The 57,671-nt window shown below is 73.5% G+C and carries 48 protein-coding genes (1 of these 48 running past the window's edge); 35 read left to right on the forward strand and 13 right to left on the reverse strand.

Features of this window, described 5'->3' with window-relative positions:
* Positions 1 to 936 precede the first annotated feature (936 nt).
* The 4 genes from AB0K07_RS06215 (at position 937) to AB0K07_RS06230 (ending at position 8,212) form a co-directional block, all read left to right on the forward strand.
* Positions 937 to 1,758 (forward strand): ATP-binding cassette domain-containing protein, encoded by an 822-nt coding sequence (locus tag AB0K07_RS06215; RefSeq protein WP_363751445.1) that lies wholly within the window; start codon positions 937 to 939, stop codon positions 1,756 to 1,758.
* On the forward strand, positions 1,755 to 3,989 hold the full coding sequence (locus AB0K07_RS06220) for a YhgE/Pip domain-containing protein (RefSeq protein ID WP_363751447.1): 2,235 nt from the start codon (positions 1,755 to 1,757) through the stop codon (positions 3,987 to 3,989). Before AB0K07_RS06215 ends, AB0K07_RS06220 begins: the two co-directional genes overlap by 4 nt.
* Before the next feature lie 10 nt (positions 3,990 to 3,999).
* Positions 4,000 to 4,593, forward strand: a complete 594-nt coding sequence (locus AB0K07_RS06225) for a TetR/AcrR family transcriptional regulator (protein ID WP_363751449.1) — start codon at positions 4,000 to 4,002, stop codon at positions 4,591 to 4,593.
* A 94-nt stretch (positions 4,594 to 4,687) separates the two neighbouring features.
* Positions 4,688 to 8,212, forward strand: a complete 3,525-nt coding sequence (locus AB0K07_RS06230) for an ABC transporter ATP-binding protein (RefSeq protein WP_363751451.1) — start codon at positions 4,688 to 4,690, stop codon at positions 8,210 to 8,212.
* Positions 8,213 to 8,257: 45 nt separating this feature from the next.
* Here AB0K07_RS06230 and AB0K07_RS06235 read toward each other — a convergent pair whose 3' ends face one another.
* The 4 genes from AB0K07_RS06235 to AB0K07_RS06250 form a co-directional block, all read right to left on the reverse strand.
* A complete protein-coding gene (locus AB0K07_RS06235; RefSeq protein ID WP_363751453.1) occupies positions 8,258 to 9,325 on the reverse strand; it encodes an NADH:flavin oxidoreductase/NADH oxidase in 1,068 nt (355 codons plus the stop codon).
* Between the two features lie 69 nt (positions 9,326 to 9,394).
* On the reverse strand, positions 9,395 to 10,699 hold the full coding sequence (locus AB0K07_RS06240) for a dicarboxylate/amino acid:cation symporter (RefSeq protein ID WP_363752724.1): 1,305 nt from the start codon (positions 10,697 to 10,699) through the stop codon (positions 9,395 to 9,397).
* Positions 10,700 to 10,936: 237 nt separating this feature from the next.
* A complete protein-coding gene (locus AB0K07_RS06245; RefSeq protein ID WP_363751455.1) occupies positions 10,937 to 11,593 on the reverse strand; it encodes a DUF998 domain-containing protein in 657 nt (218 codons plus the stop codon).
* Positions 11,586 to 12,551 carry a glutathione S-transferase C-terminal domain-containing protein gene (locus AB0K07_RS06250; RefSeq protein ID WP_363751456.1) on the reverse strand — a complete coding sequence of 322 codons (966 nt, stop codon included), beginning with the start codon at positions 12,549 to 12,551 and terminating at the stop codon, positions 11,586 to 11,588. The genes AB0K07_RS06245 and AB0K07_RS06250 overlap by 8 nt, the downstream gene beginning before the upstream one ends.
* A 107-nt stretch (positions 12,552 to 12,658) precedes the next feature.
* Here AB0K07_RS06250 and pcaF point away from each other — a divergent pair, with 107 nt between their 5' ends.
* From pcaF to AB0K07_RS06305, 11 genes are all read left to right on the forward strand, one after another.
* On the forward strand, positions 12,659 to 13,864 hold the full coding sequence (gene pcaF / locus AB0K07_RS06255) for a 3-oxoadipyl-CoA thiolase (RefSeq protein ID WP_363751458.1): 1,206 nt from the start codon (positions 12,659 to 12,661) through the stop codon (positions 13,862 to 13,864).
* A gap of 152 nt (positions 13,865 to 14,016) precedes the next feature.
* Positions 14,017 to 14,829: an SAM-dependent methyltransferase gene (locus AB0K07_RS06260; protein ID WP_363751460.1), complete on the forward strand. Its 813-nt coding sequence runs from the start codon at positions 14,017 to 14,019 to the stop codon at positions 14,827 to 14,829.
* 4 nt (positions 14,830 to 14,833) lie between these two features.
* Positions 14,834 to 17,002, forward strand: coding sequence for an EAL domain-containing protein (locus tag AB0K07_RS06265; RefSeq protein ID WP_363751462.1), 2,169 nt, complete (start codon positions 14,834 to 14,836; stop codon positions 17,000 to 17,002).
* Positions 16,999 to 17,499, forward strand: coding sequence for a DUF456 domain-containing protein (locus tag AB0K07_RS06270; RefSeq protein ID WP_363751465.1), 501 nt, complete (start codon positions 16,999 to 17,001; stop codon positions 17,497 to 17,499). The genes AB0K07_RS06265 and AB0K07_RS06270 overlap by 4 nt, the downstream gene beginning before the upstream one ends.
* Before the next feature lie 314 nt (positions 17,500 to 17,813).
* Positions 17,814 to 19,406, forward strand: a complete 1,593-nt coding sequence (locus AB0K07_RS06275; protein ID WP_363751467.1) for an amino acid permease — start codon at positions 17,814 to 17,816, stop codon at positions 19,404 to 19,406.
* A 115-nt stretch (positions 19,407 to 19,521) separates the two neighbouring features.
* A complete protein-coding gene (locus tag AB0K07_RS06280) occupies positions 19,522 to 20,886 on the forward strand; it encodes a glutamine synthetase family protein (protein WP_363751469.1) in 1,365 nt (454 codons plus the stop codon).
* 24 nt (positions 20,887 to 20,910) lie between these two features.
* A complete protein-coding gene (locus AB0K07_RS06285; RefSeq protein WP_363751471.1) occupies positions 20,911 to 22,266 on the forward strand; it encodes an aldehyde dehydrogenase family protein in 1,356 nt (451 codons plus the stop codon).
* A 4-nt stretch (positions 22,267 to 22,270) separates the two neighbouring features.
* Positions 22,271 to 23,038 carry a 3-oxoacyl-ACP reductase gene (locus AB0K07_RS06290; protein ID WP_363751472.1) on the forward strand — a complete coding sequence of 256 codons (768 nt, stop codon included), beginning with the start codon at positions 22,271 to 22,273 and terminating at the stop codon, positions 23,036 to 23,038.
* Positions 23,035 to 23,769 (forward strand): gamma-glutamyl-gamma-aminobutyrate hydrolase family protein, encoded by a 735-nt coding sequence (locus tag AB0K07_RS06295; protein ID WP_363751473.1) that lies wholly within the window; start codon positions 23,035 to 23,037, stop codon positions 23,767 to 23,769. Before AB0K07_RS06290 ends, AB0K07_RS06295 begins: the two co-directional genes overlap by 4 nt.
* A gap of 47 nt (positions 23,770 to 23,816) precedes the next feature.
* A complete protein-coding gene (locus tag AB0K07_RS06300) occupies positions 23,817 to 24,368 on the forward strand; it encodes a pyridoxamine 5'-phosphate oxidase family protein (protein ID WP_363751474.1) in 552 nt (183 codons plus the stop codon).
* Between the two features lie 189 nt (positions 24,369 to 24,557).
* A complete protein-coding gene (locus tag AB0K07_RS06305; RefSeq protein ID WP_363751475.1) occupies positions 24,558 to 28,217 on the forward strand; it encodes a SpoIIE family protein phosphatase in 3,660 nt (1,219 codons plus the stop codon).
* Positions 28,218 to 28,249: 32 nt separating this feature from the next.
* Here the strand turns inward: AB0K07_RS06305 and AB0K07_RS06310 are convergent, their stop codons facing one another.
* The gene (locus tag AB0K07_RS06310; protein WP_363751476.1) at positions 28,250 to 28,564 is read right to left on the reverse strand and encodes an STAS domain-containing protein; all 315 of its coding nucleotides are present in this window, start codon (positions 28,562 to 28,564) and stop codon (positions 28,250 to 28,252) included.
* A gap of 95 nt (positions 28,565 to 28,659) precedes the next feature.
* Between AB0K07_RS06310 and map the strand changes: the two genes are divergently transcribed.
* On the forward strand, positions 28,660 to 29,517 hold the full coding sequence (gene map / locus AB0K07_RS06315) for a type I methionyl aminopeptidase (RefSeq protein ID WP_363751477.1): 858 nt from the start codon (positions 28,660 to 28,662) through the stop codon (positions 29,515 to 29,517).
* Positions 29,514 to 30,227, forward strand: coding sequence for a VIT1/CCC1 transporter family protein (locus AB0K07_RS06320; RefSeq protein WP_363751478.1), 714 nt, complete (start codon positions 29,514 to 29,516; stop codon positions 30,225 to 30,227). The genes map and AB0K07_RS06320 overlap by 4 nt, the downstream gene beginning before the upstream one ends.
* A gap of 6 nt (positions 30,228 to 30,233) precedes the next feature.
* Here the strand turns inward: AB0K07_RS06320 and AB0K07_RS06325 are convergent, their stop codons facing one another.
* The 7 genes from AB0K07_RS06325 to AB0K07_RS06355 form a co-directional block, all read right to left on the reverse strand.
* Positions 30,234 to 30,971 (reverse strand): nucleotidyltransferase domain-containing protein, encoded by a 738-nt coding sequence (locus AB0K07_RS06325; RefSeq protein WP_363751479.1) that lies wholly within the window; start codon positions 30,969 to 30,971, stop codon positions 30,234 to 30,236.
* Between the two features lie 144 nt (positions 30,972 to 31,115).
* Complete coding sequence (locus AB0K07_RS06330; RefSeq protein WP_363751480.1) at positions 31,116 to 31,616, reverse strand: nitroreductase/quinone reductase family protein; 501 nt, start codon at positions 31,614 to 31,616, stop codon at positions 31,116 to 31,118.
* Between the two features lie 64 nt (positions 31,617 to 31,680).
* Entirely contained in the window at positions 31,681 to 34,476 is a 2,796-nt protein-coding gene (locus AB0K07_RS06335) for an FtsX-like permease family protein (protein ID WP_363751482.1), read from the reverse strand.
* Positions 34,473 to 35,207, reverse strand: a complete 735-nt coding sequence (locus AB0K07_RS06340) for an ABC transporter ATP-binding protein (RefSeq protein ID WP_363751484.1) — start codon at positions 35,205 to 35,207, stop codon at positions 34,473 to 34,475. Before AB0K07_RS06340 ends, AB0K07_RS06335 begins: the two co-directional genes overlap by 4 nt.
* Positions 35,204 to 35,806, reverse strand: a complete 603-nt coding sequence (locus AB0K07_RS06345; protein WP_363751486.1) for a PadR family transcriptional regulator — start codon at positions 35,804 to 35,806, stop codon at positions 35,204 to 35,206. The genes AB0K07_RS06340 and AB0K07_RS06345 overlap by 4 nt, the downstream gene beginning before the upstream one ends.
* 52 nt (positions 35,807 to 35,858) lie before the next feature.
* Positions 35,859 to 36,296: a ferritin-like domain-containing protein gene (locus AB0K07_RS06350; protein ID WP_363751487.1), complete on the reverse strand. Its 438-nt coding sequence runs from the start codon at positions 36,294 to 36,296 to the stop codon at positions 35,859 to 35,861.
* Entirely contained in the window at positions 36,293 to 36,820 is a 528-nt protein-coding gene (locus AB0K07_RS06355) for a hypothetical protein (protein ID WP_363751488.1), read from the reverse strand. The genes AB0K07_RS06350 and AB0K07_RS06355 overlap by 4 nt, the downstream gene beginning before the upstream one ends.
* 154 nt (positions 36,821 to 36,974) lie before the next feature.
* On the opposite strand from AB0K07_RS06355, the gene rimP reads away from it, so the two are divergent.
* The 17 genes from rimP to AB0K07_RS06440 all read left to right on the forward strand — a co-directional run bounded on the left by rimP (position 36,975) and on the right by AB0K07_RS06440 (position 54,774).
* On the forward strand, positions 36,975 to 37,652 hold the full coding sequence (gene rimP / locus AB0K07_RS06360; protein WP_363751490.1) for a ribosome maturation factor RimP: 678 nt from the start codon (positions 36,975 to 36,977) through the stop codon (positions 37,650 to 37,652).
* A complete protein-coding gene (gene nusA / locus AB0K07_RS06365; protein WP_363751492.1) occupies positions 37,649 to 38,692 on the forward strand; it encodes a transcription termination factor NusA in 1,044 nt (347 codons plus the stop codon). The genes rimP and nusA overlap by 4 nt, the downstream gene beginning before the upstream one ends.
* A 16-nt stretch (positions 38,693 to 38,708) precedes the next feature.
* Entirely contained in the window at positions 38,709 to 39,041 is a 333-nt protein-coding gene (locus AB0K07_RS06370; protein ID WP_363751493.1) for a YlxR family protein, read from the forward strand.
* Positions 39,042 to 39,134: 93 nt separating this feature from the next.
* Positions 39,135 to 42,143 carry a translation initiation factor IF-2 gene (gene infB, locus AB0K07_RS06375; RefSeq protein WP_363751494.1) on the forward strand — a complete coding sequence of 1,003 codons (3,009 nt, stop codon included), beginning with the start codon at positions 39,135 to 39,137 and terminating at the stop codon, positions 42,141 to 42,143.
* A gap of 90 nt (positions 42,144 to 42,233) precedes the next feature.
* Entirely contained in the window at positions 42,234 to 42,530 is a 297-nt protein-coding gene (locus AB0K07_RS06380; RefSeq protein WP_363751495.1) for a DUF503 domain-containing protein, read from the forward strand.
* Positions 42,531 to 42,654: 124 nt separating this feature from the next.
* Entirely contained in the window at positions 42,655 to 43,137 is a 483-nt protein-coding gene (rbfA, locus tag AB0K07_RS06385; protein WP_363751496.1) for a 30S ribosome-binding factor RbfA, read from the forward strand.
* Positions 43,134 to 44,192, forward strand: coding sequence for a bifunctional oligoribonuclease/PAP phosphatase NrnA (locus tag AB0K07_RS06390; RefSeq protein WP_363751498.1), 1,059 nt, complete (start codon positions 43,134 to 43,136; stop codon positions 44,190 to 44,192). The genes rbfA and AB0K07_RS06390 overlap by 4 nt, the downstream gene beginning before the upstream one ends.
* A gap of 136 nt (positions 44,193 to 44,328) precedes the next feature.
* Positions 44,329 to 44,736: a hypothetical protein gene (locus AB0K07_RS06395; protein ID WP_363751499.1), complete on the forward strand. Its 408-nt coding sequence runs from the start codon at positions 44,329 to 44,331 to the stop codon at positions 44,734 to 44,736.
* Positions 44,736 to 44,945, forward strand: coding sequence for a DUF6186 family protein (locus AB0K07_RS06400; RefSeq protein ID WP_363752726.1), 210 nt, complete (start codon positions 44,736 to 44,738; stop codon positions 44,943 to 44,945). Before AB0K07_RS06395 ends, AB0K07_RS06400 begins: the two co-directional genes overlap by 1 nt.
* Before the next feature lie 562 nt (positions 44,946 to 45,507).
* Positions 45,508 to 46,821: an MATE family efflux transporter gene (locus tag AB0K07_RS06405; protein ID WP_363751501.1), complete on the forward strand. Its 1,314-nt coding sequence runs from the start codon at positions 45,508 to 45,510 to the stop codon at positions 46,819 to 46,821.
* 55 nt (positions 46,822 to 46,876) lie between these two features.
* Positions 46,877 to 47,761 carry a tRNA pseudouridine(55) synthase TruB gene (truB, locus tag AB0K07_RS06410; RefSeq protein WP_363751503.1) on the forward strand — a complete coding sequence of 295 codons (885 nt, stop codon included), beginning with the start codon at positions 46,877 to 46,879 and terminating at the stop codon, positions 47,759 to 47,761.
* A gap of 120 nt (positions 47,762 to 47,881) precedes the next feature.
* The gene (locus AB0K07_RS06415) at positions 47,882 to 48,811 is read left to right on the forward strand and encodes a bifunctional riboflavin kinase/FAD synthetase (protein WP_363751505.1); all 930 of its coding nucleotides are present in this window, start codon (positions 47,882 to 47,884) and stop codon (positions 48,809 to 48,811) included.
* A gap of 199 nt (positions 48,812 to 49,010) precedes the next feature.
* Positions 49,011 to 49,280, forward strand: coding sequence for a 30S ribosomal protein S15 (gene rpsO / locus AB0K07_RS06420; RefSeq protein WP_074317913.1), 270 nt, complete (start codon positions 49,011 to 49,013; stop codon positions 49,278 to 49,280).
* Positions 49,281 to 49,507: 227 nt separating this feature from the next.
* Positions 49,508 to 51,898 (forward strand): polyribonucleotide nucleotidyltransferase, encoded by a 2,391-nt coding sequence (locus tag AB0K07_RS06425; protein ID WP_363751506.1) that lies wholly within the window; start codon positions 49,508 to 49,510, stop codon positions 51,896 to 51,898.
* 47 nt (positions 51,899 to 51,945) lie between these two features.
* Positions 51,946 to 53,343 (forward strand): pitrilysin family protein, encoded by a 1,398-nt coding sequence (locus AB0K07_RS06430; protein WP_363751508.1) that lies wholly within the window; start codon positions 51,946 to 51,948, stop codon positions 53,341 to 53,343.
* Between the two features lie 118 nt (positions 53,344 to 53,461).
* Positions 53,462 to 54,229: a 4-hydroxy-tetrahydrodipicolinate reductase gene (gene dapB, locus AB0K07_RS06435; protein WP_363751510.1), complete on the forward strand. Its 768-nt coding sequence runs from the start codon at positions 53,462 to 53,464 to the stop codon at positions 54,227 to 54,229.
* Between the two features lie 74 nt (positions 54,230 to 54,303).
* Entirely contained in the window at positions 54,304 to 54,774 is a 471-nt protein-coding gene (locus tag AB0K07_RS06440; RefSeq protein WP_363751511.1) for a GNAT family N-acetyltransferase, read from the forward strand.
* A gap of 78 nt (positions 54,775 to 54,852) precedes the next feature.
* On the opposite strand, the gene AB0K07_RS06445 is transcribed toward AB0K07_RS06440, so the two are convergent.
* Positions 54,853 to 56,958 (reverse strand): glycogen debranching N-terminal domain-containing protein, encoded by a 2,106-nt coding sequence (locus AB0K07_RS06445; protein WP_363751512.1) that lies wholly within the window; start codon positions 56,956 to 56,958, stop codon positions 54,853 to 54,855.
* A gap of 145 nt (positions 56,959 to 57,103) precedes the next feature.
* On the opposite strand from AB0K07_RS06445, the gene AB0K07_RS06450 reads away from it, so the two are divergent.
* Positions 57,104 to 57,671, forward strand: the 5' portion of a protein-coding gene (locus AB0K07_RS06450; RefSeq protein WP_363751514.1) for a LacI family DNA-binding transcriptional regulator. The gene runs 422 nt beyond the window's last position; the window shows 568 of its 990 coding nt (coding positions 1–568); the start codon lies at positions 57,104 to 57,106; the stop codon falls past the right edge of the window.

Below are 57,671 nucleotides of genomic sequence, written 5' to 3' on the forward strand. Positions count from 1 at the left end.
AACGCCAGACCAGCAACAGACAGCACACTCTTACGAATGATCGTGTTCATCGGGGGCTCCTTCAGGGGGTAGACACCCACCGGGCCGTTCGGGGGAACGGCACACGGGGTGCAAGCACCTCGTCCGGCGCTCTCATACACGGGGAAAGTCTTGAAGGTTGGCGGCCTACGGGCGGGGGCCTCGTGGCGCCGGGTCCATCTGTAACGACCTCCGGGCCGGGGTCATTCCGGGTTCGGCCCGTCCATCGGCACTCTCGTGGAGGGTGCTGGTGCGGTCGCTCGGGGGGTCTGTAACGACCGCGGCCTGGCCGGCATTCCATCCGGGGCGGGCCCGGGGGTGGTGGGCCGTGGTCCTGCGATCGTCAGGGTATGTAACGACCCCCGGCCCGCCCCGATTCCACCCCCGCAGTGCAGCCGGTCACACGCCAAAGACCCCAATACCGGACATTGGCCCACACCACCCGTTGTCCCGGCGTCGGAAACGGCCGCCACGGGGTTGATCGACTCCGTATCGCCGACATCGGGGCATCCCGTCACCGGGCCACCGCGACATCGCCGACACCGAGTCGGATCACCCTGACAAGCCGTCCGGGGCGAGGTAGACGGTGAGCGCCATACCTCACAGGCATATCTATGACTCACAGGTATATCGCCGACGACAACGACAGCCCGGCCACCGCCTTGGCCGCAGCCGTCGCACGGACCGGCGCAACCAGCGAGAGGCCGCGCGCACGTCGCCCGCACCGGACGAACCCGGCCTGGACCTCCGCCCGCCACGGGAGGTGAACCCGACAGCGTGGGCCCCGGCGCAGGTGGAGGCGGGGCGTCACCGCATGACCGGGATCACGGCTTCCCGAGATCGCCAATCGACCCATGATGGCTATGCTGAGCATGTTTTTAGACTGACTGGTCAGTACAGAGATTTCAGGGTGGAGTGATGGTGGTCCTCGAAGCGCGCGGGCTCGGCCTACGTACCCGTCGGGGGTGGGTGTTCCGGGACGTCGACCTCACGGTGGGGGCCGGCGAACTGCACGCGATCATCGGCACGCCCGGCAGTGGGCGTACGTCGCTCCTGCTCGCCCTGGCGGACCGCTTCCCTCTCACCGAGGGGCAACTGCTGCGGCACGGCCCGGTAGCGCTCGGTCAGGTGGCCGGCGTGCACGAGCCTGACCCGGAGCTGACGGTCGCCGAGCATGTCGCCGAACGGCTGCTCCTGCTCGGCCGGCGGGCTCACGAGGCCCCGGAAGCAACGGCCACTACGTCGACCGCGTCCGCTGCGCCGGGCCGTCGACGTGGCGGCCGGCGGATGTTGTCGCTGCGACACCGGCGGGCGGAGCGGCGGGAGACGGTGGCCGCCATGATCGAGGCTGTCGGGCTGGGCACGGCGGTGCCGCTCGACCCGGCCAGCCGTGGGCGCGACCTGACTCCGGTGCAGCGCCAGGTGCTCGGCCTGGTGCTGGCCACTCTCAGTGGACCGAAGCTGATCGTCGCGGACGACATCGACGCGGGCACGGACGGGCCGGAACGCGCCCTGCTCTGGGCCGTTCTTCGCCGACTGGCCGAGCAGGGCTACGCGGTGGTGGTCACCGCCCGCGAGGTGGAGCCGCACGCGGCCTCGATCGTGCACCGACTCGGCGAGCCCTCGACTGCCGCGACCGACGCCGCGAGCGACACCGCGACCGACACCGCGACCGGGATGGACGCCGCCGTGCCCGCCGCCGCGAAGACCATTGCCACCCGCCATGAGGTGAACCGATGAACGCCGTCCGACTCGCCTGGTACGAGCTGCGCCGAATGACCCGGGGGCGGCTGCCCCGGGCCGCGCTCGCCGTGTTGACCGTCATCCCGTTGCTCTACGGGGCGCTGTACCTGTACGCCTTCTGGGATCCGTACGGGAACCTCGACCGGATCCCCGTCGCGCTGGTCAACGCCGACCGGCCCGCGAAGGCCGGTGACGGGTCGGTGGTGCACGCCGGGCAGGACCTGACCGACGAGCTGATCGACCGTCGCGTGTTCGGGTGGCAGGTCACCGACGCCGAGGATGCCGCCGCAGGGCTGCGCAGCGGCAGGTACCACCTGGTGTTCAGCATCCCAGCGGACTTCTCCGCCACGCTCGCGGCGAGCCCCGAGCCGGCGCAGCCGGCTCATCGTGGCGAGCTGAAGGTGGTCAACGACGACGCCACCAACTACCTGTCGGGGTTGCTCGCCCGTTCGGCGTTCAGCGAGATCCGGGCCGCCGCCGCGGAGAGCACCGCTTCGGGGTACTTCGCCAGGATGCTGGTCGGGTTCACCGACGCCAAGGCCGAGACCGGCCGGGCCGCGGACGGCGCGGGTCAGCTCGCCGACGGCCTGGGCAGCTCGGTCTCCGGCGCGGGCCGGATCGAGGACGGGTTGGACAGCTCGGTCTCCGGCGCCGGGCAGGTTGCCGACGGGTTGGACCGCTCCGCCGCCGGGGCCGGTCGGGTCTCCGCCGGGCTGGACCAGAGCGCGCGGGGCGCCGACGAGTTGGCCACCGGGCTCGACCAGCTGCGGACCGGCGCGGCGCAGCTCGCCGACGGCACGGCTCGTGCGGCCACCGCGACCCGCGCGGTGGCCGGCCGGGTGGACGGTGCGGCCGCGAAGGTCGAACCGGTGCTGCGGGAGAACGCCGAGCGGATCGAGGAGTCGGCGACGGCGATCGCCGACGGCGCGCAGGCGCTGGCCGACGGCCTGGACGCGCTGCCGCAGCGGGCGCGGGCGGCACTGACCCAGGCGGAGAAGGGGCGCGACCGGCTCGACGCCCTGGTGGCCGCACATCCGGAGCTGGCCGACGACCCGGACGTCCGTGCCGCGCGGACGGCCGCGGCGGCCACCGTCGAGGCCGCTCGGACCGTCGTGGACGGTCTCGACCAGGCCGACCTGACCGCGCTGCGGGACCGGATGAGCGGGGTGGCCGCCACGGCACGCCAGATCGCCGAGGCGGCACCGCACCTCGCCGACGACGTGGCCGCCGCGCGGAAGAAGGTCGACGAGTTGGCCGCCGGGCTGGGCACCCTCGCCGACGGCAGCGCTGAGCTACGCGACGGGCTCGGTGACGCGGCGACCGGTGCGGAGCAGCTGCGCGGTGGGCTGTTCCGGCTGGCCACCGGCGCCCGGGAGCTGGACGGTGGGCTCAACCAGCTCAGCACCGGCAGCGACCGGCTCGCCGACGGCCTGGTTCGGCTGGAGAGCGGCGCCGGCGAGCTGGCCTCCGGGCTCGGCCGGCTGGGCGGTGGCGCCGGCGACCTCGCCGACGGCCTGGCCGCCGGCGCCAAGAAGATCCCGGGGTACGACGACGCGGACACCCGCGCCGACGTCCTCGGCGACCCCGTCTCGCTGGACCGCTCGGCCCGCCACGCGGCCGGCTCGTACGGGGTGGGCTTCGCACCGTACTTCCTCGGTCTGGCGCTCTGGGTCGGCGCGATGATCACGTACATGCTGCTGCGGCCGGTCAACCGGCGGCACGTGATGTCCGGCGCGCCCGCCTGGCGGGTCGCGCTCGCCGGCTGGCTGCCCGCCGCGGCGGTCGGGTTGGCCCAGGCCGGGGTGCTGTTCGCGGTCGTGACGCTGGTGCTCGGGCTGGACCCGGTGCGCCCCGCGGCGACACTGGGTCTGCTGGCGCTGGTGTCGCTCGCCTTCACCGCGATCATGCAGTGGCTCGGCGCCCAGCTCGGCCCGGCCGGGCGGCTCGCCGCGCTGGCGCTGCTGATGCTCCAGCTCACCTCCTCCGGGGGCACCTATCCGGTGCAGACCTCGCCCGGCTTCTTCCAGGCGATCCACCCATGGTTGCCGATGAGCTACGTGGTGGCCGGGCTGCGGCACACCATCAACGGGGGCCCGACCGGTCCGGTGCTGGCGGGGGTGCTCGTGCTGCTCGGTTTCGGGGCGGCGGCGTTGGCCCTCACCACCGTGGCGGCCCGCCGTTCGCGCCGGCTCACCCCGGCGAAGCTGCACCCCGAGCTGACCATGTGAGGATGGGCGCGTGACGGACGGACGGTCGAGGCGGCGGGAGGACACGCGCCAGCGGCTCTTCGTCGCGGCGGTGGAGCTCATCGCCGAGCAGGGCTTCTCGGCCACGACGGTGGACGACATCGCGGCCCGGGCCGGGGTCGCGAAGGGCACCGTCTACTACAACTTCGAGTCGAAGACGGTGCTCTTCGAGGAGCTGCTGCGACACGGCATCGGCCTGCTCACCGCCGAGTTCCGGGCGGCGGTCGCCGGGCTGCCGCCGCGCGCCGCGCTGGCCGCCCTGGTCCGCGCCGAGCTGGAGTACATCCGCCGTTATCGGGCCTTCGCCCAGCTGCTGCTGTCGGAGATGTGGCGGACGAACCGGGAGTGGCAGCAGACCCTACGGCTGCTGCGCGGCGAGGCGATCGAGGTGATCGCCGAGACGGTGCGGGCCGGCGTGGACAGTGGCGATCTGCCGGCCGAGCTGGACGTGCCCACCGCCTCCTCGGCGCTGTTCGGCGTGGGTCTGGTGGTGGCCGTGGACTGGCTGGTCTTCCAACCCGACCGGCCGATCGAGGACGTGCAGGAGGCGCTGCTCGGCATCGTCCGCCGGGTCGCCCAGACCTGACCGGAAGCCCTGCTCAGGCCGGGTAAATCGGTTGAGGGCACGGGGTCGCACCAGGCACGCTGGGTCTTCCGCCACCCCCATCCGGAGGACCTCAATGCGCCTGCTCCGTGATCTGTGGGGCACCTCGCCACGTCGACTGACGATCGTGGCCGTCCTGATCGCTCTCGGCGCCGCCGGCCAGGCGGGCGCGTCGGCGCTCGCCGGCGCGGTGCTGGTGCACCGCTCGGCCGGCTTCTTCGCCGTACTGGCCGCGGCGCTGGTCGCCGTGGTGCTCAGCGACCTGGCGGTGAGCCTGCTGATGGCCGGCCTGACCGCCGACTGGTCCGCCGACGTGCGCCGGCGGCTCTGCCGGGTCGCGCTCGGGCAGGACCTGCCCACCCTGGAGACCACCCCGGTGGGTGAGCTGCTCGACCGCATCGACGGCGACGTCTACCAGGTGGCGTCGGCGGTCCGCAACCAGGGCACCCGGCTGGCCCAGGGGCTCTGCGTCGGCCTGCTGTCGATGGTCGTCGCGCTGGCCGTGTGGTGGCCGGCCGGCGTCGCGATGCTGCTGCTCACGACCGTGCTCGCCGTCGGGCTGCGCCGGCCCACGGCGCGCATCGGTCCCGCCCGGATGGCCGAGGAGGAAGCCTGGTCGGACCTGGCCGCGGTCATGGAGGAGGCGGTGCACGGCCAGGACGACGTACGCACCAGCCTGGCCCGGCCGTACGTGCTGCGGCTGTACGCCCGGCGGGCCGCCGCCGTGCTGTCCCGGGGCCGCCTGGTCTGGGTGCTGTCCGCCCGGGTGGCCACGGCCGCCACCGCGACGATCCGGGCCGGCATCGGCGTCGTGGTGCTCGGCGGGGCCTGGGCGCTGGCCACCGACCGGATCGACGCCGCCCGCCTCACCGCCATCTGGCTGCTCGCCCTCGCCTTCGGGGCCACCGCGGAACACGTCAGCCGGATGGTGCCGGAGCTTCAGGAGGCGCTCGGCGCGTGGGCCCGGGTGCAGCTGCTCCAGAAGGCCCGGCAGGAGCCCGTCGGCGGGGCCAGCCCGACCGACGGTGACCTGCGCATCCGCGACCTGACGTTCGGGTACCAGGTGAGCGGGCCGGAGAGCGGTCGGGGGGCCGCGCTGCGCGGCGTCAGCCTCACCTTCGCGCGCGGCCGCTCGTACGCGCTGATCGGGCGGACCGGCTCCGGCAAGTCGACGATGGCGAAGGTGCTCACCAGGGCCGTCGACGTGCCGCCGGGAACGGTCTTCCTCGGCGGCACCGACCTGTGCGACCTCGACGTCGAGCAGCTGCGCCGCTGGGTGGCGCTGGTGCCGCAGCGCACCGAGATCCTGGCCGGCACGCTCGCCGAGAACGTCGCGCTCTTCGACCCGGAGCTGCTCGATGCGGCGGCCCGGGCGCTCGACGAGCTGGGCCTGGCCGGCTGGATCGCCGAGCTGCCGGACGGGTTGGCGACCCGGCTGGGCGAGGGCGGGCACGTGCTCTCCGCCGGTCAGGAGCAGCTGGTGGCGTTCGCCCGGATCCTGGTCCGTGACCCGCACGTGGTGATCCTCGACGAGGCCACCGCACGGCTGGACCCGGTCACCGAGGCGCGGGTGCAGCGGGCCACCGAACGGCTGCTGCGCGACCGGATCGGCATCGTCATCGCGCACCGGCTGTCCTCCGTGCGCCGCTGCGACGAGGTGGTGGTGCTGGCCGACGGCGCGGTGGTCGAGGCCGGTCCACTGGAAACGTCGACGCGCTTCGCGGAACTGCTCGCGACCAGTCACGCCGCCGCGTACGCCGCGGCGGTGCCGGCCGGCCGCACCGGTGCCGGCACCGACCTGCTGGTCGGCCCCGACCCGGTCGACGCCTGGCCGAGCGCGCCGGCGACCGCGCCGGTCGAGCCGGGTGGGCCGGTCGAGTCGGTCGGACCGACCCGGGCCGACCCGCCGCCGCTGCCGCCCGTCCCGCGGGCCCGGACGCTGCGGGAGATCGTGCGGCTCTGCACCAACGATCCCCGGTACGGGGCGACCGCGATCGGGCTGTTCCTCGGGCTCTCCCTGCTCGGGCTGGACGGCCCGGTGCTGCCCTGGCTCTGGGCCGACCTGGTCGACGGGACCGGCAACCCGTACCTGCCGGCGCTGGGCATCGTGGCCGGGCTGCTGGTCACCCTGCCGCTGCCGTTCTACACCCACGTCTGGTTCCCGCAGTGGTGGGTGCGGCAGATGCTGCGGATCGGCCTGCGCCTGGTGCACGGCCAGACCGGGCCGCGCCGGGTCAGCTCGCACACCCCGGCCGAGGTGGTGGCGCAGGGCGGTGACACCGAGCGGGTGGTCCAGCTCGCCGACAACGTGCTCGACCAGGCCGTCGCGCTGGTCCTCGTGGTCGCCATGACGGCGGTCACCGGCAGCGTCGTACCGGCGCTGTTCTTCCTCGGCACGATGGTCGTCTCCGGGTTGGCCGCGACGCTGTTCGGGCCGAAGCTGGAACGCGCGGCGCGGGCGACGGTGGCGGCGCGGGCCTCCTTCGCCACCGCCCTGGTCTCCGCGCTCTCCGCGGCGCGGACGGTGAAGCTCGCCGGTGCGACCGCCGCGGTGCTGCGCCATCTGGCCGACCTGGACGTGCTGCGCAGCGACCGGCAGCGGCGGGAGATCTCGGTGCAGGTGTGGTCGCGTTCCACGCCGTCGGTGGCCAGCGGCCTGCTGCCGATCGGCGCGTGGGCGCTCTACCTGGCCGGTGAGCTCTCCGCCGGGGCGGTGCTGGTGGCCGTCTCCACCCTGGGCGCGGCCCGCTGGTTCGCCTGGACCACCGCGTCGCTGATCTCCCAGCTGCCCTCCGCGCGGGTCTGGACCCGGCGCACGGTGGCGATGACCGGGGTGGGCGCGTACTCCGCCGGGGTGCCCGCCGTCGACCTGGCCGCCGGGACGGCGCCCGCGCCGACGCCGCCGCCCCGGCACCCGCTACGCCGGCTGGAGCTGCGCGGCTTCGGGGTGGTGCACTCCGACGGCACGGTCGCCGTCCGGGACGTGGACCTGATCGTGCAGCGCGGGCAGCTGGTCCTGGTCGTCGGGCCGGTCGGGTCGGGCAAGTCCTCGCTGCTGCGGGCGTTGGCCGGCATCGTGCACCACACCGGCGAGCTGTCCTGGAACGGTGACCCGGTCACCGAGCCGGAGCTGTTCCTGCGCCCCAACCAGGTCGGCTACGTCGGCCAGTTGCCCCGGGTGCTCTCCGGCACGGTGGCCGACAACATCGCGCTCGGCCACCAGGTGGACGCGGCCGGGGCGGTCAGCACCGCCCAGCTCGACCATGATCTGGCCGCCGCCGGTGGCGGGCTGGGCCTGCTCATCGGGCACAAGGGCACCCGGCTCTCCGGCGGGCAGTTGCAGCGGTTGGCGTTGGCCCGGGCGCTGGCCCCGCGTACCGAACTGCTGGTCGCCGACGACGTGTCGTCGGCGCTGGACGTCACCACCGAGCTGGCGCTGTGGCAGGCGCTGCGCGCGCACGGGGTGACCGTGGTCGGCTCGACCGCGAAGCGCGCCGCGTTGGTCCGCGCCGACCACGTGGTGGTGCTGCTCGGCGGCACGGTGGCGGCCCAGGGTCCCTGGCGGGACCTGGAGGGCGACTGGTCGCACCTGGCCGGCTGACGGTCGGACGGCTGCCCGGCACGGCAGCCGTCCGACCGGCCGGGGTCAGGCGGCGCGGGCGTACTGGGCGGGCCCGGCGTACGCGACGCCGAGCTTGGCGGCGGCCCGGCGCGGCCAGTACGGGTCGCGCAGCAGCTCCCGTCCGAGCAGCACCAGGTCGGCGTCGCCGCTGGCGACGATCTGCTCGGCGTGCTCCGGCTCGACGATCAGGCCCACCGCGCCGGTCGGCACGCCGGCGTCGCGGCGGATCCGGGCGGCCAGCGGCACCTGGTAGCCGGGGCCGAGCGGGATGTGCTGGTCCACGCTGACGCCACCGGAGGAGGCGTCGACCAGGTCCACGCCGACGCTGGCCAGCTCACCGGCGAGCACCACGCTGTCCTCGATCGTCCAGCCGCCCTCGACCCAGTCGGTGGCGGAGATCCGGGTGAGCACCGGGACGTTCTCGCCGACCGCGGCGCGTACCGCGCGGGCGACCTCCAGGGTGAGCCGCATCCGGGCGGCGCGGTCGCCGCCGTAGGAGTCGGTGCGCTGGTTGGTCAACGGCGAGAGGAACTCGTTCAGCAGGTAGCCGTGCGCGGCGTGGATCTCCACGGCGGCGAAACCGGCGTCCAGCGCCCGTTCGGCGGCGGCGGCGAACGCCTCGACCACACCGGCGATGCCCGCCGCGTCGAGGGTGGTCGGCGTCCGGTAGCCGGCGGTGAACGGCTCCGGCCCGGGGCCGACGGGCGTCCAGCCACCCTCGGCGTCCGGCACGCCGCCGCGGCTCGGGGCCCACGGTCGGTACGTGGAGGCCTTGAACCCGGCGTGCGCGAGCTGGACGGCGGGCACCGCGCCGTGGGCGGCGACGATCGAGGTCACCGGTCGCCACGCGTCCACGTGCGCGCCGGACCACAGCCCGGTGTCCTGCGGGCTGATCCGGCCCTCCGGCAGCACGGCGGTCGCCTCGGTCAGCACCAGCCCGACCCCGCCGACCGCCCGGGTGCCGAGGTGGATCAGGTGCCAGTCGGTGGGCAGACCGTCCGGGCCGGAGGAGTACTGGCACATCGGTGCCATGGCGATCCGGTTGGGCAGGGTTACCGCGCGCAGGGCCAGTGGCGTGAACAGGGAGCTCATGGCGTCATCCTTTCGGAAACGGCGACGGGCCCCCGGGGAGGGGGCCCGTCGGCGTCGATGGGGAACCGGTCAGGCGGGGACGGGGCTCAGCTCGTCCTTCCGGTCGGGGCGGGTGTCGGCGACCGGCTCCGGTTCGGTCAGGTCCCGCCGGCCGGCCGATTCGTACGCGGCCCGGTCGAGGGTGCCCTCGCGGGCGGCGACCACGGTCGGCACCAGCGCCTGCCCGGCCACGTTGGTGGCGGTCCGGATCATGTCCAGGATCGGGTCGATGGCCAGCAGCAGGCCGGCGCCGGCCAGCGGCAGGCCCAGCGTGCTCAGGGTGAGGGTGAGCATCACGATCGCCCCGGTCAGGCCGGCGGTGGCCGCCGAGCCGACCACCGAGACGAAGGCGATCAGCAGGTAGTCGGTGATGCCGAGGTCCACGCCGAACACCTGCGCCACGAAGATCGCGGCCAGTGCCGGGTAGATCGCGGCGCAGCCGTCCATCTTCGTGGTGGCGCCGAACGGCACCGCGAACGAGGCGTACTCGCGGGGCACGCCGAGCCGCTCGACGGAGCGCTGGGTCACCGGCATGGTGCCCACCGAGGAGCGGGACACGAAGGCCAGCTCGATCGCCGGCCAGGCGCCGGCGAAGAAGCGCAGCGGGTTGAGCCGGCCGGCGAGGATCAGCACCAGCGGGTAGACCACGAACAGCACGATGGCGCAGCCGACGTAGACGGCGGTGGTGAACTTCGCGAGGGGGGCCAGCAGGTCCCAGCCGTACGAGGCGACGGCGTTGCCGATCAGGCCGAGGGTGCCGATCGGGGCGAGCCGGATGACCCACCAGAGCGCCTTCTGGACGATCTCCAGCAGGGACCGGTTCAGCGCCACGAACGGCTCGGCGGCGTCGCCGACCAGCAGCGCCGCGGCACCGACGACGAGGGCGAGGAAGACGATCTGCAGCACGTTGCCCTCGACGAACGCCCCGACCGGGTTGGTGGGCACGATGCCGGTGAGGAAGTCCGTCCACGAGCCGGTGTTCTTCGGCGGTGTCGCGCCGCCCAGGTCGAGGGTCACGCCCTTGCCCGGGTTGGTGACCAGGCCGAGGCCGATGCCGATGGCGACCGAGATCAGTGCGGTGATGCCGAACCACAGCAGGGTCTTCAGCGCGAGCCGGGCGGCGTTGGCGACGCCGCGCAGGCTCACCACGCTGACCACGATGGCGGTGAAGACCAGGGGCGGCACGGCCAGCTTGAGCAGTTGGACGAAGAGGCCGCCGACGGTGTGCAGGGTGCTGGTCAGCCAGCTCAGGTCGTTGGAGCGGGCCAGGAAGCCGAGCGCCACGCCGAGCACGAGGCCGAGCAGGATCTGCACGGAGAAGGGAATTTTGCGCAGGCCGAAGGGCATGAGGGTCTATCCAATGGTCTGGTCTGAACGGGGTAGGCGTAAGGAGCGCAGCTACGCCGGACAGATGCCGCTGGCCTGCAGTCGGAGATCGACATACAGGCGAACGGTGAGGTCCCAGAGATTGGTCATCGCCAGCCGACGATAGGCCGATGATTGGCCATCGGAAAGGCCCGAGGTGGGTGACGCTCCTTACACGCGCGCTGACGAGCCGTCCGGAAGGGGCTCTCACCGGCGGGTCAGGGCGAGTGCGGTGGCGGTGGTGAGCCCCCACAGGATCGCGATCGCGAGGATCAGCCGCTCCAGCACGGCCACCGTGGCGCCCCGGCCGACGATGAGCATGGCCAGCCCCACGGTGGCGCACAGGGGGAGGCTCAGCGCGGCGGCCGCGCCGGCCAGCCGGCGTACCGCCCGCCCGGCCGGGCCGGACACGGCGAGCGCGACCATCGCGAACACCACCGACGCGGTCGCCGCGATGCTCGCGCCGCCGTGCACGAGGTCCGCCAGGGTGGCGCGCTCGAACGGCGGCAGCGGGCAGCCGGTGGAGCAGGTCACCGTCCCGGACACGGCGGTGCACACGGCACCGGCGGCGAGCAGCGCCGGCGCCGCCCACACCCCGGCGGGAAGCGCCGCGGCGAGCAGCAGCAGCGAGCCGGCCAGGGCGAGGATCCCGATCCGGTACGTGGCGGCGTGACCGCTGCCGTCGATGCCCGTCTCGCTGACGTACCGGGTGAAATCCGGGCCGGGACCGGCGACCACCGCGACGGTCACCGCGACCGCTCCGGCCAGCCCACAGCCGGCGGCGGCCCACCCGGCGACCCGGCGCGCGACGTCCGCCCGGACGGCGGGTGCGGTCGTGGTGCCGGGCCGCCCCCGCTCAGCCACGCCCGTGCGGCGTCGTCCAGCCGGACTCGTCGGGCCCGAGCGGCACGATGCCGCTCGGGTTGATCTCCCGATGGGTGCCGTAGTAGTGCCGCTTGATGTGGTCGAAGTCCACCGTCTCGCCGAAGCCGGGGGTCTGGAACAGGTCCCGGGCGTACGCCCAGAGCACCGGCATCTCGGTCAGCTTCTGCCGGTTGCACTTGAAGTGCCCGTGGTACGCGGCGTCGAAGCGGACCAGCGTGGTGAACAGCCGCACGTCGGCCTCGGTGATCGCGTCGCCCATCAGGTAGCGCTGCCCGGCCAGCCGATCGGAGAGCACGTCGAGGCGGGCGAAGAGCGCCCGGAACGCCTCGTCGTACGCCTCCTGGGAGGTGGCGAAGCCGCAGCGGTAGACGCCGTTGTTGACGTCGGTGTGGATCTCGGCCATCAGCGCGTCCATCTCGGGGCGCAGCTCGACCGGGTAGAGATCCGGCGCGTCGGGGGCGTGCAGGCGTCGCCACTCGGTGGAGAAGTCGAGGGTGAGCCGCGGGTAGTCGTTGGTGACCACCCGGCCGGTCAGCGTGTCGACCAGCGCCGGCACGGTCACCCGGCCGGTGTAGTCCGGGTCGGTGGCCAGGTACGCCTCGGAGAGGAAGCTGACGCCGAGGACCGGGTCGAAGCCGTCCGGGTCGAGGGCGAACGCCCAGCCCCGCTCGTCCCGGATCGGGTCGACGGTGCCCAGCGAGATCGCGTCGTCCAGCCCGAGCAGGCCGCGCACGATCCGGGCCCGGTGTGCCCAGGGGCAGGCGCGGCACCAGATCAGCCGGTAGCGGCCGGCCTCCAGCGGCCAGCGGTCCTGCTCGTCCGGGCCACCGCCGGGCGGCGAGGTCGAGTCCGGGGTGACCCGGCCGGTGAACCGGTTGGGCTGGCGGACGAACGCGCCGCCGCCGCTGGTCTCTGCGCTGAACTGGGCCCGAGCCATGCCGTCAACCTATCCGCTGCGGGCGCGGATATCCTGGCGGCCGGTAGCCCGCGCCACCCCTGCGGGTGCCTCCACCCCCCCGCCGTCTCCACCCCGAAGGACTCGCGATGACCGTGGCATACCTGGTGGCCGGTGTCCGCACCCCGATCGGCCGGTACGCCGGCGCCCTCGCCGGCGTCCGCCCCGACGACCTGGCCGCGCACGTGATCCGCGAGCTGGTCGCCCGGCACCCGTCGGTGGACTGGGCCCGGGTGGACGACGTGGTGCTCGGCTGCGCCAACCAGGCCGGCGAGGACAACCGCAACGTCGCCCGGATGGCGGCGCTGCTGGCCGGCCTGCCCGAGGAGGTGCCGGGCAGCACGGTGAACCGGCTCTGCGGCTCCGGGCTGGACGCCCTCGCCACCGCCGCCCGCTCCATCGTGGCCGGGGAGGCGGAGCTGGTGGTCGCCGGCGGGGTCGAGAGCATGAGCCGGGCGCCGTTCGTCATGCCGAAGGCGACCTCGCCGTACTCCCGCTCCGCCGAGGTGTACGACACCACGCTGGGCTGGCGCCTGGTCAACCCGCTGATGCGGGACGGCTGGGGGGTCGACTCGATGCCGGAGACGGCGGAGAACGTGGCCGCCGAGTACGGCGTCAGCCGGGCCGAGCAGGACGCCTTCGCGTACCGCTCGCAGCAGCGCGCGGCCAAGGCGCAGGCCGACGGCCGGTTCGCCGAGGAGATCGTGCCGGTCCGGGTGCCGGCCGGCCGCCGGGAGACCCGGCTGGTCGAGGTCGACGAGCACCCCCGGGAGACCTCGCTGGAGAAGCTGGCGGCGCTGCCCACCCCGTTCCGCGACGGCGGCACGGTGACCGCCGGCAACTCCTCGGGCGTCAACGACGGTGCGGTCGCCCTGCTGGTTGCGAGCGAGGCAGCGGTGGCCCGGTACGGCCTGACCCCGCTGGCCCGCATCGGCGGCGCGGCGGCGGCCGGAGTCCCGCCCCGGATCATGGGGATCGGCCCGGTGCCGGCCACCCGCAAGCTGCTCGACCGTGCCGGCGTCCAGCTGGGCGCGGTGGACGTGGTGGAGCTGAACGAGGCGTTCGCCGCGCAGTCCGTGGCGGTGCTGCGCGAGCTGGGGCTGCCCGTGGACGCCGAGCACGTCAACCCGAACGGCGGCGCCATCGCGCTGGGGCACCCGCTGGGCGCCAGCGGCGCCCGGCTGGCGCTGACCGCCGCTCTGGAGCTGCGTCGCCGCGGTGGCCGGCGGGCCCTCGCCACCATGTGCATCGGCGTCGGTCAGGGCATCTCGCTGCTGCTGGAGTCGGCCGGCTGAGCGCGGAAAGAGCGTGAACGGATCTCCCGGACGCGGGAGTCGGCGGCCTAGAGTGGTCCACACCACACGACCCGCGGGTCGACCGGTGGTCGCGCGTGCCCGCCGACGCCGGTGCCGTCCCGCGCCGCGGCGATGAACTGGGGAGCACGCTGATGCCGGACGGACTGCCGACCGAGATCGATCTGACCAGGCCGAGCGCGGCCCGGGTGTACGACTACTTCCTGGGCGGGGCGCACAACTTCGAGATCGACCGTCGGCTGGCCGAGCAGATCGCCAGCATGACCCCGAATCTCGCGGCCACCATGCGCTCCGGCCGGGAGTTCCTGCGCCGGGCCGTTCGGGCGCTGCTCGACGCCGGCGTCGACCAGTTTCTCGACATCGGCTCCGGAATTCCCACCGTGGGCAACGTGCACGAGGTGGCGCAGGGGGCGAACCCCAAGGCCCGGGTGGTCTACGTCGACATCGACCCGGTGGCCGTCGCGCACAGCCGGGAACTGCTCGCCGGCAACGACCTGACCGGAGTGATCCACGCCGATCTGCGCGATCCGGAACGGATCCTCGCCGAGACCCGCCAGCTCGGGCTGATCGACTTCAGCCGACCGATGGGCATCCTGCTGGCCGGGGTCGTGCACTTCGTCCCCGACACCGACCGGCCCGAGGACATCCTGGCCACCCTGCGCGCGGCGGCCGCGCCCGGCAGCTTCCTGGTCATCTCCCACTCCACCTTCGAGGACCAGCCGCAGGAGATGCTGGACGCCCAGCGGCTCTCCGCGCGGACGGACACCGAGATCACGCTGCGGTCCCGCGCACAGGTCACCGGCTTCTTCGGCGACTGGACCGTCCTCGAACCGGGCGTGGTGCACATGCCGCTCTGGCGTCCCGACTCGCCGTCCGACGTGGACGAGCACCCGGAGCGGTTCGGCGCCTTCGGGGGTGTCGCCCGGTACGACCAGCCCGCGGGCTGATCCCGTGGCCGCCGTCCCGGATCCCACCGGGGTCGACGTCGGCGGTGCCGATGCCCAGGGCTTCGCCGCCGACTGGGCCCGCGCGGTACGCCGCCTCGGTTTCGTGCCGCTCAGCGCGGCCGAGACCGAGCGGCTGCTGCTGGTGCACACCGTCCGGCTGGCTCAGGCGGTACGCGCCGAGCCGTTCTCGGCCCGCCCCGCCGAGGAGGTCGGGCGGGCACTGGTGGAGGCGCACCTCACCGAGCCCCGGGCGCTGGAGTGGTCGCTGCGCGCCCTCGGTGCGGACTTTCCCCGCCGGGTGCTGGCCGTCGACACGTGGCCGAAGGATCTGACCGAGCGGATCGCCGCGGTGCAGGCCGGCCTGGCCGCCGGGTTCGCCCGTGCCCTGCGCGACCGCACCTTCAGCCAGCAGGAGCGGATCGCCCGGTCGGCCTGGCAGGCCCGGGACGAGGTCGAGCAGGCGCTTCGCGACAGCGAGGCGCGGTTCCGGGCGGTCTTCACCGGCGCCGCGATCGGAATCGGCATCGCCGGGGTGGACGGCCGGATCATCGACGTCAACCAGGCGTTCGCCGACATGCTCGGCTACTCGATCGCCGAGCTGTGCGAGAGCAACGTGTCGGCGCTCTTCCATGCCGACGACGCCGCCGGTATGTGGGAGCTGTACCAGGAGCTGATCGAGGGCAAGCAGGACTCCGCCCGGGTGGAGAAGCGCTACCACCGCAAGGACGGCAGCGTGGTCTGGACGGATCTGGCCGTCTCGCTGATCCGGCACGACGACGGCCGGCCCCGGTTCACCGTCGCGATGATCGAGGACATCACCGAGCGGTACGAACTCCAGCAGCGGCTCCGCTTCCAGGCGCTGCACGACCCGCTGACCGGGCTGCCCAACCGGACGCTGTTCTTCGAGACGCTGGGCCGGGTCCTCGACGGCGCCGGGCCCGGGCGGCGGGTCGCAGTGTGCTTCCTCGACCTGGACGGCTTCAAGGCGATCAACGACAGCCTCGGCCACGACCTCGGTGACCGGCTGTTGGTGATGATCGGCCGGCGGTTGGCCGAGTGCGTCGCCGACCACGGGCACCTGGTCGCCCGGATGGGTGGGGACGAGTTCGTCATCCTGGTCGACGGCGGGGACGACCTCGACGACGCGGTGGCCGTGGCCGAGGCCGCGTTGGCCGCCGTCGCCGCCCCGGTGCACGTCGGCGACCACCAACTGGCCGTCTCGGCCAGCGTGGGCATCGTGGAGGGCCCGGCCGCCGCGACCACCGTCTCGGAGTTGATGAAGGCCGCGGACACCACGCTCTACTGGGCCAAGGCGGCGGGCCGGGGCCGGTGGGCGGTCTACGACCCGGAGCGCAGCGCCCGGGACATCGCCCGGTCGGCGCTGGTCGCCGGGCTGCCGGCGGCGCTGGACCGGGGCGAGTTCGTGCTGCACTACCAGCCGATCGTGTCGCTGCTGGAGGGCACCATGCTCGCCGTGGAGGCGCTGGTCCGCTGGGAGCACCCGGAGCTGGGCCTGATCGGGCCGGACCGGTTCATCGCCCTGGCCGAGGAGACCGGCCTGATCGTCCGGCTCGGCGAGTGGGTGCTGCGACGGGCCTGCCGCGACGCCGAGCGGTGGCGGCGGGAGTTCCCCGACGCCCAGTTGGTGGTCAGCGTCAACCTGGCCGCCCGCCAGGCCGACGACCCGGCGATCGTGGAGACGGTCGCCGACGCGCTGGCCACCAGCGGGCTGCCGGCGCAGCTGCTCCAACTGGAGCTGACCGAGAGCGCCGTGATGGGCAGCGCGGGCGAACCGCTGCGCAACCTGCACCGGCTCGCCGCGCTGGGCGTCCGTCTGGCGGTGGACGACTTCGGCACCGGATACTCCAATCTGGCGTACCTGCGGCGGTTGCCGATCCACTGCCTGAAGCTGGCCGGCCCGTTCGTCGAGGGCATCCGCGCCGACGGTACGGACGTCGTGGCCGACCACCGCGACGAGCGGATCGTCGACGCCCTGGTCCGGCTGGCGCACGCGCTGGAGTTGTGGGTCACCGCCGAGGCGGTGGAGACCCAGGTGCAGGCGGAACGGCTGCGGGCGCTGCGCTGCGACACCGGGCAGGGGCGCTACTTCGGTGGCCCGGCTCCGGCGGACCGGATCACCGACCGGCTGCGTGGTGGAGAGGCGATGCGATGAGCGTGAGCGACACCGAGGCGGCGGTCACCGTGCTCGCCGGGCTGGCCATCCTGGCCGGGTTGGCCGGCGTGGTGGTCCCCGGCCTGCCGGCGCTGCCGCTGTGCTGGGGCGCTGTGCTGGTCTGGGCGCTGTTCGGTGGCGCCGGCGCCGGCCGGTGGGCGGTGCTCGCCGCCGCGACGCTCGTCGCCGCGGGTGGCACGGTCGTCAAGTACGCCTGGCCCGGGCGGAACCTGAAACGCACCGGCGTGCCGACGTCGTCGCTGCTGGCCGGCGGGCTGCTCGGGCTGGTCGGCTTCTTCGTGATCCCGGTGGTCGGGGCGGTGCTCGGTTTCGTCCTCGGGGTGTGGGCGGCCGAGCGGCTGCGGCTCGGCGACTCCCGGCTCGCCTGGCCGTCCACGAAGCAGGCGGTCAAGGCGGCCGGCCTGTCGATGCTCGTCGAGTTCGCCGCCGGTGTGGTCATCGCCGCGCTCTGGCTGGCCGGTCTGCTGCTGACGTGATCCCCTGCCCGGTCATCCGGGGGCGGGTCGGGCGCGGCGGCGGGGGACACCCGTCGGGTACGGCGGAGCAGGCCGTACGTGAGAGAGAGGTGGGTGCCCCCGCGCCGCCGCGGTGCCGGGCGGTCCGAGCGCCCGGTGGTGAGCCCGTCGTGTACGGGCTGGTCACGACGTCAAGGATGCGGGCGGGCCGGCCACACGGCAACGCAATTAGCCAAGACGACCGCGAGATTCCCACCGTCATCGTATTGACCGCCTTGATCAGCGGGACGACACTTTGCGCACTCGTACGCGGAATCACCTCAGGGAGGTGTGCAGTGGCCACGACGCCCGTGCCGACCGCCGAGCATCCGATGGACGACGACGCCCGACGGCTCGCTGAACTCGGCTACAAGCAGGAGCTGCGCCGCAAGTGGAGCGGCTTCTCCAACTTCGCCATCTCGTTCTCGATCATCTCGATCCTGGCCGGCTGTTTCACCACCTTCGGTCAGGCGTGGAACAACGGCGGGCCGGTCGCCATCTCCTGGGGCTGGCCGCTGATCTCACTGTTCATCCTGATCATCGGCTTCTGCATGGCGGAGCTGGTGTCGGCGTACCCGACCGCCGGCGGGATCTACTGGTGGGCGGCGACGATGGGCCGCCCGGTGCACGGCTGGTTCACCGGCTGGCTGAACCTGATCGGCCTCGTCGCGGTCACCGCCTCGGTCGACTACGGCTGTGCGACCTTCCTCAACCTCACCCTGTCGGCGCTCTTCGACGGCTGGGCCGGGACGCTGCGGCAGGCGTTCATCCTCTTCGTGATCATCCTGGCGCTGCACGGCCTGATCAACATCTTTGGGCACCGGATCATCGACGTACTCCAGAACGTCTCGGTCTGGTGGCACGTGGCCGGAGCGGCCGCCGTGGTGGCCATCCTGGTGCTCGTCCCGGACAACCACCAGAGCTTCCAGTTCGTGTTCACCGAGCGGTTCAACAACTCCGGCTTCGGCGACGGGGACACCGGCGGCCTGACCTTCTGGTTCTACGTGCTGCCGCTGGGCTTCCTGCTCACCCAGTACACGATCACCGGCTTCGACGCCTGCGCGCACGTCTCCGAGGAGACCCGGGGCGCCTCGCAGGCCGCCGCCCGCGGGCTCTGGCAGTCCATCTTCTACTCGGCGGTCGGCGGCTGGATCCTGCTGCTGGCGTTCCTCTTCGCGGCCACCGACGTCGAGGCCGTCAACGCCGCCGGCGGCTTCTCCGGGGCCATCTTTGAGTCCGCCCTCACCCCGGTCTTCTTCAAGATCGTCATCATCATCTCCACCATCGGGCAGTTCTTCTGCGGGATGAGCTGCGTGACGTCGATGAGCCGGATGGCGTACGCGTTCAGCCGCGACCGCGCCGTGCCCGGCTGGCGGCTCTGGTCGAAGGTCGACCGCAACGGCACCCCGGTCAACGCGATCATCGGCGCCACGCTGGCCGGCCTGGTGCTCACGCTTCCGGCGCTCTACGAGAGCTCCGCCGGCATTCCGATCGCCTTCTACGCCGTGGTCTCCGTCGCGGTGCTCGGGCTCTACCTGTCCTTCCTCATCCCGATCGCGCTGCGACTGCGGATGGGCGACCGCTTCGTACCGGGTCCGTGGACGCTCGGGCGGAAGTACAAGCTGCTCGGCTGGATCGCGGTGATCGAGATCGCGGTCATCGCGGTCTACTTCGTGCTGCCGATCGTGCCCGCCGGGGTGCCCGGCAACGACGGGTTCACCTGGTCGGCGGTGAACTACGCGCCGCTGGCCGTGGGCGGGGTGCTGCTGGTGGTCGCCGTCTGGTGGTACGCCTCGGCCCGGAAGTGGTTCGCCGGCCCGATCCGTACCGTCGAGGAGCCTACGCCTGGGCCTGCGGCCGACCCGGCGCCGGTCGACGGCCCGGCCTGACCCGCGCCCGGCGGGACGGGCGCCGCTGCCGTCCCGCCGGGTTTGCCGCCCGCACCGCCGGGGGCATTGACGGTGATCCGGTTTGCCAGTAGACCTTGGTGATGGAGGCCCGCGAATGAGGAAAGCTCCGCTCACGCTGGAACAACTGCGGGTCGCCGTCGCCGAGGGTGAGATCGACACGGTGGTGCTGGCTCTCGTCGACATGCAGGGCCGGTTGCAGGGCAAACGGTTCCACGCGCCCTTCTTCCTCGACCAGGTGGTCGAGCACGGCAGCGAGGGGTGCAACTACCTGCTCGCCGTGGACGTCGACATGAACACCGTCGACGGGTACGCGATGTCGAGCTGGGAGCGTGGCTACGGCGACTTCGCGATGGTGCCGGATCTCGGCACGCTGCGCCGGATGCCCTGGCAGCCGGGCTCCGCGCTGCTGCTCGCCGACCTGACCTGGCTGGACGGCTCCGGTGACGTGGTCGCCTCACCCCGGCAGATCCTGCGCCGGCAGCTGGACCGGCTGGCCGAGCACGGGCTGACCGCGTACGCCGGCACCGAGCTGGAGTTCGTGCTGTTCCGCGACTCCTACGAGGACGCCTGGCAGCGCGGGTACCGCGATCTCACGCCGGCCAACCAGTACAACGTGGACTACTCGCTGCTCGGCACCGCCCGGGTGGAGCCGCTGCTGCGCCGGATCCGCACCGAGATGGCCGGCGCCGGTCTGACCCCGGAGAGCGCCAAGGGCGAGTGCAACCTCGGCCAGCACGAGATCGCCTTCCGGTACGACGAGGCGGTGGCCTGCGCCGACCATCACGTGATCTACAAGAACGGTGCCAAGGAGATCGCCGCCCAGGAGGGCATGGCGATTACCTTCATGGCCAAGCCGAACGCGCGCGAGGGCAACTCCTGCCACATCCACTTCTCGCTGCGGGACACCACCGGCGCCTCGGCGATGCTCGGCGACGGGCCGGCGCACCTGTCGGAGACCGGGCAGCGGGTGCTCGCCGGGCTGCTGGCCACGATGCGGGAGTTCAGCCTGCTCTTCGCCCCGAACATCAACTCCTACAAGCGCTACCAGCCGGGGTCGTTCGCGCCCACGGCGCTGCGCTGGGGGGTGGACAACCGCACCTGCGCGCTGCGGGTGGTCGGGCACGGGCAGGGCATGCGGGTGGAGAACCGCGTGCCCGGTGCCGACGTCAACCCGTACCTGGCGATCGCCGGGCTGGTCGCCGGCGCGCTGCACGGCATCGAGCGGGAGCTGGAGCTGGGCCCGGAGTGCACCGGCAACGCGTACGACGACCCGGAGGCCGAGCGGGTGCCCGGCACCCTGCGCGACGCCCTGGCCCTCTGGGAGCAGTCGACGGCCGCCCACGACGCCTTCGGCCCCGAGGTGGTCGCCCACTACGCCAACCAGGCGAAGGTGGAGATCGCCGCCTTCGACGCCGCCGTCACCGACTGGGAGCTGACCCGTGGCTTCGAACGCCTCTGACAACGCAGGGATGGGGGTGCCGGCGTGACGCTCGTGGTGGATCCGGCTTCCGGGGTGGGGTTTCGGGAGGTCGCGGGGGCCTCGGTCGACGAGGTCGACGCGGCCATCTCCCGGGCGGCTGCGGCGTTCGAGGCTTGGCGGGCCGTGGGGCCGGGGGACCGGGCGCGGATGTTGCGGCGGTTCGCCGCGGTGGTCGACGCGCACCTGGAGGAGCTGGCCGCGCTCGAGGTCCGCAACTCCGGGCACACCATCGGCAACGCCCGCTGGGAGGCCGGCAACGTCCGGGACGTGCTGGACTACTACGCGGGCGCGCCCGAGCGGCTGACCGGACGGCAGATCCCCGTGCCCGGCGGGCTGGACGTCACCTTCCACGAGCCGCTCGGCGTGGTCGGGGTGATCGTGCCGTGGAACTTCCCGATGCCCATCGCCGCCTGGGGCTTCGTCCCGGCCCTCGCCGCCGGCAACACCGTGGTGCTCAAGCCCGCCGAGCTGACCCCGCTCACCGCGCTGCGCCTGGCCGAGCTGGCCCGCGAGGCCGGCCTGCCCGACGACGTGTTCACGGTCGTCCCGGGCGAGGGCGCCGTGGTGGGGGAGCGGTTCGTCAGCCACCCGGCGGTCCGCAAGATCTGCTTCACCGGCTCCACCGAGGTCGGCACCCGGATCATGGCCGGCTGCGCCGCCCAGGTGAAGCGCCTCACCCTGGAGCTGGGCGGCAAGAGCGCCAACATCGTGTTCGCCGACGCCGACCTGGAACGCGCCGCCGCCACCGCGCCCGGCGCGGTCTTCGACAACGCCGGCCAGGACTGCTGCGCCCGGTCCCGGATCCTGGTCCAGCGCCCGGTGTACGACCGCTTCCTGGAACTGCTCGAACCGGCCGTCCGCGCCGTGCGGGTGGAGGACCCGGCCCGGGACACCGCCGAGATGGGCCCGCTGATCTCCGCCGGCCAACGGGACCGGGTCGCCGGCTACGTGGCCGGGTCGCGGGTCGCGTTCACCGGCTCCTGCCCCGACGGTCCGGGTTTCTGGCACGCGCCGACGGTGCTGCTGGCCGACTCGCCGGCCGACCGGCACTGGCGGGAGGAGATCTTCGGCCCGGTGGTCTCGGTGCTCCCGTTCGACGACGAGACCGACGCGGTCCGGCTCGCCAACGACACCGAGTACGGCCTCTCCGGCTCGATCTGGACCCGGGACGTGGGCCGTGCGCTCCGGCTCGCCCGGGCCGTCGACTCGGGCAACCTCAGCGTCAACTCGCACTCCTCGGTGCGCTACTGGACCCCGTTCGGCGGAATGAAGCGCTCCGGCCTGGGCCGGGAGCTCGGCCCGGACGCGCTGCACGCCTTCACCGATGTCAAGAACGTGTTCATCGCGACAGAGGAGTGACACAGTGCAGGGTCGATTGCAGGACCGGGTGGCCGTGATCACCGGAGCGGGCAGTGGGATCGGGTTGGCCACCGTCCGGCGGTTCGCCGCCGAGGGGGCCCGGGTGGTCTGCGTTGACATCGACGTGGCGGCCGGCAAGCGGGCGGCCGAGGAATGCGGCGGCGAGTTCGTGGCCACCGACGTCGCCGACGAGTCGGCGGTGCGCGACCTCTTCGACGGGGTGGCCGACCGGCACGGGCGGGTGGACATCGCGTTCAACAACGCCGGCATCTCGCCGCCGGACGACGACTCCATCCTGGACACCGGCCTGGACGCCTGGGAGCGGGTGCTGCGGGTCAACACGACGAGCGTCTACCTCTGCTGCAAGTACGCCATCCCGCACATGCGCCGCCAGGGCAAGGGCTCGATCATCAACACGGCCTCGTTCGTGGCGCTGATGGGCGCGGCGACGTCGCAGATCGCGTACACCGCGAGCAAGGGCGGGGTGCTGGCGATGACGCGGGAGCTCGGCGTGCAGTTCGCCCGCGAGGGCATCCGGGTCAACGCGCTCTGCCCCGGCCCGGTGGCCACCCCACTGCTGCTGGAGCTGTTCGCCGCCGACCCGGAGCGGGCCGCCCGCCGGCTGGTGCACGTGCCGATGGGCCGGTTCGGGCAACCGGAGGAGATCGCCGCCGCGGTCGCGTTCCTGGCCAGCGACGACGCCTCCTTCATGACCGCCACGCAGTTCGTGGTGGACGGCGGCATCACCGGCGCGTACGTCACTCCGCTGTGAGACGGCCACTGATCGGGATCAGCGCGTACGTCGAGCCCGCCGACTGGGCGGTCTGGCGGGGTGTGCCGGCCGTGCTGGTGCCCGAGGCGTACGTGCGGGCGGTGACCGTCGCCGGCGGTCGGGCGGTGGTGCTGCCGCCGGACGACGGGGACGGCGACGTGCTGGCCGTCCTCGACGGGCTGCTGCTGGCCGGCGGCGCCGACGTCGGCCCGGGGCGGTACGGCCAGCCCCCGCATCCCAGGACCGAGGACCGGCCGGACCGGGACGCCGGCGAGCTGACGCTGCTGACCGCGGCGCTCGCCGCCGACCTGCCGGTGCTGGGCGTGTGCCGGGGGATGCAGCTGCTCGCCGTCGCGTACGGCGGCACCCTTCACCAGCACCTGCCGGACGTGGTCGGTCACGAGGAGCACCGCCCGGCGCCCGGCGTCTACGGCACGCATCCGGTGCGGTTCGCGCCGGGCAGTCTCGCCGCGACGGTGTTGGCCGGGGTGGATGGGGTCAACTCGTACCACCACCAGGCTGTTGCCGACCCGGGGCGGCTCGTGGTCAGCGGCTGGGCGGCGGACGGTGTGATCGAGGCGGTCGAGGATCCGGGCCGACCGTTCGTGCTCGGTGTGCAGTGGCATCCGGAGAACGAGCCGGATCCCCGCCCGATCACCGCGCTGGTCCGCGCCGCCCGTCAGCGCGCGCCCGACGCCGCGGTACGGCTCGGGAGGCCACCGGCGACGTGACGCACGTCGCACCCGCCGGGCTGGGTGGCCGGTGGGAGGATCAGCGCATGGGCAAGGTCTATCCGGAGATCGACGGTCGGCTGCGCGCCTTCATCACGGCCCAACCGGTCTTCTTCGTGGCAACCGCACCGTCCGGCGCCGAGGGGCACGTCAACGTCTCGCCGAAGGGCATGCGGGGCACCTTCGTGATCCTCGGTCCGCAGCGGGTGTCATACCTGGACTACCACGGCAGCGGCGCGGAGACCATCGCCCACCTGCGGGACAACGGCCGGATCACCCTGATGTTCTGCGCCTTCGACGGGCCGCCGAAGATCGTCCGGCTGCACGGCCGGGGCACCAGCGTCGCGGTGACCGAGGACGCCTTCGCCGACCGGCTGGCCGAGTTTCCCGAGCCGCCGGACGTGCACGGCGTGCGGGCCGTCATCACCGTCGAGGTGGACCGGGTCAGCGACTCCTGCGGGTACGCGGTGCCGCTGATGGACTACCGGGCGGAACGCGACCTGTTGCTCTCGTCACACTCGCGCCGCACCGCCGACGACCTGGTGGTCTACCGGGCCACCAGGAACGCCGCGAGTATCGACGGGCTGCCCGTCTTCTGAGCCGCCGGGGCCGGTCCACCGCCGCCGCCCGGACACCGCGTCCGCCGCACCGACGGGTGGTCGACGGGTACGTGCTGGCAAGCAGCGTCCGAGCGGCCTCATGCGTTACGTTGCTGGTCCGCCGGGGTACAGATCGTGGCACGGCAGGCGGAGGTCAACGGCTGGGGCGCAGCCGGAGTGGGAGGCTGTATGAGCTCGGGCCAGGGGGGCGCGGAGGCGGAGGATCACTTCGCGGCCGTCGCGGAGCTCCCCCCGATGCTGGCGGCCGCGTTCGCGGACGGTGGGGAGTTGGGCGAGCGGCTGAGCGCCGTGGACTGGTCCGTGACACCGGTGGGCACCCCGGCCTGCTGGCCACCGGCGCTCACCAGCGCGGTCGGCATGATGCTCACCTCCAGCGCGCAGGTCGTCATGTTCTGGGGAGACGACCAGCTCGCCTTCTACAACGACGCCTACCGCCCGACGATCGGCGGGAAGCACCCCGCCGTGCTCGGTCAACCGGCAGCGCGGCACTGGGCGGAGACCTGGGAGGTGCTCGGCCCCCTGCTGGAGGGCGTACGCCGCAGCGGGCGTTCCTACCGGGGCGAGGACCACCCCTTTCTGCTGGACCGCCACGGCTTCCTGGAAGAGACCTACTTCGACGTCTCGTACGACCCGATCCGTGGCGCCGACGGCTCGGTCAGCGGCGTGTACTGCATCGTCAACGAGACCACCGGGCGGGTGCTCGGCGAGCGCCGGCTGCGGGCGCTGGCGGAGCTGGGCGCCGAGCTGGCCGACGTGGGCAGCGCGGCCGAACTCGGCCGGACCGCCGCCGGGGTGCTCGGTCGGCACCGGGCCGACGTGCCGTTCGCGCTGATCTACCTGGCCGACAGCGACGGCCGGCTCACCCTGGCCGGTTCCGACGGCACCGGCCAGGCCGCCGTCGACGTCGATCACGAGGTGCTCGCCCGGGTGGTCGCTGACGGCATACCCGCCACGATCGACGCGGCCGGGTTGCTCGACCCGCCGCCGGTCGACGCGGCCGACCAGGCCCTCGTGCTGCCCGTCACGGCGACCAACGAGAGGGTCGGCGCGCTGGTCGTCGGCGTGGCCCGCCGGCTGCCGCTCAACGACGAGTACCGGAACTTCCTCGACCTGGTCGCCGCCCAGATCTCCCGGGCGGTCGGCCAGCAGCGGGCGTACGAGCAGGAGCGGGCCCGCGCCGCCGAGCTGGCCGCACTGGACCGGGCGAAGACCAGCTTCTTCGCCAACGTCAGCCATGAGTTCCGGACCCCGCTGACCCTGGTGCTCGGGCCGCTGGAGGACCTGCTGGCCGACTCGGCGCTGCCCGCCGGCTACACCGACCGGCTCACCATGATGCACCGCAACGCGCTGCGCCTGCTCAAGCTGGTCAACACCGTGCTGGACTTCTCCCGGCTGGAATCCGGTCGGCTGGCCGCCCGCTACCAGCCCACCGACCTGGCCGGTTACACCGCCCGGCTGGCCAGCACCTTCCGCTCGGCCACGGACCGCGTCGGGCTGCGACTGGTGGTGGACTGCCCACCGCTGCCGGCGCCGGTCTTCGTCGACCGGGACATGTGGGAGAAGGTCGTCCTCAACCTGGTCTCGAACGCGGTCAAGTTCACCTTCGACGGCGAGATCCGGGTCCGGGTCCGGGCCGTGGACGGCGCCGCCCGGCTGGAGGTGACCGACACCGGCGTGGGGATCGTGCCGGACGAGCTGCCGCACGTCTTCGAGCGGTTCCACCGGGTGCCCGGGGTGCGCGCCCGCACCCACGAGGGCACCGGGATCGGCCTGGCGCTGGTCCGTGAGCTGGTCGAGATGCACGGCGGCGAGGTCGGGGCGACGAGCCGCGTCGACGAGGGCAGCGCGTTCACGGTGACCATCCCGTTCGGATCGGCGCACCTGCCCGCCGACCGGGTGGCGGCCTCCGCCCCCCTGTCGGCGGGCGAGCCCGACCAGGCCCGGCTCTACGTGGCGGAGACCGCGCTGTGGACCGGCGCCGAGCCGCCGGTGGAGTTCGGCAGCCAGCCGACGGGGGCCGCCCCGGCCGGCCGGATCCTGGTCGTCGACGACAACGTGGACCTGCGCGAACACGTCACCCGGTTGCTCTCCCCGACCTGGGAGGTGGTCACCGCCAGCGATGGGCTGGTGGCCCTGCCGCTGGCCCGGGAGGGCGGGTTCGACCTGGTGCTCGCCGACGTGATGATGCCCCGGCTCGACGGGTTCGGGCTGGTCGGCGCGTTGCGGGCGGACCCGCGTACCCGGCATGTGCCGATCGTGCTGCTCTCCGCCCGGGCCGGCTCCGCGGAGGCGGTCGCCGGCCTCTCCGCCGGCGCCGACGACTACCTCACCAAGCCCTTCTCGGGGCAGGAGCTGATCGCCCGGGTCCGGGCCAACGTCGAGCTGGGCCAGCTGCGAGGGCAGATCATCCGCCGGCTCCGGGCGCTGGCCGACGCCGCGGTGGCGGTGAACACCGCCCGGTCCACCGCCGACGTGCTCCAGGTCGCCGCCGGGCACGCGCTCAGCCTCGCCGAGGCCGCCCGGGTGGTGGTCTCCACCGCCGGGGCGCGGGCCGAGGCGGATGCCGGGGGTGTCACGGCCGCCGACCCGTCCTTCCGGGCCGAGCTGACCGGCACCACCGGCCAGCAGCTCGGCGAGCTGCGGGTCTGGCGGCCCCCGGGCGACGACGCGCAGGCCGACGAGGCCGCGCTGACCCAGCTGGCCCGGCTGGTCGGGGTGCGGCTGGAGAACGCCCAGCTCTACGAGGCCGAGCACCGCATCGCCACCACCTTGCAGCACAGCCTGCTGCCCCGGTCGTTGCCCCAGCTGCCCGGCGCGGTGGTGGCCAGCCGTTATCTGCCCGGCAGCGCCGACGTCGAGGTCGGCGGCGACTGGTACGACGTGATCGCGCTGGAGGGTGATGAGCTGGTGCTGGTCATCGGTGACGTGGTCGGCAAGGGTGTCCGGGCCGCGGCGGCGATGGGGCAGCTGCGCAACGCGCTGCGGGCGTACGTACTGGAGGGCTTCGACCCGGGTGAGTCGCTGACCCGGCTCAACCGGCTCGTCGGTTCCACCGAGGGGCGCTCCTTCGCGACCGTGGTCTGCCTGCTGTTCAGCTCGCGTACCGGCCGGCTGCGGTACGCCAGCGCGGGCCACCCCTCGCCACTGCTGATTCGAGGAGGCGACGCGGTGTTCCTGCACGACCGTGCGCTCGGCCCACCGGTCGGCGCCATCCCCGACACGACGTACCGGACGGTCGAGGGGAGCCTTCCCGTCGGCGGCCGGCTGCTGCTCTACACCGACGGGCTCATCGAGGACCGCCAGCACGGCATCGACCACGCGCTGGCCCAGCTGCGCGTCGACGCGACCACCCCGGGCGAGCACGTGGAGGACCTGATCGACGCGGTGGTCGAGGGGGTCGCCGGCCGGCCGCGCCGCGACGACGTGGCGGTGCTCGCCCTGGAGGCGGCCGAGCTGAACCGCTTCGCGTTGCGGCTGCCGGCGGACCCGACCCGGCTGAGCGTGCTGCGCAAGCGCCTGGAGGATTTCCTGGTCGCGCACGGGGTCGGCGAGACGGACCTGTTCGACCTCACCGTGGCGGTCTCCGAGGCCGCCGCGAACGCCATCGAGCACCCGGTCCAGCCCGCCGAGTCGATGATCAGCGTGGAGGTGGCCATCGCGGACCGCACGGTGACCGCCACGGTGCGCGACACCGGGCAGTGGCGGGAGTCGACCGGCTCCGGGTTCCGGGGGCGCGGGCTGGCCCTGATCAAGGCGCTGGGTGACCTGTCGGTGCGGCGTACCGACGAGGGCACCGAGGTGACGCTGCGGCGGCAGTTGCAGACCTGAACCGGCCGAGGGGGTGGTGCGAGGGCGGCCGCTCAGGCCGGGTTGAGCCAGGGCTGTTCGCCCAGGCCGGAGATGTCCAGCACCCGGCGCACCTGCCGGGACGGCAGCACGGTGAGCGTGCCGGGGAACTGCTGGGCGAGCCGGACCAGGGCGTGGATGGCGGCCGAGTCGAAGAAGGTGACCGCGCTCAGGTCGAGGGTGACCCGCTTGGCGGGCTCGCGGAGCGCGGTCTGGAGCATGGTGTCGGCGGTCGACATGTCGACCTCGCCGGCCACGACCACGTGGAGGTGGTCACCGTCGATCTCCGCGCTGGCGGAGAAGACGGGTGGTGCTCCTCCTTGATCCACGCAGACACCATGGCACAGCCGACCTGGCGGGGCAACAACCGGTGCGGACCGGCGGTGGCGCGGGTCACCAGCGGGTCCGGCGATACGCTGGTGACATGACCGTCCGTCCGCCGCTGACCCCAGGCACGCTCTCCCCGATGCGACCGGTGCCCGCCCACATTCCCCGACCGGAGTACGTGGGCAAGAAGCGCCCCCAGGAGTGGCGCGGCTCGCACGTGCAGACGCCGGAGACGATCGAGAAGATGCGGATCGCCAGCCGGCTGGCCGCCCAGGCGACCCAGCTCGCCGGTGAGCACTGCAAGCCCGGCGTGACCACCGACGAGATCGACCGGGTGGTCCACGAGTTCCTCTGCGACCACGACGCGTACCCGTCGACGCTGGGCTACAGGGGCTTCCCCAAGTCCTGCTGCACCAGCCTGAACGAGGTCATCTGCCACGGCATCCCCGACTCCACCGTCCTGAAGGACGGCGACATCATCAACGTCGACGTGACCGCGTACATCAACGGCGTGCACGGCGACACCGACGCCACCTTCTGCGTCGGCGAGGTCAGCGAGGAGGCCCGGCTGCTGGTCGAGCGGACCCACGAGGCCATGATGCGTGGCATCCGCGCGGTCGCCCCGGGCCGGCAGATCAACGTGGTGGGCCGGGTCATCGAGTCGTACGCCAAGCGGTTCGGCTACGGGGTGGTCCGCGACTTCACCGGCCACGGCATCGGCGAGTCCTTCCACAGCGGGCTCTACGTGCCGCACTACGACAGCCCGCGGCCCACGGACATCATGGAGCCGGGAATGACGTTCACCATCGAGCCGATGATCACCCTCGGCACCTACCAGTACGACATGTGGGACGACGGGTGGACCGTGGTCACCAAGGACCGGAAGTGGACGGCGCAGTTCGAGCACACCATCGTGGTGACCGAGGACGGCCACGAGATCCTGACCCTGCCGTGACCGACACCCCGGCCGCGCTGCGCGAGGCACACCACGCGGACGTCTCCGGCGGCTGGCTGCGCCCGGCCGTCTTCGGCGCGATGGACGGGCTGGTCACCAACATCGCCCTGATCGCCGGGGTCGGCGGCGGCGGGGTCTCGCCCCACAACATCGTCCTGACCGGCACCGCCGGCCTGGTGGCCGGCGCGATCTCGATGGGGCTGGGCGAGTACACCAGCGTACGTTCGGCCAACGAGCAGGTCGCCGCCGAGGTGGCCAAGGAACGGCGGGAGCTGGAGCGGCACCCCGAGGCGGAGGCCCGCGAGCTGGCCGACGCGTGGGTGGCCCGCGGCCTGCCGAGAGACCTGGCGACCCAGGTCGCCGAAGCGGTGCGGCGCGATCCGGAGGAGGCGCTGCGGGTGCACGTCCGCGAGGAGCTGGGCGTCGACCCCGACGACCAGCCCAGCCCGTGGGCGGCGGCCATCTCGTCGTTCCTGTTCTTCTCGGTGGGCGCCCTGGTGCCGCTGCTGACGTACCTGTTCGGCGCCACCGAGCTCTGGCTGGCCCTCGCCGTCGGCGGGCTCGGGCTGTTCGCCGCCGGTGCGGTGGTGGCCCGCTTCACCAACCGGCCCTGGTGGACCAGCGGCCTGCGCCAACTGCTGCTGGGTGCCGCCGCGGCCGGCGCCACCTACCTGATCGGCTCGCTGATCGGCGTACAGGGCGGGCTGTGACGCCGGTCAGCCGCTGAGCAGGTCGTCGACCGTGCCGTCGACCGGGCGGCCACGGGCGGTCAGCTCCTCGGCCTGCCGGGCCAGCACCAACCCCACCTCGGTCATGTCCGCCCCGGCCAGCCCGGTGCGCCGCACCGCGTCCCCCGGGTCGCGGAAGTAGGTGCGGCTGAGCAGGCCCGTCACCGTTGCCGCGGCCAGCCGGGCCTCGCCGAGCATCAGCAACGCCTGGTCGGTCTCGTACCACTCGGCCAGCCGGGCGGCCCGGGCGTGGGCCGCGCTGCCCCGGTACCAGGCCTGCCGGGCGGCGGTGCTGAACTCCGCCGGCCGCGCCCGGGCCAGCCGGCCCAGGTGCTCGTCGCGCAGCGTCCGCAGCCAGCCGGTCGGGTCGTGCAACGCCCGCGTGGTGACGTACCGGTCGGCGGTCAGCGGCCAGAGGGGGGAGAGCACCCGAGCCTGCCCGAGGTAGTCCTCGGCGGCGGCCACGGTCAGGTCGACCAGCACCCCGTCCACCCGCCGGGTCGCCGGTGGCGGGCCGGTGCCGGGCCGGTAGGTGACCACCAGCATCCCCACCTCGCGGTCCCCGCCGCCGTCGTCGTCGCCGTGCGCCAGCGGCCCGTGCACCGCGACCGCGAGCACGTCGGCCGGGAAACGCCGCCGGGCCGCCTCGGCGACCCGCTCCGCCACCGTCCACCGTCGATCGTCGAGGCCCCGGCCGACACCGGCCTGTTCGCTGCTCGCGCTCACCGGGCCACCTCTGTTCGCGACTGCGGGGCTCGCAACAGCGGCTCACTCCTCGCGCTCACCGGGCCACCTCTCGTTCCCGACCTCGGGCTCGCAGGACCGGCTCGCGCTCACCGGACCAACCCCGCCTGGCGACTGAGCGTCAGCCTAGCCAGCCGGGGGCGGGCCGGCGGGCGCGCCGCGCCCGGCCGGCACCAGCCGGAAGATGCGGATCTCCCGCCCCCCGGCACGCTGCACGTACGTGCGGTACGCCGGCCACTCGGTCACCAGGAGCTGCCACAACCGGTCCCGTTCGGCGCCGGTGGCCGGCTCGGCCCGTACCGGCACCCGGCGGCCCTTCACGTCCACCTCGGCGGCCGGCTCGGCGAGCAGGTTCATCGCCCAGCCGGGGTGGTGGGTCTGCCCCCAGTTGGAGCCGATCACCACGTACGCGTCGCCGTCCGGCACGTAGAGCAGTGGATTGCTGCGCGGCTTGCCGGAGCGGCGGCCGGTGGTGGTGACCACCAGGGACGGGATCAGGCCGAGCGCCACCACCCGGCCCCGGGTGAGCCGGCCGACGATCCGGTCGGCGGGGACGAGCAAACGGGCGGCGGCGCCGAACCACCGGTGGTGACCGACTCGACGGGTGAGGGCTCCCAGCACTGACACGCGGACAGTGTGCCGGCTGTCGTCCTCCACGGGCACCCCCCGATGGCGCGCCGGAGCGCCCCGCTCAGTCCAGCCGCCGCTCGATCGGCAGCCGGGCGCGGGTGAACAGGCCCGCGCCGAGCATCGCCACCACCGGCACCAGCACCAGGACGCCGAGCGCCGGCCACGGCACCAGGAAGGGGTACGGCTCGCGTACCGGCCAGGCGGTGGCGAACTGCCGGTTGACCGAGAACAGCACGATCGCGGCGGTGCCCAGCCCGGCCACGATGCCGAGCACCGAGCCGAGGCCGGCGATCACCCCGGCCTGGCAGATCGCCAGCAGCCGGCGTACCGCCGGGGCCGCACCGACCGCCGCGAGGGTGGACAGCTCGGCGCGGCCCTCGGCGGCGGCGAGCGCGGTGGCGATCCCGGCCGCGCCCACCGTGATCAACCCGGCCGCCGCGGCTAGGAGCAGCAGCAGCGGTGAGTTGTCGCGCGGGCCGGCCCCCTGCTCCACGCTCAGCGAGAACGTCCCGAAGGCCCGCAGGGCGTCGGTGAAGCGCTCCTGACTGTGCATGTCCGGCGGTGCCGGGGTGCCGATCACCCAGCCGACCGGGGATGTCGTCAGGCCGAGTTGTCGGGCGGCGGGCACGGACACCAGCAGGCTGGGCTGCCCGACCGTCGGAGGCAACGCGTACCCGGGCAGGTCACGGCTGACGACCACCGGCCCGTCCGAGTCGGTCTCCACCCGCGCCACCTGCACGGTCACCCGGCCGTCGTGCAGGTAGCGCGGGTCGGTCACCACCGCACCCCCGGCGCGCAGTACGGCGGTGGCGGCGGCGGTCGTCGCCGGATCCGCGCCGGTGAGGAGTGGCAGCGCGCTGCCGTCGTCCACCAGTGTCTGCACGTAACTGCCGTAGTAGTCCATGCCCCGGACCAGGCAGCGCGGGTCCGCCCGGGCCCGCCGCCGCTCCGCCGCGGAGAGGCCGTCCCCGGGCTGCCAGGGGCAGGCCTGTGCCGCCGGCAGCTCCGGTGTGACGTAGCAGTGGCCGCCCGGGGTGGTTGACGAACAGGCCGCCGCCTGCACCGGCGCCACGCCGTCGGCACCCAGCTCGGCGCGGGCCGCCGCGCTGACCTGGGCCAGTGTCGGTCCGGGCCGGGTCGGCTCGTTCGCGGTGACCAGGACGTGCCCGGCCGGCAGCATGGGTTGGTAGGCGCGCTCGTCGCGGACGTCGTCGCTGGCCAGGTACCCGCCGAGCGCGACGCTGCTGGCCACCGCCGCCATCACGGCGCAGATGGCCGGCGCCGCGGCAGCCCGGTTGCGGCTGGCGTCGCGCAGCGCGATCCGGGGCGCCAGCGGCAGCACCCGACCGAGGCGGGCGAGCGCGCCGATCAGTGTGGGCGTGCAGCAGACCAGCCCCAGTTCGCCGAGGATCAGGCCGGTCAGGATCACCGCCGGTGAGGTCTGGGTGGCCCCGAAGGCGGCGAGCGCCGCCCCGCCGCCCACGAGGGTCAGCCCGAGGATGAGCCACCGGGTCCGGGGCGGGGGCGGGGTGCGACGCCCGGCCAGCCCGGCGAGGACGTCCTGCCGGGCGGCGGTCCAGGCCGGTGCGAGGGCGGCGAGGACGCCGGCCAGCACCGCGACCCCGCCGAGCAGGACCAGCGCGGACGGCCAGCAGCGGTACCCGCCGAAGCGGGCGCCGAAGACGTACTGCTCCATCAGCGGGCGACCGGCGAACGCGGCGCCGACGCCGAGCAGCAGGCCGGTGGCTGCGCCCAGCAGACCCAGCACCACGCCGTCGGCGAGCACGACCCGTCGAAGCTGGGCGGCGTCCCCACCGGCGACCGCGACCAGGGCCAGGTCACGTCGTCGGCGCCGGACGCCGACCGCGAAGGCCGGCCCGACCAGCAGCACGACCTCCAGCAGCCCGAGGCCGGCGATCAGCACGCCGGTGCTCAAATCGGCCGCGTCGGCCGGACCGATGGACCCGAGCCACCGGGGGGACGTCTCCGTCGTGGGGAGGGTCGGGTGGCGTGGGGCGACCACCACCCCGCGATCGTTGAGTCGGGACGTCAGCTCCGCGTCGACGCTGCCCGGCACGTCGACCAGCCAGATGCTGTCCGGCTCGGGATCGCTTCGTGGCACGGCAGCCGGGTGCAGCGCCACCACCGAGCCGAGATCTTCGGGGAACTCGACCACCCCGACCACGGTGTACGCCCTCGTCCCGTCGGCGGTGGCCATGGCGGCGCCGAGGCGCAGATCCAGGCGGCGGAGCGCTGCCGGGCTGACCGCGACCTCGCCGGGCTGCAGCGGTGCCCGTCCGGCCCGGAACCGCACCAGCGCCCGGGCCATCGGGTCGGTGAGGTCCAGTGCCCGCCCCCGCACGCTCTCGTCGCGCTGCGGGCCGCGCACCGTCAGCGACAGCGGGGCGCGTACCTCGGTGACCCGGCTGCCCGGGTCGAGCAGCGCGGTGATCTCGGACGCGGTGGCCGGCCGGCGGCCCGACCCTTGGTCGTTCCCCCGGGTGTACCAGTTGTCGCCCCACCCGTCCTGGCCGATCGGCGAGTCGGCGAACCAGCGCAGCTCGGCGTCGGCGACGCCGAGCCGGCGGTCGATCCGCTCCTGCGGGGTCAGCTCGGCCATGTCGTAGCTCACGGCCAGGAAGGTCAGCACCAGCACCGGCAGGGCGATCATCGCGAGCACCAGGGCGGTTCGCCGGCGGGCCCGGCGCGACTCCCGTCGGGCGATCCGCAGCGCCGCCCGCCAGGAACCGGTCAGCTCGGCGAACCGCCGCCGGCCCGGCGGCGCGGGCGGCACGGCCCGCGGGGCCGCCGGGACGTCGGCGCGGCCGGGGGACCGCAGCGCCCGGCGGACGGTCACCGGTCGCTGCCGGACAGCAGTTGCTCGACGCTGCCCAGCGGCGCCGTCGTGTCGACCAGCACCCCGTCGCGCAGGAACACCACCCGGTCGGCCCAACCGGCGTGCCGCGCCTCGTGGGTGACCAGCACGCCGGCGGCGCCCGCGTCGACCCGGCGGCGCAGCAGGTGCAGCACTGCCTCGCCGGTCTGCGAGTCCAACGCACCGGTCGGCTCGTCGGCGAGCACCAGCCGCCGCTCGCCGACCAGCGCGCGGGCGATGGCCACCCGCTGTTGCTGGCCGCCGGAGAGCTGGTCGGGGAAGCGGTCGCCCAGCGCCGGCAGGCCCACCTCGGCCAGCGCGGCCAGGGCGGCGGCACGGGCCCGGCGCCCGCCGGTGCCGTCGAGCTCCAGCGGGAGCGCGACGTTCTCCACCGCGCTCAGACTGCCCAGCAGGTTGAGCTGCTGGAAGATGTAGCCGATCCGGCGACGGCGCAGCTGGGCCAGCCCCCTGCGGTCCAACGTCCCCAGCGGCTGCCCCTCGACCCGGACCTCGCCGCCGGTCGGGCGGTCCAGCCCACCGGCGAGGGCCAGCAGCGTCGACTTGCCGGAGCCGGACGGGCCCATCACGGCGACCAGCTCGCCCGGCCGCACGGCCAGGCTGACGCCGCGCAGGGCGTGCACCGCCGCGGGGCCGGCCCCGTGGGTGCGGTGGACGGCGCGTAGCTCCAGCACCGCGTCGTCCGCTCCGCTCACCGTCGTGCCTCCTCGTCAGCCCACCGCGCCGCGTCGGCAGCGGCGCTGTCGCCCGGTCTGGGGCTGGGCGGCCCCGGTGCGCCGGGCTGGTGCCGCACCAGGCTGGTCTCGCAGTGGTCCAACCAGCGCACCTCAGCCTCGGCCTGGAACACCATCGAGTCCAGCACCAGCCGCCAGGGCAGGTCCTCCGGCCGGTTGCTGCCGTACTTCAACCGGGTCAACTCCTGCAACGCCCGCATCGTCGCGCTGCGCTGGGCCTGCACCACCGAGCGGACGTCCACGCCGGGGGTGGTCAGGGCCAGCGCCAGCTTGATCGCCAGCTCGTCACGGGGACGGTCGTTGCGACTGATCGGGGTGGCGAACCACAGCGCCAGGTCCGCCCGGCCGGCGTCGGTGATCTCGTACGGGCGCTGCCCGGCCTCGCTCTCCGGCAGCGGGCGCACCAGACCGTCCCGTTCCAGGCGGGACAGCGTGGTGTAGACCTGCCCGATGTTCAGCGGCCAGGTCGAACCCGTCGACTCCTCGAACGCGGCGCGCAGCTGGTAGCCGTACATCTGGCCGCGTTCGAGCAGGGCGAGCAACCCGTGACGGATGGACATGGCAACGGAGTATGCATACCTGGTATGCGCACCGCAACCGGAGCGGCGCGGTTCAGGTGGGGCGGCCGGGAAACGCGACAGTCGGCGGGGTGAGCCCGGCGATCTTCCGCCAGCGCGTGGCGCGCACGGCGTACTCGACCAGGGCGGCCAACGCCTGGTCGCGGTCGGCGCCGGTGGTGGACGCCAGCGCGGCCCGCCAGTGCGCCGCGGTGCGCTCCTCCACCTCGACGGCCAGGCGCAGGGCGCTCGCCCGGTCGGTGACCGGGAACGGCAGCGCGTACCCGGCCCGGTCCGGCGGCACCGTGCTGCCGGCGGTGCTGAGCTGCACCACCAGTGCGTCGCGCCGGCGTCGGTGCGCGGCCTCCGCCTGGTGCGCGGCGTCGCGTGCCGCCCCGCTGAGCCGGACGCCGATCCGCCCGTAGGCGTAGATGGCCGCGTACTCGGCGGAGAGGGCGGCGGCGAGCGCCTCCCCGGCGGACGGCTGCCTCACTTCAGTGCCTCCTGATGGGTGGCCCGCGCGGCGGCGATCGACCCGAGCAGCGCCGCCCGTTCCGCCGGCGCGGCGGCGCAGGCGACGGTGGCGGACCGCTGGCCGGCCTTCTCCAACGCCCGAAGGGCGGCCAGCGCGCCGGCCGGGTCGGTCGCGGGGGGAATGGTGGGTGCTGCGGCGGACGGCGACGGCAACGCGACGCCGATCACCCGGGCCAGCTCGGTGGCGTGCGCGGTGTGCGCCTCGGCGATCGGGTCGAGCCGGTCGGCCAGCTCCGGGTGCGCCGCCGCGCTCGCCCGGTGCGCCGCGGCCAGCCCGAGCGACTCGTCCACCATCGGGCGCAGCGAGTCCGGTGACGGCGCGGGCTCGTCGTCACGGTCGAAAAGATCACAGCCGGTCAGCGGCGCCGCGGCGCCGCCGAGCGCCAGCAGGACCCCGGCACGCAGGAGCTTTCGCCGGGAATGCCCGGATGCCTGGTTGCGCTGTGTCGTTCTGCCGATCCCCACGGGGCAAGTCAACACCATTCGCGCCGCTCCGGGGGCCACCACCGTCGGTGCGCCGCCCGGTCCGCCGACGGGCAGGCGCGTTACGCTCTGCGCAGCCACCGGCGCGTCCGCTCCGGTGGCGTGCCGGCATGGCGGGACGAGCGGGACCGTCGACCAGGGAAAGGGTGCGGAGATGACGCAGCGTGGCCGTGCCACCAGGTCGACAGGTCGACCCCGCGACGGCGCGGGTCCCCGCGGTGGTGACCTCGCCGCGCGGCGTACCCGGTTGCGGGCTGTGATCGAGCCGGTGGTCAACGGCGTGGGCTACGACCTGGAGGACCTGTCGGTCTCCCGGGCCGGCCGACGGCACGTGGTGCGGGTGATCGTGGACGCCGACGGCGGGATCGACCTGGACGCCGTCGCGGACGTCTCCCGCGCGGTCTCGGCCGCGCTGGACGCCGCCGAGGAGACCGGCGGCGACATCGTGGCCGGGGAGTACCAGCTGGAGGTCAGCTCTCCGGGCGTGGACCGGCCGCTCACCCTTCCCCGCCACTGGCGGCGCAACGTGGGCCGGCTGGTCAAGGTCACCGTCCGGGGCGCGGCCGCACTGCCCGGCCAGCGCGGCGAGCAGCCCACCGGTGACCGGCAGCTGACCGGTCGGGTGGTCGGCGCCGACGACGAGGGCGTGCAGCTGGAGACCGACGACGGCCGAGCCTCCTGGGCGTACGCCCAGCTGGGCCCGGGCCGGGTGCAGGTCGAGTTCACCAGGCTCGCCGAGCTGGGCGAGCCGGACGAGTTCGACGACGCGGACGAGATCGACGATTCAGACGACATCGACGACGAAGATGATGTGGAGGACGAGGAGAGGTGAACATCGACCTCGCGGCGCTGCGCGCACTCGAGCGCGAGCGGGAGATCCCGTTCGACACGATTCTCGCGGCGATCGAGACCGCGTTGCTGACCGCCTACCGGCACACCGACGGCGCCGAGTCGCACGCCCGGGTGGAGATCGACCGCAAGTCCGGCGCGGCCCTGGTGTACGCGCAGGAGATGGACGAGGACGGCACCCTGGTGCGGGAGTGGGACGACACCCCGCACGACTTCGGCCGGATCGCTGCCATGACCGCCAAGCAGGTGATCCTTCAGCGGCTGCGGGAGGCCACCGACGAGGTGCACTTCGGCGAGTACGTCGGCCGCGAGGGTGACCTGGTCACCGGCGTGGTGCAGGCGCACGAGACGCGCACCGAGAAGGGCATCGTCAGCGTCGACCTGGGCAAGCTGGAGGGCGTGCTGCCGCAGTCCGAGCAGGTGCCGGGCGAGCGGTACGCGCACGGCGAGCGGATCCGCTGCGTGGTGGTGCACGTGGCCAAGGGCATGCGCGGCCCGCAGATCACCCTGTCCCGGTCGCACCCGGCGCTGGTCAAGAAGCTGTTCGCGCTGGAGGTGCCGGAGATCGCCGACGGCACGGTCGAGATCGGCGCGATCGCCCGTGAGGCAGGTCACCGTACGAAGATCGCCGTGCGTTCCACCATCCAGGGGGTGAACGCCAAGGGCGCCTGTATCGGCCCGATGGGCCAGCGGGTGCGCGCGGTGATGAGCGAGCTGCACGGTGAGAAGATCGACATTATCGACTGGTCGGACGACCCGGCCACCTTCGTCGGCAACGCGTTGTCGCCGGCCAAGGCGTTGCGGGTCGAGGTGGTGGATCTTGCCGCCCGGGCCGCCCGGGTGACCGTTCCGGACTTCCAGCTCTCCCTCGCCATCGGGCGGGAAGGGCAGAATGCCCGCCTCGCGGCCCGGTTGACCGGTTGGCGGATCGACATTCGGTCCGACGCGGAGCAGACCACCCCGGCCGTACGCGGGGCAGCTGATCACGTGCCGGAACCGGGCGGCGCGATCTCGGGCAGCTAGGGGTAGACTTCCTCCAGTGGTACGACGCGCGCAGCCGGAGCGCACCTGTGTGGGTTGCCGGCAACGTGCGCCGGCCAGCGAATTGCTGCGGGTCGTCGCGATCAGGGACGAGGCTGGTTACAGCCTCCGGCCTGATCCGCTCCGCAGGCTGCCGGGTCGGGGAGCGAACATGCACCCGGATCCGGCCTGCTTCGCGCTGGCGGTGCGGCGCCGCGCCTTCGGGCGTGCGCTGCGGATCACCGAGGTCCTCGACCACGGTGTGCTGGCGGAGCACGTCGATGCGCCAACCACTACGTCCGGTCAGCCCGACCGGGCGAGGGTCGCTAGCAAGGTAGGACGACCGACATGAGCACACGATGAAGTCCCTGAAATGACCAGGCTTCAAGTGCACGAGTGAGGTCGCTGCGGGTGCTGCCCGCACGACCTCGGAGTGAGGAGTGCAGTGGCAGGCAAGGCCCGCGTACACGAGCTTGCAAAAGAGCTCGGGGTCGAGAGTAAGACCGTTCTCGCCAAGCTGAAGGAAATGGGCGAGTTCGTGAAGTCCGCGTCCAGCACCGTCGAGGCGCCCGTCGCCCGGCGGCTGCGTAACGCATTCGTCGCGTCCGCCGGTGCTCCGGCGCCGGCCGCCCCGTCGGCGCCCGCGCCGACGCCGGCTTCGACCCCGACGCCGTCCCCGACCCCGGGCGCGCCTCGGGTCTCGGCCAAGCCGATGCCGCCTCGGCGGCCGGCCGCGCCGGCCCCGGGTCCGAAGCCGAAGGGTCCGGTGCCCGCTGCGCCGCAGCCCGCGGCCCCGGCCCCGGTCGCCAAGCCGGCGAGTGCCCACGACATCGAGGTGGCGGCCGCGGAGGCGCGTGCCGCCGCGCTGAAGGCTGAGCAGGAGGCCGCGGTCAAGGCCGCGCAGGCCGCCCGCCAGCAGCAGCGGGACAACGTCCGCCGGGAGCCCCCGGCCGACGGCAACCGGCCCGGCCCCCGGCCGGGTCCCGCGGCGATGCCGCCCCGTCCCGGTTCGCCGGCCGCTCGTCCGAGCACGCCGGCTCCGGGTCCTGGTGCCCGCCCGGGCGGTCGCCCGCCGGCGCGCGGCGCCGGTAACAACCCGTTCGGCATCCAGGGTGGCCAGCAGCAGCGGCCGCCGGCCGCGGGTGCGGGTGGCCCCCGGCCCAGCCCGGCGGGCATGCCGCCGCGGCCGAGCCCGAACTCCATGCCGCCGCGGCCCAGCCCGGCGTCCATGCCGAGCCAGCGTCCGGCGACCGGTCGTCCCGGTCCCGGTGGCGCCGGTCGTCCCGGTGGCGGCGCAGGCCGTCCCGGTGGCGGTGGCGGCGGCTTCCGTGGCGGTCCCGGCGGTGGCGCCGGCGGCGGTGGCGGTTACCGCGGCGGCCCCGGTGGCGGCGCGGGTGCCGGCGGTGGCGGTGGCTACCGTGGCGGTCCCGGCGGCGGTGGCGGTGCTCCCGGTGGCGGTTTCCGTCCGGGTGCTCCGGCCGGTGGTGGCGGTCGTCCGGGTGCGGGCGGTCGTGGCCGTGGCGGTGGCGCCGCGGGTGCCTTCGGGCGTCCGGGTGGCCGGCCGACGCGCGGTCGCAAGTCCAAGAAGCAGCGCAGACAGGAGTTCGACAACCTGTCGGCTCCGACCATGAGCTCGGGTGCTCCCCGGGGTCAGGGTCAGGTCGTCCGGCTCTCCCGTGGCGCTTCGCTGTCGGACTTCGCCGACAAGATCAACGCCAACCCGGGTTCGCTGGTCCAGGAGATGTTCAACCTGGGCGAGATGGTCACCGCGACCCAGTCCTGTTCTGACGACACCCTGCAGCTGCTGGGTGAGCACCTGGGCTTCGACATCCAGATCGTCAGCCCGGAGGACGAGGACCGCGAGCTGCTCGCGCAGTTCAACATCGACCTCGACGCGGAGGTGGCCGAGGAGCGTCTGGTCAGCCGTGCGCCGGTCGTGACCGTCATGGGTCACGTCGACCACGGTAAGACCAAGCTGCTCGACGCGATCCGCAAGGCGAACGTCGTGGCCGGTGAGGCGGGTGGCATCACCCAGCACATCGGTGCCTACCAGGTCCACGTCCCGCATGAGGGCGAGGACCGGGCGGTGACCTTCATCGACACCCCGGGTCACGAGGCGTTCACCGCCATGCGTGCTCGTGGTGCCCAGGTGACGGACATCGTGATCCTGGTGGTCGCGGCCGACGACGGCGTGATGCCGCAGACGATCGAGGCGTTGAACCACGCCAAGGCGGCCGACGTGCCGATCGTGGTCGCGGTCAACAAGGTCGACAAGCCGGAGGCCAACCCGGACAAGGTCCGCCAGCAGCTGACCGAGTACGGCCTGGTCGCTGAGGAGTACGGCGGCGAGACCATGTTCGTCAACGTGGCCGCGAAGCCGGGCATCGGCATCGAGGAGCTGCTCGAGGCTGTCCTGCTGACCGCCGACGCGTCGCTGGAGCTGACCGCTCCGATCGACGGGCCGGCGCAGGGTGTGGCCATCGAGGCGCACCTGGACAAGGGCCGCGGTGCGGTGGCGACGGTGCTGGTGCAGAAGGGCACCCTGCGGGCGGGCGACTCGATCGTCGCCGGTGGGGCGCACGGCCGGGTCCGCGCCATGCTCGACGAGAACGGCAACCAGGTCGCCGAGGCCGGGCCGGCACGTCCGGTCATGGTCCTGGGTCTGACCGCGCCGCCCGGCGCTGGTGACACGTTCCTCGCCGCGGCGGACGACCGTACGGTGCGGCAGATCGCCGAGCAGCGCCAGGCGCGGCGGCGGGCGGCGGCATTCGCCAACTCCCGTGGTCGGGCCACCCTCGAGACGCTCATGGAGCAGCTCAAGGAGGGCGAGAAGACGTCGCTCAACCTCATCCTCAAGGGCGATGTCTCCGGTTCGGTGGAGGCCCTGGAGGACGCGCTGTTCAACCTCGACATTCCCGAGGAGGTCCAGCTCAAGGTCCTCGACCGGGGCGTCGGCGCGATCACCGAGAGCAACGTCATGCTCGCGAGCGCCTCGTCCGAGCCGGTCACGATCATCGGCTTCAACGTGCGGGCCTCGAACAAGGTCCGTGAGATGGCCGACCGCGAGGGCGTGGAGATCCGGTACTACACCGTCATCTACCAGGCCATCGAGGAGATCGAGGCTGCGCTCAAGGGCCTGCTCAAGCCGGAGTACGAGGAGGTCGAGCTGGGCAGCGCGGAGATTCGCGACGTCTTCCGCTCGTCCAAGATCGGCAACATCTCCGGTTGTATCGTCCGGTCGGGTGTCATCCGGCGCAACGCGAAGGCGCGCCTGCTTCGGGACGGGACGGTCGTGGCGGACAACCTCACGATCACCTCGCTGAAGCGGTTCAAGGACGACGCCACGGAGGTCCGCGAGGGCTTCGAGTGTGGTCTGACCCTGGGTGGTTACAACAACGTCCAGGTCGGCGACATCATCGAGACCTTCGAGATGCGGGAGAAGGTTCGCGCCTGATCCGGCGGTGACACGCTGATCAAGGGGTTTACGCCGCTCGGCGTAAACCCCTTGATCATGCGGGGCGGGTTGCCGGTATCGTCCGGGGCGATGTTCACCGGAAACGCGGTCTTCGACCTGCTGCTGCCGGGCGACTCACGGTCGCTCAAGGCAAAGAGATCATATGTACGGCCGATCGTGGCGGCGCTGCGCCGCTTCGAGGTGTCGGCCGCCGAGGTGGGAGCGCTCGACCTGCACGGTCGAGCCGAGATAGCGGTGGCCGTGGTGGCCGCCGAGGCGACGCATGTCCGTGAGGTGCTGGACTCCTGCGAGCGCATGGTGGCCGCTCGCCCCGAGGTCGAGTTGCTGTCGGTCCGCCGCCGGCTGTACGGCGTGGACGACGACTGACCGGGGTGCCGCTGTGCCGGGCAACCGCTCCGGCCGCGAATGTAGTGTCGAGATGTTGGCCGGTCGGCCGGCGACCCCCGGGTCGTCGGGCCGGCCGGGAGCAGGACGCCGTGGAGGTGGCGAGATGTCTGATCCGGCCAAGGTACGCCGGCACGCGGAACGGGTACGTGAGCTGGTCGCGTCGGTGGTGCGGAGCCAGATCAAGGACCCGCGGCTCGGCATGATCACCATCACCGACGCCCGGATCACCGCCGACCTGCGCGACGCCACGGTCTTCTACACGGTGCTCGGTGACGCGGTGGCCCAGGCGGACACCGCGGCGGCGCTGGAGAGCGCCAAGGGGCTGCTGCGCAGCACGGTCGGCAAGGCGCTCGGGCTGCGGCACTCGCCGACCCTCACGTTTGTCCTGGACGATGTCCAGGACCAGGTCAAGCACATCGACGACCTGCTCGCCGCGGCCCGCAACGCCGACGCCGAGGTGCAACGGCTCGCCGCCCGGGCGGAGTACGCGGGCGAGCCGCAGCCGTACCGGGTCGACGACGAGACGGATGAGGCCGACGAGGCCACCGACGCCGACGAGACCCCCCGGGGTGGGGAAGCGCGGTGACCGGCACCGCCGGTGTTCAACTCGCCACGGCGGTCGGCGCCGGCCCGGCCGAGGCGGACTGGGCCGCGGCCGAGGCGCTGGTGCGTGCTCTTCCGCCGACGGGCCGGGTGCTGCTGATCTGCCACGTCAACCCGGACGGCGACGCGCTGGGCAGCATGCTCGGCTTCGGCCTGGGCCTGCGCCAGCTCGGCGTACGCCAGCTACAGGCGACCTTCCCCGGGCCGCCGGAGGTGCCCGAGCCGTTCCGCGGGCTGCCCGGGCTGGACCTGCTGGTGCCGGCGAGCGCCGCGGACCCCGACCCGGACCTGGTGATCTGCTTCGACGCCGCGAGCGAGTCGCGCCTCGGTGAGCTGGCCGGGCGGTTGTCGTCCGCCCGCGCCGCGCTGGTGCTCGACCACCACGCCTCCAACACCGGCTTCGGCACGGTCAACCTGGTCGACCCGGCCGCCGCGGCGACGTCGGTGGTCGCCGAGCAGTTGCTGGCCCGGCTCGGCGTGGCGCTGGATCGGGCGATCGCGGAGTGCCTGTACGTGGCGCTGACCACGGACACCGGCTCGTTCCGGTTCGAGGCGACCACCCCGGCGGTGCACCACCTGGCCGCCCGCCTGCTGGCCACCGGCCTCTCACCCGGTGACATCTCCCGGCGGGTCTTCGACACCCGCCCGTTCGGCGCGGTCCGGCTCTTCGGCGAGGTGCTGGGCCGGGCGCGGCTGGAGCCGGCCGAGGCCGACGGTCGGGGGCTGGTGTGGACCTTCGCCACCCTGGACGACCTGGCCCGACACGACCAGCGGCCGTACGTGCTGGAGGCGTTGATCGACTCGGTGCGGTGCACGGCCGAGGCGGACGTGAGCTGCGTGCTGAAGCAGACCACGGCCGGCGATTGGGCCGTGTCGATGCGCAGCAAGGGCGCGGTCGACGTCAGCCGGGTGGCGGTCGCGTTGGGCGGTGGCGGCCACCGGTTCGCGGCCGGGTTCACCGGGCGGGGCACCGTCGAGCAGGTGGTCGAGGCGATCCGCGGCCAGCTGGACGCGGCGCTGATCCGTACCGGCGACTGACCGGGGAGCCCGCGCCGCCGGGTGTCGCACACGCGGTGCGCAGCCCGGCCACCACCTCCTGCCGAGCGGGAGATCAGGGGTAACTCCGGGGAGTGTTGGTCTTCCCGCGTTCGGTGAGACCGGGAAGAATTGCGGGATGGAGCAGCCGCACGACCTCACCGTGGAGGCCCCCCGCACCTGGGACCGGCCCGCCGTCTCCGTACCGGTCCTCGTCTGTCTGTCGCTCGTCGGTGGTCGGTTCGCGTCCTTCTCCACCGAGGCCAATCTGTACACCCTCGGCACCGGCGGGGTGCTGATCTGGCTCGGTCTGAGCAACCGGGTGCCCCGTCGCCCGGCCCCGCGCCGGTTGGGCGCGGGCGCGGCCTGGTGGGCGCTGCCGGTGGTGGTCTTCGGGGTCTTCGAAGGCGCCACCTTCGTGCTGGCGGTGGGTGACGACTTCCCCACCTTCTCCCGGCTGGCCGACCCCCTGCTGGAAGATCATTTGACCCGGTCGGCGGCCTGGTTCGCCTGGCTGGCCGCGTTCTGGGGGTTGGTGCGGCGATGATGCGGGTGCTCGCGATCGGCGGCTTCCTCACCGCGCTGGCCCTCTTCGGCGTGGTCGAGTGGTTGGCCCGCCGGGAGGGTTCCCGGATCCCCACCCTGGGCGAGGTCTGCGCGTACGTGATGCGCTACGAGGTCGGCCCGGTGCCGGTGGGCCGGATCGGTCTGTTCGGCTTCTGGTGGTGGCTGGGCTGGCACTTCCTGGCCCGCTGAACCAGGTACCGGTCTGTCCAGATGGCGGGAACCATGGGCAGCATGTGGACCTGAACGATAGCTTGGGAGACGGCCGGCGCCGCGTTGCGGTGCAGGTCGTGGGCGGTGGTGCCACACCTCGCGCCGCCTCCCTCCAGGGTCGGACCGACCCGGGCTCACGCCGCCCGGCCGGCTGCTCCGGTAACCCCGGGCTGCCGTGGGCGCGCTCAGCACGACCGCCCGTGAGGGCCGCCGCGTGTCGGTGGCTCGCACCCTGGAAGGAGCGCCACCATGCCGAACAAGCCCAAGCCGGAGACCACCGACGACGCCCGCGAGCAGGCCCGCCGCGCGCTGCAGACCTCGATGGACACCCGCCAGTGATCCGACCCGGCCGGCGGTGACGCCGCCGACGTCCTCCGTCGACCGCGTCACCGCCCGACCGCGTCCCGCGTCGGCACCGCCACGCCGGGCCGCGTCCACCTCCTGCTTTCTCGCCCCTCGTCCGGATAACCTCCTCGGCCGCTGCCGGTAAGTGCTGGGCACCCTTGCGATCCTTACCGACCCCGTGACAGGATCGCCGGCGATGGACACCAGCACGCTCGCCGCGTCCCCCCGACGGATCGCCGGCCTCGCCCTGCCCGCCCTCGTGGTGCTCGCCGCCGAGCCGCTCTACGTCCTCGTCGACACGGCCGTGGTCGGTCACCTGGGCCGGGTGCCGCTCGCCGCGCTCGCCATCGGCGGCACGGTGATGACGCTCACCGCGTGGCTCGGCACCGTGGTCGCGTACGGCACCACCGGCCGCTCGGCCCGTCGCTTCGGTGCCGGCGACCGGGCCGCCGCGGTCGCCGAGGGCGTCCAGTCGTCGTGGCTGGCGTTCGGCGTCGGGCTGCTCGTCGCCATCGGCATGCAGATCGGCGGGGGCGCGCTGGCCCGTACCCTCGCCGGAGGTGGTGGGGAGGTGGCCGACGCCGCCGCGCAGTGGCTGCGGATCGCGGCGCTCGGCGCCCCCGGCCTGCTGCTCGCCGCCGCCGGCAACGGCTGGCTGCGCGGTGTGCAGGACACCCGCCGCCCGCTGGCCTTCGTACTCGGCCCCAACCTGCTCTCCGCGCTGCTCTGCCCGCTGCTGGTCTATCCCGGCGGTCTCGGCCTGATCGGTTCGGCGGTGGCCAACGCGGTCGCGCAGACGCTCTCCGGGGTGCTCTTCGCCGCGGCCCTGGTCGGCGAGCGGGTGTCGCTGCGCCCCCGGCCGCGGCTGATCCGCCAGCAGTTGGCGCTCAGCAGGGACCTGCTGATCCGGGGTCTGGCGTTCCAGGCCAGCTTCCTCTCCGCGACCGCGGTCGCCGCCCGCTTCGGCGCCGCCGCCGTCGGCGCCCACCAGATCGCGCTCCAGCTCTGGTTCTTCACCGCGCTGGTGCTCGACGCGCTGGCCATCGCCGCGCAGTCCCTGGTGGGCGCCGCGCTCGGAGCCGGCGACGACGCGGGCGCCCGGGCGCTGGCCCGCCGGATCGGGCTGCTCGGCGGCGTCTGCGGCGTCGCCTTCGCGCTGCTGATCGCCGCCGGCGCCGGCGTGGTGCCGTCGTGGTTCAGCTCCGACCCGGAGGTACGCGAGCAGGCCATGGTGGCCTGGCCGTGGTTCGTCGCCATGCAGCCGCTGGCCGGGGTGGTGTTCGCGCTCGACGGGGTGCTGATCGGCGCCGGCGACGTGCGTTACCTGCGCAACCTCACCATCGTGGCCGCGCTCGGCGGCTTCCTGCCGGCCATCTGGCTGGCGTACGGGCTCAACCTCGGGCTGGGCGGCATCTGGGCCGGGCTCACCCTGTTCGTGGTGATCCGGCTGGTCGCCCTGCTGCTGCGGCTGCGCAGCGGCGGCTGGGCCGTCGTCGGCGCGGTCCGCTGAGGCGGGGCCCGCCCACACACGTCGGCGTCGGGGGCGTCTGGCAGGCTTGGGCGACGTGAGCACCGATGGTCTGATCGTGGTCGACAAATCCGGCGGCATGACGTCGCACGACGTGGTGGCGCGGATCCGCCGACTGGCGAAGACCCGCCGGGTCGGGCACGGCGGCACCCTCGACCCGATGGCCACCGGCGTGCTGGTGATCGGCGTGGGGCGGGCCACCCGGCTGCTGACCTACGTGATCGGCGCGAGCAAGAGCTACACCGGCACCATCCGGCTCGGTCAGGCCACCGTCACCGACGACGCCGAGGGCGACGTGATCGCCACCACCCCGGCCGGTCAGGTCACCGACGACGCGATCCGGGCCGCGCTGACCGGGTTGACCGGGGAGGTCGACCAGGTGCCGAGCGCGGTCAGCGCCATCAAGATCGACGGGCAGCGGGCGTACAAGCGGGTGCGTGACGGGGAGAGCGTCGAGCTGCCCGCGCGGCGGGTCACCATCTCCCGCCTGGAGGTCCTGGCGATCCGCCGTACCGAGCCGGACGTGGTGGACGTGGACATCGACGTGACCTGCTCCTCCGGCACGTACATCCGGGCCATCGCCCGGGACGCGGGCCTGGCGCTCGGGGTCGGTGGGCACCTGACCGCGCTGCGCCGGACCGCGGTGGGTGGCTTCACCCTCGCCGAGGCGGCGACGCTCGACGAGCTGGAGCAGCGCGCCCCCGACGTGGTCAACCTGCCGCTCGACGCGGCCGCCGACCGGTTCTTTCCGCGCCGGGAGGCCACGCCCGACGAGGCGCGGGTGCTCGCCCACGGTGGGCCGCTGGACCCGGCCGGCCTTGCCGGACCGTACGCCGTCTTCGGGCCGGCCGGCGGCCTGATCGCTATCGTCAGCGAGCGGGACGGGCGGGCCCGCGCGGAGATCGTGCTCGCCCCGGCCTGACGGTGGGGGCTGGTGCGCCCCGGTAGCGTCGGCGGCGCGGATCCACCGGGCGAGTGTCAACGAGGGCCCTTCCTGAGCGCGAGGCGTCGGGAGGGGGCCCTTCCTTCGGGGAGGAGCGGTATGCAGCGGTGGCGGGGGTACGACGCGGCGCCCGGGGGGTGGGGCCGTTCGGTCGTCACCATCGGCGTCTTCGACGGCGTGCACAAGGGGCACCAGGCGACCATCGGGCACGCCGTGGCCCGGGCCCGGGAGCTGGGCGTGCAGTCGGTCGTGGTCACGTTCGACCCGCACCCGGCCGAGGTGGTCCGCCCCGGCTCGCATCCGGCGGTGCTCACCGAGCCGGCCCGCAAGGCTGAGCTGATCGAGGCGCTCGGCGTGGACGTGCTCTGCGTGGTGCCGTTCACCCCGGAGTTCTCCCGGCTGCCCGCCGAGCAGTTCGTGCACGACGTCCTGGTCGAGCACCTGCACGCGGCGCTGGTGGTGGTCGGCAGCAACTTCCGTTTCGGGCACCGGGCGGCCGGCGACGTCGCGCTGCTGGAGCGGCTGGGTCAGACCTTCGGCTTCGCCGTGGAGGGCGGCCCGCTGGTCGCCGAGGCGGGCACCGTCTTCTCCTCGACGTACATCCGCTCCTGCGTCGACGCGGGCGACGTGGGCGCGGCGGCGGCCGCGCTGGGCCGCCCGCACCGGCTGGAGGGTGTGGTGGTCCGCGGTGACCAGCGGGGGCGGGAGCTGGGCTTCCCCACCGCCAACCTGCTCTGCCACCGGTACGCGGCGGTGCCCGCAGACGGCGTGTACGCGGCCCGGCTGATCCGCCGCGGGCAGCGCGAGCCGCTGATGGCGGCGGTGTCGGTGGGCACCAACCCGACCTTCTCCGGCCGGGAGCGGCGGGTCGAGGCGTACGCCCTGGACTTTGACGGCGACCTCTACGGCGAGCGGCTGGCCCTGGACTTCGTGGCGCACCTGCGGGGGCAGATCCGGTACGACTCGATCGAGCCGTTGATCGCCCAGATGGAACAGGACGTCGAACGCACCCGGCGCGCTCTGGGCTGATCGCCCCGGGCGGCGCGGCCTCCGCCGAGGCCCTTGACCGGTTGTTGCCGGCCGGTGCTGGTAGTCTTGCGGAAACGTCGGGTGACCGGCGTGGGGCCTCGCGTGCCTGCTCGACGCCGCGGGTGCGAGGTACCGGTCCGTTCCCGGTTCATCAGGACGACGGACACCCACTTGATCAACCCACTGAAACAGGGAGAACATGGCGCTCGACCAGGAAGCCAAGGCCACGATCCGCGCGGAGTACGCGACCGCCGAGGGCGACACCGGTTCGCCGGAGGTGCAGGTCGCGGTCCTCACCAAGCGGATCGCTGAGCTGACCGAGCACCTGAAGGTGCACAAGCACGACCACCACAGCCGCCGTGGGCTGCTGCTGCTGGTCGGCCGGCGCCGTCGGCTGCTCAACTACGTCCAGAAGAAGGACATTGCCCGCTACCGGTCGCTCATCGAGCGGCTCGGCCTGCGCCGGTGACGTGACGGGGGAGTGGCCGACCGGCCGCTCCCCCGATCGGCGTCCCACCTGAAGAACACGGGCCGCGCGACCACCCGACAAGGGAGCCGGTCAGCGTACCGGTCTCCGGTAGTGGCCCCCGGGAATCCCGGCATCATGCCGGCCACCCGGGCGCTTCGATCGAAGACCGGCCGGCTGAGCAGTTCCCCGTGTCGTGGGGCCCACGACGCGAAGGAGCACGACAGCACATGACCGAGACCAACCTCGGCACCGAATCCCGCACCGCCGTGATCGACAACGGGTCCTTCGGCACCCGCGAGATCACCTTCTCCACCGGTCGGCTGGCTCGCCAGGCCGCCGGTTCCGTCGTCGCCCAGCTGGGCGAGACGGTCGTTCTCTCCGCCACCACCGCCGGTAAGCACCCGAAGGAGCAGTTCGACTTCTTCCCGCTGACCGTCGACGTCGAGGAGCGGATGTACGCCGCGGGCCGGATCCCCGGCTCGTTCTTCCGTCGTGAGGGCCGGCCCAGCGAGGACGCGATCCTCACCTGCCGGCTGATCGACCGGCCGCTGCGCCCGTCGTTCGTCAAGGGCCTGCGCAACGAGGTCCAGGTCGTCGAGACCGTCCTCGCGCTCGACCCGCAGCACCCGTACGACGTGGTGGCCATCAACGCCGCCTCGATGTCGACCAAGCTCTCCGGCCTGCCGTTCTCCGGCCCGATCGGTGCGACCCGTGTCGCCCACATCGACGGCCAGTGGGTCGCGTTCCCGACCCTGGAGGAGCTGGCCCGGGCCACCTTCGACATGGTCGTGGCCGGCCGCACGCTCGACGACGGCGACGTCGCGATCATGATGGTCGAGGCCGAGGCCACGCCGAACGCCGTCGCCCTCATCTCGGCCGGTGCCACCGCCCCGACCGAGGAGATCGTCGCCAGCGGCCTGGAGGCCGCCAAGCCGGCGATCCGTGAGCTGTGCCGCGCGCAGAGCGAGCTGGCCGAGGTCGCCGCCAAGCCGGTCACCGAGTTCCCGGTCTTCCTGGACTACCAGGACGACGTCTACGACGCGGTCGCCGACCTGGCCCGCGCCGAGGTGGCCGAGGCGATCACCATCGCCGGCAAGGCCGACCGCGAGGAGGCCCTGGACCGGGTCAAGGCCCGGGTCGCCGAGGAGCTGGGCGCCCGGTTCGAGGGTCGGGAGAAGGAGCTCAGCGCCGCCTTCCGCTCGCTGACCAAGTCCGAGGTGCGCAACCGCGTGCTGCGCGAGCAGGTCCGCATGGACGGGCGTGGCCCGCGCGACATCCGGTCGCTGACCGCCGAGGTCGGCGTGCTGCCCCGGGTGCACGGTTCTGCGCTGTTCGAGCGGGGCGAGACCCAGATCCTGGGCGTCACCACGCTGAACATGCTCCGCATGGAGCAGATGGTGGACACGCTGTCCCCCGAGAACCGCAAGCGCTACATGCACAACTACAACTTCCCGCCGTACTCGACCGGTGAGACCGGCCGGGTCGGCTCGCCGAAGCGTCGCGAGATCGGCCACGGCGCCCTCGCCGAGCGTGCACTGATCCCGGTGCTGCCGTCGCGCGAGGAGTTCCCGTACGCCATCCGGCAGGTGTCCGAGGCGCTCGGCTCCAACGGTTCCACCTCGATGGGCTCGGTCTGCGCGTCGACGCTGGGCCTGCTCTCCGCGGGTGTCCCGCTGAAGGCGCCGGTCGCCGGCATCGCGATGGGGCTCATCTCCGACGAGGTGGACGGCAAGACCCAGTACGTGACGCTGACCGACATCCTCGGTGCCGAGGACGCGTTCGGTGACATGGACTTCAAGGTCGCCGGCACTCCGGAGTTCGTCACCGCGCTCCAGCTCGACACCAAGCTCAACGGCATCCCGTCGGACGTGCTGGCCGCCGCGCTGCAGCAGGCGAACGAGGCCCGGCAGATCATCCTCGGGGTCATGAAGGCCGCGATCGAGGCTCCGGCCGAGATGTCGGACTACGCGCCGCGGGTCACCACCGTCAAGATCCCGGTGGACAAGATCGGCATGGTGATCGGCCCGAAGGGGCAGACCATCAACGCGATCCAGGACGAGACCGGCGCCGAGATCTCCATCGAGGACGACGGCACGATCTACGTCGGCGCCACCAACGGCCCGTCGGCACAGGCGGCGGTGGACCGGATCAACGGGATCGCCAACCCGACCCTGCCCAAGCAGGGCGAGCGGTTCCTCGGCACGGTGGTCAAGACCGCCGCGTTCGGGGCGTTCATCTCGCTGCTGCCGGGCCGTGACGGCCTGCTGCACATCTCCAAGGTGGGCGACGGCAAGCGGGTCGAGCGTGTTGAGGACTTCCTCAACGTCGGCGACCGGGTCGAGGTCGAGATCGCGGACATCGACGCCCGCGGCAAGATCTACCTGGACAAGGTCCGTCCGGAGGGCGCCGAGGCGCCGGCCGCCGGTGAGGCCGCCGGTGGCGACCGGCCGGCCAGCCGGGACCGGGGCGACCGGGGCCCGCGTGACCGGGGTGACCGTGAGCGTGGCGGCGACCGGGGTGGCCGTGGCCCCGAGCGCGGCGACCGTGGCGAGGGCGGCGGCGGCGGCGAGGGTGGCGAGGGCGGCGAGCGTCCGCGCCGCCGGACCCGGCACAGCTGACCGTCACACATCGCATCACCCACCCCTCGTCGATCTGGGAGCAGTACGTGAGTCGGGCCTTCAGTGCGCCGTTTCCGCCGGATCGACGGGGGGTGGCCGCGTCCCGGGACACCGGGGCGGGCCGCTCCGGCGGCACCGCCCGGGCGGTGACCCGCACGCTCAGCGACGATCCGTTGGGCGGCACGGTACGTCGTACCGTGCTGCCCAGCGGCCTGCGCGTGCTCACCGAGGCGATCCCGGCGATGCGCAGCGTCTCCTTCGGCATCTGGGTGTCGGTGGGCTCGCGGGACGAGACCGGCCCGCAGGCCGGCGCCGCGCACTTCCTGGAGCACCTGCTCTTCAAGGGCACCCACAAGCGCACCGCCCTGGAGATCTCCTCGCAGATCGAGGCGGTGGGCGGCGAGACCAACGCCTTCACCACGAAGGAATACACCTGCTACTACGCCCGCGTGCTGGACGAGGACCTGCCGCTGGCGATCGACGTGATGTGCGACCTGGTCGCCGACTCGCTGCTGGAACCGGCGGACGTGGAGACCGAGCGCGGCGTGATCCTTGAAGAGATCGCCATGCACGACGACGAGCCCGGTGACGAGGTGCACGACCTCTTCGCCCGCGCCGTCTACGGTGACCACCCGCTGGGCCGACTGATCTCCGGCACCGAGGAGACCGTCACGCCGATGACCCGGCGGCAGATTCAGAGCTTCTACCGGCGTCGGTACACCGCGCCGCAGATCGTCATCGCCGCCGCCGGCAACCTCGACCACGCCGCGGTGGTCAAGCTGGTCCGCCAGGCGGTGCGCGGCACCCCGCTGGACAGCGACCCGGCGACCCCGGCGCCGCACCGCGCGGCGACCCCGGCGGTACGCACCAAGCCGGCGACCACCCTGGTGGAGCCGAAGGAGACCGAGCAGGCGCACGTCATCCTCGGCTGCCCCGGCATCGACCGCCTCGACGAGCGGCGCTTCGCCCTGGGTGTGCTCAACAACGTGCTCGGCGGCGGCATGTCCAGCCGGCTGTTCCAGGAGATCCGCGAGCAGCGCGGGCTGGCGTACTCGGTCTACTCCTACGCCAGCCAGTACGCCGACAGCGGCCTGTTCGCCGTCTACGCCGGCTGCGCGCCGGGCAAGGTGGACGAGGTGCTGGCACTGACCCGCGCGGAGCTGGCCCGGGTGGCCGCCGACGGGTTGACCGAGGCCGAGGTGGCCCGGGGCAAGGGGATGAGCAAGGGCTCGTTCGTGCTCGGCCTGGAGGACACCGGCTCCCGGATGAGCCGGCTGGCCAAGGGGGAGCTGCTCTACGGCGACCTGATGCCGGTGGACGAGCTGCTCCGTCGGGTCGACGAGGTCACCGCGGCGGACGTGAACGCACTCGCCGCGGAGCTGCTCGGCCGGCCGATGTCGCTGGCCGTGGTCGGCCCGTTCGGCGCCAACGACTTCGCCGACTGACGGCGGCCGCGCACGGGCGGGCAGGCGGTCCCGCCGCTGGCCGGACCACGTCCCGAACAATGGTGCGGTCCCGGATCCCGCCGGGGGTCCGCGTCCCGATTGGGATAGGTTGTGCCCCGTGACTGACGAGCAGGAGAGAAGCCCGAACGAACCGCTGCGGGTCGGCGTCCTGGGTGCCCGGGGCCGAATGGGCATCGAGGTGTGCAAGGCCGTCGACGCCGCCGCCGACCTCGCCCTGGTGGCGTCGATCGACCAGGGTGACAGCCGCTCCGCCGTCTCCGACGCCGAGGTGGTCGTCGACTTCACCACGCCGGACGTCGTCATGGACAACCTCCAGTGGTGCATCGAGCAGGGCATCAACGCGGTGGTCGGCACCACGGGCTTCACCGAGCAGCGGCTGGAGCAGGTGCGCGGCTGGCTGGCCGGCAAGCCGGGGGTGGGCGTGGTCATCGCCCCGAACTTCGGCATCGGCGCGGTGCTGATGATGCAGTTCGCCGCGCGGGCCGCCCGGCACTTCGAGTCCGTCGAGATCATCGAGCAGCACCACCCGCGCAAGCTGGACGCCCCGAGCGGCACGGCCACGCACACCGCCCGGCAGATCGCCCAGGCCCGGGCCGAGGCCGGCCTCGGCCCGGTGCCGGACGCCACCAGGGACGAGGTGCCGGGCGCGCGGGGCGCCGAGATCGACGGGGTACGCGTGCACGCCGTGCGCGCCACCGGGCTCGTCGCCCACCAGGAGGTGCTGTTCGGCACCACCGGCGAGACGTTGACCATCCGGCACGACTCGTACGATCGGGCGTCGTTCATGCCGGGTGTGCTGTTGGCCGTACGCGCGGTGCGCAACCGCCCCGGTCTCACCGTCGGCCTGGACGCCCTGCTCGACTGACCCGGCCGGGGTGGGTGGCCGGAGTGGGCGGAAACCTGGTCGCGGGTGGGTCGGGCCGGTCCTAGGCTGCCGCCATGATCGATGGTGGACACCTGGACCGGGCCGGACGCCGGGTCACCCTGCGCCCGGTGGACGACGACAACTGGCGGGCGGTGGCCGACGTGGCCCCGCGCGACGACCAGCGGCGTTTCGTGGCCGCGCTGGGCGCCCGCTACCTGCTGCTCAGCATCCACTCCGAGGTCTGGACCTCGCTGGCCGTGTACGCCGACGAGACCGTCGTCGGCCACGTCATGTGGGGCGTGGACGACGACGGCTCGCACTGGATCGGCGGGATGCTGATCGACGCCACCGAGCAGAACCGGGGCGTGGGCCGAGCCACGGTGCAGACCCTGGCCGCTTGGCTGGCAGCCAGGGACGGCAACCCCCCGGTCCGCCTCTCGTACCACCCCGACAACACCCAAGCCGCCGCCCTCTACACGGCCCTCGGCTTCCACCCGACAGGCGCCACGAACGACGAAGAACTGACAGCCGAACAAACCCGCTGATCCCACCCGACCCCGGGTCCTCCGTGATCATGAGGTTGACGGGCGGTCGGAAGATCGAACAGCCCGCCAACCTCATGATCAACGCCGGGTTGCGGTGGGGTGGCGTTGGGTGGGGACTGTCGGGGTCTGGGTCAGGGGGGCGGGGAGGTTGCTGATGGTGGGGTGGCCGCTCCGGTCGACCGAGATGTCCACTGAGGCGCCGGCCAGGCGGAACCCGCTGACCGCGAGCGCGCCGAGCTCGGCTCCGGCCAGCGGCGCCAGCCGGACGGTGCCACCCGGCACGTCGGGGTAGAGCCCGGTGGCGGCCTGGAGCAGCAGCACCGCGCTGGCCGCGGCCCAGGCCTGCGGCCGGCACGCCGCCGGGTACGGCACCGGGCGGTTCACCAGTGACCGGTCGTCGCCGCCGTACAGCTCGGGCAGCCGGTAGTCGAACCCCTCGGCCGCGGCGAGCAACCCTTCGGCCAGGCCGAGCGCGGCGTCCCGGTGCCCGGCCCGGGCCAGCCCGGCCAGCACGATGGCGGTGTCGTGCGTCCAGATCGAACCGCAGTGGTACGACAGCGGGCTGAAGCCCGCGTCGTCGGTGGCCATGGTGCGCAGCCCGAAGCCGCCGGCCAGCGTGTCCGTGGTGAGCAGACGTGCGACCTGGTCCTCCTCGTCACCGGTGAGCAGGCCGGTGCCGAGCAGGTGACCGATGTTGCTGGTCAGCGAGTCGACGGGCCGCTTGTCCCGGTCGAGGGCCAGCGCGGGCTGCGGGCCGTACCGGCCGTCGACCCAGAAGCGGTCCCGGAACCGGCGGGCCAGCGCGGCGGCGTGCTCCCGCCAGCGGTCCGCTCCCGGACGGCCGAAGGCGTCCAGCAGGGCGGCGCCGTTCACGGCCGCCTCGTGCGCGTACCCCTGCACCTCGGCCAGCACGATCGGCGCGGTGGCCAGCGAGCCGTCGTGGAACCGGACGGCGTCGCCGGAGTCCTTCCAGCCCTGGTTGGACAGCCCGTGCCCGGTCGTGTCGATGTACTCGACGAGCCCGTCGCCGTCCGGGTCGGCGTGCTCGCCGAGCCAGCGCAGCGCCGCTTCCAGGGACGGCAGCAGCGGCTCGATCTGCTCGGCCGGCAGGCCCCAGCGCCAGGCGTCGTGCAGCAGGTTGACCCAGAGCATGGTGGCGTCGACGGTGCCGTAGTACGCCGGCGGAAGGCGCAGGCCGTTGTCAGGCAGGGCGAACGCGTGCCGGCGCAGCTCGTGCAGGATCTTGCCGGGGGCCTCGCCGGTGGCCGGGTCGACCCGGGTGCCCTGCCGCCGCGCGAGCACCCGCAGGGTGCCGGCGGCCAGGTCGGTGCCGAGCGGCAGCATCATCCGGGCGGCCCAGAGGCTGTCCCGGCCGAACAGGGTGAGGAACCAGGGCACCCCGGCGCCGAGGAACACGTCCCCGGGTGCGCCGGTCTCGGCCAGTCGGAGGCCGCGCAGGTCGTCCAGGCTGCGGTGGAGCAGCCGGACCAGCCGCCGGTCGTCCGCGGTCACCTCGGGGCGGGACCAGTCCGGCTCGCCGGCCGGGCCGACCACCACGGCACGCGGATCCTCGACGGTCAGGTGCCAGCGCAGCACCGTCTCGCCGCCGGGCGGCAGGTCGACCGGCCAGGCCAGCCGGGGCGTGGTGACCCGCTCGGCGGAGGCGAGCACGTCGGCGCCTGCGCCGGTGACGGTGACCGTGATCCCCTCTGCCGACCAGGTGATGACGCCGGGCTGGCCGGTCTTCGCTTCCAGCGGTGCCGCAGCGCCGCCGGACTTGACCACCTCGATGGGCGCCAGGTCGCAGCCGAGGTCGATGCTGACGGTGGCGCGGACCGCGACGGTGGCGGTGGAGACGACCCGCAGCTCCTCGGTGAGGCCGTTGCGGGTGGCCCGGCGCAGCCGGTCGACTCGCACGGTGGGGTCGGGCACGGGGTCGCCGAGCCAGCGCGCCAGGCTCACGAAGCGGGCGCCGTGCGGGCCGTCGTCACCGCGGGTCAACCCTTCCAGCTCGCGGTCGTCGACCCGTAGCTCGGCCCGGGACAGCACCCTGGCGTCGGCGTGGAAGACGCCCTGGACGCCGGTCGGGCGGATCTGCCCGGTCGCGTCCCCCAGTGCGCTGGTCGGGGCGAGGACCACCCCCACCAATTCGTGCAGGAGGGGTTGCAGCTGGCGTTCGATCACGGTGTGGCTCCAGATCCTCAGGGTGTGGGGCGGACGTCTTGACAACGCGCCCCTGGCGGTGCAAAGTGCGAAACATTCCAGAAACTTGAACGATCTAATCCTGCCTTATCCAGATTGGATCGTTCAAGATGGCGAGAGGGATTTAGTGGCCGAAAAGGTGACCATCGCGACGGTGGCCCGGCACGCCCGAGTGAGCCGCCAGACGGTGTCCAACGTGCTCAACGCCCCGCACATCGTGCGGGAGGAGACCCGGCTGCGGGTCCAGGACGCGATCAGCGCCCTCGGCTACCGCGCCAACCAGGCCGCGCGACAGATGCGCACCGGCCGGTCCCGGCTGATCGCCGCCCGCATCGAGCCGACCCGCGACGGCATCAACGGCTCCGTGCTCGACCGCTTCCTGCACGGCCTCACCGAGACCGCCGACGCCGCCGGCTACCGGGTGCTGCTCTACACCGCCACCGACGACGAGCGGGAGATCGCCACGTACGGCGACCTGCTCGGCACGTACGAGCTGGACGCGTTCGTGCTGGTCGGCACGAAGTACGGCGACCCGCGTACCGCCTGGCTCGCCGGCCGGGACGTGCCGTTCGTGACCTTCGGCCGGCCGTGGGACGCGCTCGACGCCCACCCCTGGGTGGACGTCGACGGCGCCGCCGGCACGGCCCAGGCCACCCGGCACCTGCTGGCCGCCGGCCACCGGCAGATCGCGTTCA

It is taken from the genome of Micromonospora sp. NPDC049301 (assembly GCF_040678715.1).
Classification (GTDB): Bacteria; Actinomycetota; Actinomycetes; order Mycobacteriales; family Micromonosporaceae; genus Micromonospora.

What these genes read in the sequence shown, in the direction of transcription:
- AB0K07_RS06220 (WP_363751447.1), top strand. Translation starts at nt 1,755, where the DNA reads ATGAACGCCGTCCGACTCGCCTGGTACGAGCTGCGCCGAATGACCCGG.
- AB0K07_RS06380 (WP_363751495.1), top strand. Translation starts at nt 42,234, where the DNA reads ATGTTCACCGGAAACGCGGTCTTCGACCTGCTGCTGCCGGGCGACTCA.
- pcaF (WP_363751458.1), top strand. Translation starts at nt 12,659, where the DNA reads ATGACCGTGGCATACCTGGTGGCCGGTGTCCGCACCCCGATCGGCCGG.
- AB0K07_RS06400 (WP_363752726.1), top strand. Translation starts at nt 44,736, where the DNA reads ATGCGGGTGCTCGCGATCGGCGGCTTCCTCACCGCGCTGGCCCTCTTC.
- AB0K07_RS06270 (WP_363751465.1), top strand. Translation starts at nt 16,999, where the DNA reads ATGAGCGTGAGCGACACCGAGGCGGCGGTCACCGTGCTCGCCGGGCTG.
- AB0K07_RS06260 (WP_363751460.1), top strand. Translation starts at nt 14,017, where the DNA reads ATGCCGGACGGACTGCCGACCGAGATCGATCTGACCAGGCCGAGCGCG.
- map (WP_363751477.1), top strand. Translation starts at nt 28,660, where the DNA reads ATGACCGTCCGTCCGCCGCTGACCCCAGGCACGCTCTCCCCGATGCGA.
- AB0K07_RS06235 (WP_363751453.1), bottom strand. Translation starts at nt 9,325, where the DNA reads ATGAGCTCCCTGTTCACGCCACTGGCCCTGCGCGCGGTAACCCTGCCC.
- AB0K07_RS06280 (WP_363751469.1), top strand. Translation starts at nt 19,522, where the DNA reads ATGAGGAAAGCTCCGCTCACGCTGGAACAACTGCGGGTCGCCGTCGCC.
- AB0K07_RS06345 (WP_363751486.1), bottom strand. Translation starts at nt 35,806, where the DNA reads ATGTCCATCCGTCACGGGTTGCTCGCCCTGCTCGAACGCGGCCAGATG.
- AB0K07_RS06415 (WP_363751505.1), top strand. Translation starts at nt 47,882, where the DNA reads ATGCAGCGGTGGCGGGGGTACGACGCGGCGCCCGGGGGGTGGGGCCGT.
- rimP (WP_363751490.1), top strand. Translation starts at nt 36,975, where the DNA reads ATGACGCAGCGTGGCCGTGCCACCAGGTCGACAGGTCGACCCCGCGAC.
- AB0K07_RS06425 (WP_363751506.1), top strand. Translation starts at nt 49,508, where the DNA reads ATGACCGAGACCAACCTCGGCACCGAATCCCGCACCGCCGTGATCGAC.
- AB0K07_RS06395 (WP_363751499.1), top strand. Translation starts at nt 44,329, where the DNA reads ATGGAGCAGCCGCACGACCTCACCGTGGAGGCCCCCCGCACCTGGGAC.
- AB0K07_RS06405 (WP_363751501.1), top strand. Translation starts at nt 45,508, where the DNA reads ATGGACACCAGCACGCTCGCCGCGTCCCCCCGACGGATCGCCGGCCTC.
- AB0K07_RS06355 (WP_363751488.1), bottom strand. Translation starts at nt 36,820, where the DNA reads ATGGTGTTGACTTGCCCCGTGGGGATCGGCAGAACGACACAGCGCAAC.
- AB0K07_RS06440 (WP_363751511.1), top strand. Translation starts at nt 54,304, where the DNA reads ATGATCGATGGTGGACACCTGGACCGGGCCGGACGCCGGGTCACCCTG.
- AB0K07_RS06305 (WP_363751475.1), top strand. Translation starts at nt 24,558, where the DNA reads ATGAGCTCGGGCCAGGGGGGCGCGGAGGCGGAGGATCACTTCGCGGCC.
- AB0K07_RS06300 (WP_363751474.1), top strand. Translation starts at nt 23,817, where the DNA reads ATGGGCAAGGTCTATCCGGAGATCGACGGTCGGCTGCGCGCCTTCATC.
- AB0K07_RS06250 (WP_363751456.1), bottom strand. Translation starts at nt 12,551, where the DNA reads ATGGCTCGGGCCCAGTTCAGCGCAGAGACCAGCGGCGGCGGCGCGTTC.
- rbfA (WP_363751496.1), top strand. Translation starts at nt 42,655, where the DNA reads ATGTCTGATCCGGCCAAGGTACGCCGGCACGCGGAACGGGTACGTGAG.
- AB0K07_RS06215 (WP_363751445.1), top strand. Translation starts at nt 937, where the DNA reads ATGGTGGTCCTCGAAGCGCGCGGGCTCGGCCTACGTACCCGTCGGGGG.
- rpsO (WP_074317913.1), top strand. Translation starts at nt 49,011, where the DNA reads ATGGCGCTCGACCAGGAAGCCAAGGCCACGATCCGCGCGGAGTACGCG.
- AB0K07_RS06230 (WP_363751451.1), top strand. Translation starts at nt 4,688, where the DNA reads ATGCGCCTGCTCCGTGATCTGTGGGGCACCTCGCCACGTCGACTGACG.